We start from the raw sequence: 57671 nt of genomic DNA, 5'->3' as shown, positions 1-57671 counted from the left end.
GACGATTCCGCGCCGTGGCGGGAGTCCTGTCCATGACCGTTCCCAACGACCACCGTGAGGACTCCCGTGACCCACGACAGGACACCGTCCGACAGGACCGCTCCGGAGCCGAAGCCCGGTTCCCGCCGCACGTCCGGCGTCTGGCCGCTGGTCCACGCCGAGCGGGCGGCCCTGGCGGCCGACCTGGCGGAGCTGACCGACGAGCGGTGGGCGACGCCGTCACTGTGCACCGGGCTGACCGTACGCGAGGTGCTGGCGCACCTCACCTCGGGGGCGAGCCTCACCCCGCTGCGGTGGATGGCGGGCGTGATCCGCTGCCGGTTCGACTTCGACAGGCAGAACGCCATGCGGCTCGCCGAGGAGCTGGGCGCGACCGGGGCCGAGACGCACGACAGGTTCCGCCGCGTCGTCACGAGCACCACCAAGCCTCCCATCCCGGTCATCGCGATGCTGGGTGAGACGATCCTGCACGCGGAGGACATCCGGCGGCCACTGGGCATCCGCCGCGACTACCCGATCGGGACCCTCACCCGGCTGGCCGAGTACTACCGGGGCAGCGATTTCGTCGTCCTCGCCAAGGGACGGATCACCGGCCTGCGGCTCGTCGCCGACGACGGCCCCTTCGCGACCGGCTCCGGTCCGCTGGTGTCCGGCACCACCCTGGCGCTCACGATGGCCATGACCGGGCGCACGGCGTACTGCGACGACCTCCACGGCGACGGCGTCGCGATCCTGCGCGAGCGCGGTGAGATGAGATGACCGGGCGCCCGCCACCCGGACGCCACCGACGGGTCGGTCGCGCCGGCGGGGACGGACGGCTCACGCCCGGGAGGCGACCTCCCCCAGGATCTTCGCGACCCGGTCCACGTCGGCCTCGGTGGTGCGCCAGTTGCTGAACGCGGCGCGCAGGGCCGGCACCCCGTCCAGGACGGTCGTCGTGAGGAACGCCTCGCCCGACGCGGTGATCGCGTCGGCCAGCTCCGCGATCCGGGCGGGGGAGGGGGGATCGGAGAGGGTGAAGCAGACCACGTTGAGCCGTACCGGCGCCAGCAGCCGGTAGGCGGGCATCGCGGCGATCCGCTCGCCGAGATCGGCGGCGAGGGTGACGCAGTCGCGGACGATCCCCGCGTGTCCCTCGCGTCCGTACGCGGCCAGCGTGAACCAGGCTGGCAGGGCGCGCAGGCGGCGCGAGTTCTCCGGTGTCAGGTGCACGAACTCGGGCTCGGTTTCGTCGCCCAGCGGCGCGAGGTAGGCGGCCGCGTTCTGGAAGACGCGGGCCTGCAGGTCACGGCGGCGGGTGAACTGGACCGCACTGTCGTAGGGCACGTTCAGCCACTTGTGCAGGTCCACGCAGACCGAGTCGGCCTCGCCCAGGCCCGCGACCAGGTGGGCGTGCCCGGCCGACAGCGCGGCGAAGGCCCCGAACGCGGCGTCCACGTGCAGCCAGAACGGGTGACGCTCGCGCAGGGCGGCGATGGCGCGCAGGTCGTCGAAGTCGACGGTGTTCACCGTCCCGGCGTTGGCGACCACGATCGCCGGGGTGCCGTCGAGCCGCTCCAGCTCCCGGGCGAGCAGGTCCACGTCGATCGCCTCCCGTCCCGGCAGGAGACCGACGTGCCGGATCGCCGAGCGCCCCAGGCCGAGCACGGACAGCGCCTTGGCGATGCTGGAGTGCGGGCTTCCCGACAGCACCGTCACCGGTCCGAGCGCGGCCGCGCCCTCCTCGGCCACCGACACGCCGCGTACCTCGCCCAGCCACTCCCTGGCGATCGCCAGGCCCGCGAGGTTGGACATGGTCGCGCCGCTGACGAACGTCCCCCGGTGCCCGGCCGGCAGGCCGAAGAGGTCGCGCAGCCAGGCGACGGTCTCCCGTTCCAGGTCCGGGGCGAGCGAGTCCAGGTTCGAGGTGGGGTTCTGGTCGAGCGCGCCGGTCAGCCAGTCGCCCGCCAGCGCCGCGGGCGTCGCGCCGCCCGTGACGAACCCCAGGTAGCGGGGGCCCGGACCGGACGCGAAGCCCGGCTCCCACCGTGTCGCGAACACCTCCATCGCCTCCTCCAGGCCGATCCCGGCCTCGGGCAGGGGGGCGGGCTCCGGCCGCACCGGGGCCCGTGCGGCGGGCCGGTCGTCCAGGCCGTCCAGGATGCGCACGGCGTACGCGCGGACGGCCTCCATCAGCTCGGGCACGCGGGCACGATCGGTTCCCAGAAGGTCACGGGCGTGCCCGGCTCCCGGAAGGTCATGGGCGTGCCCGGCTCCCAGAGGTTCACGGGCACGGTCGGCTTCCGGAAGGTCGCGGGCGTGCCCGGCTCCCGGAAGGTCGTTCGAAAGCGCGGGGACGCGCGGGGTGGCCGGGCCGGATCTGTCGTTCATGCTTCGACGCTAGGAGGGAGGCCGGGGCCGTGTCCTGGTCCAGTTGCGGCAAACTGGACCGGTGTTCGCGGATGTCCTGACGGGATGGCGGCGCCCGGGAAGCCCCCTGGCGGACGCGCTGGCCGCCGCGCTGCGCGAGGCCGTGCTCGACGGGCGCGTACGGGTCGGGGACCGGTTGCCCTCGGAGCGGAGGCTGGCCACCGAGCTGGCGGTGAGCCGGGGAACGGTGGTCGCGGCCCTGTCCCGGCTGCGCGAGGAGGGCTGGATCGTCACCCGGCAGGGCGGCGGCAGCAGGGTGCGGCTGCCGCGCGACCTCGGCGAGCGCTACGCGCCGCTGTCGGTGGACGGCCGGGGCCCGCTCCTCGACCTGCGCCGCGCCCTCCCGGCCGCCCCGCGCGCGCTCGTCACCGGCGCGGTCACCCGCGCGCTCGCCAGGTCGGCGGGACTGCTGCTGGAGAGCGGCGAGCCCGGTGCGGGGCTGCCCGAGCTGCGCGAGCTGATCGCCCGGCGCCACACCGCCGAGGGGACGCCCACCCGGCCCGAGCAGATCCTGGTCACCTCCGGGGCCCGCGCCGCGCTGGCGCTGCTGGCCGCCCATCTGGGCCCGCGCAGGATCGTGGTGGAGAACCCCTCGTTCTTCGACACCCTGACGATGCTGCGGCGCCTCGGCGTCCGGACCGTCCCGGCGCGCGTCACCGGACAGGGCTGGGACCCCGCCGCGCTGGCCACCGCGTTCCGCGAGGCCGCGCGGGGAGCGGCCCTGCTGACCCCCGACTTCCAGAACCCGACCGGGGCGCTGATGGACGCCCGTACCCGCGCGGAGGTCGCGGAGCTGGCCGCCCGGCACGGGGTGACCGTGATCGTGGACGAGACCATGCGCGACCTGGACCTGCGCGACCGCCCGGAGCCGATGCCCCGCGTCGCCGGGGCCGTCGCGATCGGCTCCCTGAGCAAGACCGTGTGGGGCGGGCTGCGCGTCGGCTGGGTCCGCGGCCCTGCCGGGCTGATCCGCGCGCTCCTGCTCGACCCCGTCAGCGGCCTGTACGCCCCGCCGCCCCTGGAACAGCTCGTGGCCTGCGAGATCCTCCCTCTCCTGGACGGGCTGCTGGTCCAGCGCAGGGGCGAGCTGCGGCGCCAGCGCGACCACCTGGCCGCGAGCCTGGAGGCGGACGGGTGGGACTTCACCCTCCCGCCGGGCGGCCTGGCGCTGTGGCTGCGCCTGGACGGGACGGCGGGGGAGACCCTCGCGGCCCGGGCGGCCGGGATCGGGCTCAGCCTGCTGCCGGGCTCGGCCTTCTCCCCGGACGGCACCCTGACCGGCCGGCTGCGGGTGCCCTACACCGCCCCGGCCGAGACCCTCGACCGGGTCGCCGAGCACCTGCGGCGGGCCCGCCGCCCCTGACTCGGCACCGTCACAACTGTGTTCACTTCTGTCACGCCGATGGACACCCGTTTCGCGAACAGGACGTCGACATTCTGGGATGATCGCCGGATATCCTGTCGGACATCGAGAATGACGGACAGTGACAGATGCCCCCCATCGATGACATCACCGCCTTCGCCTCGGCCCAGCCGGTTCTGACGGCCATCGCCGGAGTGTTCGCGCTCCTCGTCCTGGTCGCGGCGTACTTCGTGGCCCGCGCCGTCCAGCGCGCGGCGGTCCGCTTCTATCACCGTCACATCGCCCCCCGCCCGGCGGAGGACATCCTCACCATCGTCGCGGCCAGCATCGCGACCGGCGTCTCCGCCCAGGGCATGTGGCGCTTCTCCGGTGACGTGCTCGGCTTCGACGGCCCGCTGCGGCTGCTGCTCTTCGCCTTCATCGAGGTCGCCGTCATCACCAGCGCGGTCCGGGCCCGCCGCAACATGCGGGAGAACTTCTCCGCCGGTATCGACGGCGTCGCCGTGTGGGCGCTGACCGGGCTGACCGCGGTGCTGTCGAGCATGGACGCCCGCAGCGTCGCCGAGGCCGTCTTCCGGCTCGCCGCCCCCCTGGTGGCGGCCTGGCTGTGGGAGCGCGGCATGGCGATCGAACGCCACCGCATCACCGGGCGCGCCCGGATCAACTGGAGGATCACCCCGGAGCGGGCGCTGGTCCGCATCGGCCTGGCCGAGGTCAGCGACCGTACGGCGAGCGAGGTGGACGCGCACCGCAGGCTGACCCGGGTCGCGCTGGCCGCCAAGCGCGCCCGCGCGCTGCGTGCCGCCGGGGCGTCCGAGCGGAAGATGCGCTCGGCCCTGACCAAGCTGGACCGTGCCATGGACCGGGCGGTGGAGCACACCGGGCTGGCGGCCGACCCCGCGCGCCAGGAGGCCCTGCTCTCCCAGATCGGCGCCCTCTACAACACCTCCGCGCTGATCGACCTCACGCCGCCCGTGCCGTGGAGCCCGGAGGCCGAGGAGCCGCAGTCGCGGGCTCGCGCCGCGGTGGCGGCCGGGCCGGCGGGCATGCCGGGGGCGCGTTCGGCGATCGACGACGACGATGACGAGTTCCAGGTGCTGGACGTGCCGCCGCCGGTGGTCGACACCGCGCAGCGCGCGGCCCTGATGCGGGCCGCCCGGGAGTACTGGGACAAGCAGATCGAGCGCAGGTTCGTGCCCCGCGCCGCCGACATCGCGCACGAGACCGGGGTCTCGCTGGCCAGCGCCCGCGAGTACCGGGCGCTGTGGAAGCTGGAGCCCAAGGCTCACGCGTTGCTGGAGGCGGCCTTCCACGAGCACGGGATCGTCGACACCGGCACCTTCCCCGCCATCGAGACCGAGCAGGTGCTGACCGTCAACGGCTCGTCACCCGCGCGCTGACCCCCCGGACTTCCGCGGAGGAACCCTGACCGGCCGGGGCCGCCCCGGCCGGTCAGGTGGACTCGCGGACGACCAGGGTCGTGGGCAGGATCACCGGCTCGACCCGGTCCGCGCCGTCGATCAGGGCGAGCAGCAGGCGGACGGTCTCCTCGGCGACCCGTTCCAGGGGCTGCCTGATCGTGGTGAGCGGCGGGTGGGTGGAGAGCGCCACCGCCGAGTCGTCGAACCCGCCCACCGCGACGTCCTCGGGCACCCGCCGCCCGGCCGCGCGCAGCGTGGACAGCGCTCCCGCGGCCATCAGGTCCGAGGCGACGAACACCGCGTCGAGGTCGGGGGCACGTTCCAGCAGCCGGGCCATGGCGCTCTCCCCGCCCAGCTGGGTGTAGTCGCCGTGCTCGATGAGCCGCCTGCTGGCCTTCCTGCCCAGGACGTCGCCGAAGCCCTCCAGCCGCAGCGCGCCGCCGGGGGTGTCCAGCGGGCCGGTGATGGTGGCGATCCGCCTGCGGCCCCGTTCGACCAGGTAGCGCGTCATCTGCCGGGCGCCCTCGCGGTCGTCGGCCGCCGCGTACGGGATCACGTTCTCCCGCCCGATGACGGCGCCCTGGGCGACGGCGGGCACCGGGATGTCCACCAGCGCGTCCACCAGCTTGTCGCCGGCGTGCGGGGAGACCAGGAAGACCCCGTCGGCGTGGCCGCCGCGCAGGTAGCGGATCACCCGGTCGCGGTCGCCGTCGTTCCCGGCGATCATCATCACCAGTGACACGTCCCGCTCGGCGAGGCGCCGGGTGGCGGTGCGCAGCAGCACGCTGTAGGTGGGGTCCTCGAACAGTCGCTCCTGCGGTTCCGACAGGACCATCACCACCGAGCCGGTCCGCTGGGTGACCAGGCTGCGGGCGGCGCGGTTGACGATGTACCCGGTCTCGGCGATGGCCCGCCTGACGGCGGCGTGCGAGGCCGGGCTGACGTAGCGGTCGTCGTTGAGGACCCGGGAGACCGTTCCCCGGGACACCCCCGCCACCGCCGCGACGTCGTGAATGGTCGGACGCTTCGCCATGCTGCCATTGTCCCCTCGGCCGAAGGCCCGCCGACCGCCGGGCGAGCCGGTCACTAGATTTTCACGGCCCCGCCGGCCAGGTCGGTCCGCCAGTAGCGCTGCATGGTCAGGAAGAGCGCGATCAGCGGGACGATCGACAGCAGCGTGCCGGTGAGGATCAGGTTGTACAGCGAGGGCTGGTTGGCCCCGGCCGCGAGCAGCGTGTAGAGGCCCACGGTCAGCGGGAACCTCTGGTCGTCGCCCAGCATGATGAACGGCAGCAGGAAGTTGTTCCAGATCGCGACGAACTGGAACAGGAAGACGGTCACCATGCCCGGCAGCATCAGCGGCAGGGCCACCCGGCGCAGCAGCGTCAGGTGACCGGCGCCGTCGATGCGCCCCGCCTCCAGCAGGACGTCCGGGACGGCCGCCCCGGCGTAGACGCGCGCGAGATAGATGCCGTACGGGCTCAGGATCTGCGGGAGCAGGACCGACCAGTAGGTGTCGGCGAGCCCGGCCCGGGAGAACAGCAGGTACTGCGGGACGGCCAGCACCACGGACGGCATCAGCACGCCGCCGAGCAGCAGGTTGAAGATGAGGTTCCGGCCGGGGAAGCGGTACTTGGCCAGGGCGTAGCCCGAGATCGCGGAGACGGCGGTGGACAGCAGGGCGCCGCCGCCCGCGTACAGCAGCGTGTTGAACATCCACAGCCAGAACACGCCGTCGCGGTAGGCGGCCAGGTCGGCGAGGTTGGACAGCAGGCCGGTCCCGGGCGCGAAGGTCGCGGTGGAGAACAGCTCCGCCTTGGACTTGGTGGCGGCCACCAGCACCCAGCCGACCGGCAGCAGGCAGTACAGCGCGCCCAGCAGCAGGATCGCGGTCGGTGCGATCCCGAGCGGCCGGCGTCGCGGCGGGGCGGGGCGGCGGGATCCGGCCGTGCCCTCCGGAAGGGTGGTGACGGCCATCAGCCCTCCCCTCCGAAGGCGCGGTCGCGGACCAGGCGCAGGAAGCCGAACGACAGGACCAGGGAGATCGCCGCGATGACGATCGAGGTGGCGGCGGCCGAGTAGAGGTCGCCGGTGACGAAGGCGTCGCGGTAGACCTTCATGAGCGGGCTCCAGGTCGAGCTGATCGTGTTCGTCAGCGGCCGCAGGGTGGTCGGCTCGGTGAACACCTGGACGGTGGCGATGATGGAGAACACCGTGGTGAGGATGATCGCGGGCAGCAGGATCGGGATCTTGATCCGGAGCGCCACCTGCAGCTCGCTCGCCCCGTCCATCCTGGCGGCCTCGTAGTAGCTCCTGGGCACGGCCCGCAGGGCGGTGTAGAGCACCAGCATGTTGAAGCCGACGCCGCCCCAGACCGCGACGTTGGCCATGGAGAAGACCACCGCGCCGGTGCCGAGCAGGTCCACGTCGAGCACCTGGCGGATCGGGCTGAGGCTCGGCAGGTAGAGGAAGCCCCAGATCAGGCTGGCGGCCACGCCCGGGACCGCGTACGGCAGGAAGACGGCGATCCTGGAGAAGCGGGCCAGGCGCACGTGCGCGGAGTCCAGCAGCAGCGCGAACAGCAGCGCCAGACCGAGCATGACCGCGAGCACCAGCAGGCCGTAGCCCAGCACGCGCAGCCAGCCCGCCCACAGCTCGGTGTCGCGCAGGGCGGCGGTGTAGTTGTCGAGGCCCGCGTACACCTCGCGGCGCGAGCCCTTGCCCAGGCCCAGCCCGGAGACCTTGGTGCGGCGCAGGCTCAGGTAGGCCGTGTAGACGACGGGAACGGCCATGAAGAGCGCGAACAGCGCCAGCGCGGGGGCGAGGAAGAGGTAGGGGACGGCGCCCGCGGTGCGGGCGCCGTCGTGCGGCCGTCTCATGGGGCGATCTGGAATCCGGACTTCTGCATGTCGGCGACCGTCGCCTCCTGCATCTTCCCGACGGCGTCGGAGAAGGCGGATCCGTCCTGGACGGCCTTGTCGAAGGCGTCCTTGAAGGCGTTGTACGTCACGTTGACGTTGGGCCCGAAGGTGAACCCGCGCGCGGTGGCGGAGATCGCGGCGGCCTGCCGCCAGAAGTCGGGCTGGTTGGAGAAGTAGTCCGGGGCCTTGCCGAGCAGGGTGCCGCCCTTGGTGGCGGCCGGGTAGACGGCGCCCTCCTCGACGAGCAGGGCCAGGGCCTCGGGGTCGGTGTTCAGCCAGGTCGCGAACTTCGCGGCGGCGGCCCGGTTGGCGGACTTGGCGGCGACCGCGGTGGAGGAGCCGCCCCAGAAGCCGGTGGCGTTCTCACCGGCGTTCCACTGCGGCAGCGGGGCGATCGCCCACCTCCCCTTGCCCTTGGGCGCGTTGCTGGACAGCACGCCGGGACCCCAGACGGCCGACGGCCAGGTCAGCAGCCTGCCGTCGTTGAGCGCCTTGTTCCACTCGGGGGTGAAGTACGGCTGGTCGTCGATGACGCCCTCCTTGACCAGGCCGCCCCAGTAGTCGGCGACCTTCCTGGTGGGCTCGTCGTCGACCGCGACCTTCCAGGACTCGCCGCTGATCGACCACCACCGGGCGCCGGCCTGCTGGGCGAGGCCGACGAAGGAGCCGGGGTCCTTGCTGGAGAAGGTGCCCAGGAACGCCTCGGGGTCCTTCTTCCGTACGGTGCGGGCGGCCTCGGCGTACTCGTCCCAGGTCCTGGGCACCTCGATGCCGTACTTCTCGAACAGGTCGCGGCGGTAGTAGAGCATCATCGGGCCGCTGTCCTGGGGGAGGGCGTAGACGGCGTCGGTGCCCAGGGTGACCAGCCCCCAGACGCCCTCGCCGAACTCGCCCTTGATCGTCGCCACCTCGGCGCCGATGTCGGCCAACGCGTCGGCGGCGACGAAGGAGGGCAGCATCTGGTACTCGGCCTGGACCAGGTCCGGGGGGTTGCCCGCCTTGGCGGCGGTCAGGAACTTGGCGGCGGCGTCGTCGCCCCCGGCCTGCTTGCTGATCGTCACCTTGATGCCGGGGTTCGCGGCGTTCCAGACGGCCGCGATCTTGTCCATGTTGGGGACCCAGCTCCAGTAGGTGAGCGTCACCGGGCCCGCCGGGGCGGAACTCGGCGCGTCCTGCCCGGCCGGAGCGGCCGCGTTCTGGGCGCTGCCGGAACACCCGGCGGCCAGGGCGGCGGCGAGGACCGTGGCCGCCGCCACGACGAGCCGTTTCCTATGCATGTGTTCCTCCGTGTCGGGCGTTCGAGGATGGGAGGCGGGGATCGGCCGCGAGGCGCTCCGGAGAGTCTGTGAACGTTCACAGACTGAAATCCCGCGATACGCCCTGTCAATGACCGTTACGTTCTTGTTAAACCCCGACCTTCCCCGCGTCCCCGGCTTTGGGGTGTCGACCTCTTCCCGAGATGCCGGTCCTGCATTACTGTGCACGTTCACAGAAGATATTTCGAGGGGGAGTCGTTGGCCGGATATCCCGTCCTGCCGGAGGGCATCGCGTACGGCGGGGACTACAACCCCGAGCAGTGGCCGGAGGAGGTCTGGCGCGAGGACGTCCGGCTGATGCGCGAGGCCGGGGTGAACCTGGTCAGCCTCGGCATCTTCGCCTGGAGCCAGCTGGAGCCGGCCGAGGGCGTCTACGACTTCGGCAGGCTGGACCGGATCATCGACCTGCTGGACGGCGCGGGCGTCAAGGTCGACCTGGCGACGCCGACCTCGTCCCCGCCCACCTGGTTCAGGACGGCCTACCCGGGCTCCCGCCTCGTCGACCGGGAGGGCCACGTCATCGCCGGGGGGTCGCGGCACAGCTTCTGCCCCAGCTCACCGGAGTACGCCGCCGCCTCCGAGCGGATCGCCGGCCGGCTCGCCGCCCGCTACGCCGCCCACCCGGCGGTCGTCATGTGGCACGTCCACAACGAGTACGGCTGGGCGAACGCGCGCTGCTACTGCGAGACCTCGGCCGGGGCGTTCCGCGAGTGGCTGCGCGAGCGGCACGGGGACGTGGCCGCCCTCAACGCCGCGTGGGGCACCACGTTCTGGGGGCTGACCTACGGCTCGTTCGAGGAGGTGGAACCGCCCAGGCTCGGACCGGTCGGCCAGCTCACCGCCCTGCAGCTCGACTACGCCCGCTTCTCGGTGGACGCGCACATCGCCAACTTCCGCCGCGAGCGCGACGCGGTCCGCCGCTTCGGTGCCCTGCCGGTCACCACCAACTTCATGATCCCCAACTGTGAGCCGATGGACTACTGGCGCTGGGCGGGCGAGGTGGACGTCGTCTCCAACGACCACTACCTCGACGCCGGGCGCGCCGACGGCCACATCGAGCTCGCCATGGCGGCCGACCTCACCCGCTCGGTGGCGGGCGGGCGGCCGTGGATGCTCATGGAGCACTCCACCGGTGCCGTCAACTGGCAGCCGCGCAACCTCGCCAAGCGGCCCGGGGAGATGCGGCGCAACAGCCTCGCGCACGTCGCCCGGGGGTCGGACTCGGTGCTGTTCTTCCAGTGGCGGGCCTCCCGCCACGGCGCGGAGAAGTTCCACTCGGCGATGCTGCCGCACGCCGGCACCGACTCCGGCCTGTGGCGCGACGTGGTCGCCCTCGGTACCGAGCTGCGCGGGCTGGCCGGGGTGCGCGGCTCCCGGGTCGAGGCCGAGGTCGCGCTGGTGTGGGACTGGGAGTCGTACTGGGCGCTGGAGCTGGAGTGGCGTCCCTCGGTGGACCTGAGGTTCCGCGAGCGGGTGGAGGCCTTCTACGAGGCGCTCTGGCGCGAGCACGTGACCGTCGACTTCGTCCACCCCTCCGCCGACCTGTCGGCGTACCGGCTGGTGGTCGCGCCGAGCTCCTACCTGCTCACCGAGGCGTCCGGCAAGAACCTGCGCCGCTACGTCGAGGCCGGAGGTCACCTGGTCGTCTCGTACTTCTCCGGGATCGTCGACGAGAACGACACCATCCACCCGGGCGCCCACCCCGGCGCGCTGCGCGACGTGCTCGGCCTGTCGGTGGAGGAGTTCCACCCCCTGCCGGAGAACGGCACCGTCGGCGTCGGCGTCGGTGCCGCGGGCGAGGGCGGGGACGGGGGTTCCGATGGTGGGACGGGCGACGGCGTCGAGGGCCGGACGAACGGCCGGATGAACGGCTGGATGAACGGCCGGATGAACGGCCGGATCTGGTCGGAGCGGATCCGTCTCGCCGGGGCGCGCGCCGTGGGCGTCTTCACCGGCGGGCCGGACGCGGGCCACCCCGCGGTGACCCGCCACGAGCTGGGAGCGGGCACCGCCTGGTACGTCGCGACCGCCCTCGACCCGGCCCCCGACCCTGTCCCCGGCGCGGCCCCCGACCCTGTCCCTGGCGCGGCCTCCGTCCAGGCCCCCGACCCGGTCCCCGGCGCGGGCTCCGTCCCGGCCCTCGACCCGGCCCCCGCTCCCGGGGAGGGCTCGGGCGGCGGGGACCTGCGGGTGCTGCTGCGCGCGGTGCTCGACCGCGCGGGGGTCTCCCGCCCGCGCGGCCTGCCCGACACCCTCGAACGGGTACGCCGGGGCCGCCACCTGTTCCTGCTCAACCACGGCGACCGGCCGGTCACGGTCCCGGAGGTGAACGGCACCGGCCTGCTCGACGGGGCGCGGCACACCGGGTCGGCGACCGTACCGGCCGGCGGCGTCGTGGTCGTCGAGCTCGCCGGGAACACATGATCTTCCCCGCTGCCGCGCCGGCCACCTGACCGCGGCGCGTCACCGGGGGCCTCGGGGGGCCGTCCGCACCACCCCTTCCCGAAGTGAGGACCCCATGAAGAAGATCCTGGTGGCGCTGCTGACCTGCGCCGCCGCGGTCCTGGCGCCGTCACCGGCCCAGGCCGCCCCGACGATCACCAACGGCGGCTTCGAGACGGGCGGTGCCGTCGCGGCGCCGCCCGGGTGGAGCACCGGCGGCACCGCCGCCGCCGACTTCTCCGAGGCCGGTGGCCACACCGGCTCCTACCGCCTGTCCCACTGGTCCTCGAACGCCTACACCGTCGAGACCCACCAGACGCTGACCGGCCTGAGCTCGGGCACCTACACGCTCCGGGCCCTGGTCAGGGCCGGGGCCATGAGCCAGAGCTGGATCGCGCTGCGCAACTGCGGCCCGGCGGAGAAGCGGACCTACCTGCCGGTCGGCTCGTCCGAGTGGATCAGGATCGCGGTCACCCAGACCGTGACCGGCGGCAGGTGCACCGTCGCCCTCGGCTCCGCGGCGGCGGCCGGAGGCTGGGCCAACTTCGACGACGTCACCTTCGGCCCGGGTGCCGCGACGCTCGCGGTCAGGGGAGGCGACACCTCCGGCCTGGCCAAGTCCGAGGCGCTCGGCGGCAGGTACCACACCGCCTCGGGCACCCGCGGGGACGCGCTGGAGATCCTGCGCTCGGCCGGGATGAACCTCGTCCGGCTCAAGGTGTGGGTGAACCCGGCCGACGGCTACAACGACAAGGCGCACGTGCTGGCCGTGGCCAGGCGGGTCAAGGCCCTGGGCATGGGGCTGCTGGTCGACTTCCACTACTCCGACACCTGGGCCGACCCCGGCAAGCAGTACAAGCCCGCCGCCTGGGCCGGCCACTCGTTCGCGCAGCTCAAGGCCGCGGTGTACGACCACACCTATGACGTGCTGAACGCCCTCAAGGCGCAGGGCACGACCGCCGACATGGTCCAGGTCGGCAACGAGATCAACGGCGGCATGCTCTGGGAGGACGGCCGCAGCGCGAACTTCGGCAACCTCGCCCAGCTGCTGAACTCCGGTTACGACGCGGTCAAGGCGGTGTCGTCCTCGACCAGGGTCGTGCTGCACCTCGCCGAGGGCGGCGACAACGCGCTGTTCCGCTGGTGGTTCGACAGCGCCGCGGCCAACGGCGTCCGCTACGACGTGATCGGCGTGTCCTACTACCCCTACTGGCACGGAACGCTCGGCGAGTTCCAGGCCAACGTCGACGACATCGCCTCCCGGTACGGCAGGCCGGTCCTGCTGGCCGAGACCGCCTACCCGTTCACCACCGGCAACGACGACGCGCTGACCAACATCATCACCGCCGCGACGCCCTACCCCGGCTATCCGGCCTCCCTCGCGGGCCAGTCGGCGATGCTCCGCGACGTGGCGAGCGTCGTGCAGGCCGTACCGAACGGCCGCGGGCTCGGCTTCGTCTACTGGGAGCCCGCCTGGACCGCGGTGACCGGCAACGGCTGGGACCCGGCAGACCCGTCCTCGGGCAACGGGTGGGAGAACCAGGCGCTGTTCGACTTCGCCGACCGGGCGCTGCCCGCGCTGGCGCAGTTCGCCCCCCGCTGAACCGTCACCGGCCCCTGAACCGTCACCGGTCCCGACGCCGGACGGCCCCCGCCCGCAGGTGGGCGAGGGCCGTCCGGGAGGCGGCGTGAGGCGGGTGGGGCGGCCGGTCGGCCGGGCCGCCCCACCCGCCCCGGTCCGGAGCGACCCCGGTCAGGCGGGCCGGCCCGGGGCCTGGTCGAGCGGGATCAGACGGAGATCCGGCCGGCGCCGGCGCCGGCGGTCACGATCGACTTGACGCTGGAGGCGGTGTCGAGGGAGTAGGAGTAGGGGATGGAGGCCACGCTGCCACCGGCCTGGCCGGAGCCGGAGCCGACGAAGTGGTTGTTGCGGGCCACCAGGGTGCCCGGGCCGGAGTCACCCTCGCCCAGGTGGTACGGGTCGTCGGTGTTCTCGAAGTAGTTGCCCTCGACCAGGACGCCCGCGCCCTCGGTGGAGGCCACGCCGTAGCCGGTGACGCCGCCGTAGTAGTTGTTGTAGACGTGCACCGGGTTGCCGAAGCGCACGCGCGGGTGGCGCTGGGTGGTGGCGTCGAACCAGTTGTGGTGGTAGGTCACCCGCAGATGGCCCCTGTCCTCGCTGCCGTTGCCGTCGTCGTGGCCGAGCAGCATGGACTTGTTGTGGTTGGTCACCTTGTTCCAGGAGATGGTGACGTAGTCGCTGGCCCGCTTGACGTCCACCGCACCGTCGTAGCCGTTGCTGAAGGTGTTGTGGTCGATCCAGACCCGGGTGGAGTACTGCACCTGGATGCCGTCGTCGTTCCAGTCACGGAAGCTGATGTTGCGGACGATGACGTTGGACGCGTTGGAGATGTTGAGCCCGCAGCCCGCGATCGTGGCGCCCGGGTTGCCGAGGACGGTCTTGTTCGAGCCGACCTTGAGCATCCCGGAGCAGGAGATCGTGCCCGAGACCCGGATGACCGCCGCGCTGCTCGACGACAGGGCGCTGCTCAGCGCCGAGGAGCTGGTGACCGTGGTGGTGGGGGCGTTGCCGCCACCGGTGGTGCCGCCGCCCTGGGTCGCCCAGCCGACCAGGCCGGTCTGGGGAGGGTTGACGGTCGGGGTGACGGTGGGCGTCGGGGTCGGGGTCGGGTCGGGGTTGCCGCTGCCGGCCGGGACCAGGCGCCACTGCTTGCTCGCCACCGAGTCGCAGGAGTTCTGCTGGATCAGGGCGCCGGAGGCGGTGGAGCTGTCCTTGACGTTGAGGCACTTGCCGCCGTTGGCGTTGATCACCCGGTAGCTGGACCCGGACTGGCTCAGGTTCCAGTTCTGCGAGCTGCCGCCCGAGCAGGTCTGCTGCTGCACGGCCTTGCCGGCCGAGGTGCTCGCGTCCTGGACGCCCGCGCACAGACCGCTGTGCGTGGCCTTGAGCGTGCCGCCGCTGCCGGTGAAGGCCCAGGCCTGGCCCGCGCCGCCGCAGCCGCTCTGGGTGAGCTGGACGCCGTTGGAGGAGCCGGCGCCCGGCACGGTCAGGCACATGCCGCTGGCGTTGTTGACCAGGTTGTAGGTACCGGGTGCGGGCGCGGCGGCGGCGGCCGACGAGACCCCTGCCACCGCTCCCGAGAGAGCCAGGGCCGTCACGGCGATCGCCGCGCCGGCCGTCTTCCTGCTGATTCTGTGGAACACGTTCGAGCTCCTTGCCGGTCCGGCAGGCCGGTGCGGCCTGCGCTTCGGATCCCCCCAGCGAGTACTCGCGTTCACCGGGGCGGATCGGCACCGGTGAGCGAGTAACCCACAAGCTAGGTAAGCGCTTTCCCGGTGTCAACCCGTCCGTGGAAGTTTCATGACAGGAAGTGTTGCGGGCCGTCGGGTCGCGCCCCCGTGGAAGCGTCGAGGCCATCTTCCGGAGCCGGGCCGGTGGTACGTCGGCGCTGCCTCAGCACGCCGATCAGGCTCGTGAGGCTGTCCCGGCCGTGGCCGGAGGCGATGCCCTGGCGGAAGATCTCCAGGACGGCGGCCGGGATCGAGTCGTCGACGCCGGACGCCCGTGTGGTGTGCAGCACGTGTTCCAGGCTCGCCGCGCCCATGGAGATCCGGTCGACGTCCCCCTCGTGGTTGCCCGCGGCGATGCGTGGCGCGTAGAACTCCAGGAAATAGCGGAGGTCCATGGTCTTCACCGCGTGCGGCAGGAAATCCTCGGCCGAGATGCCGTTGGCCTCCGCCACCGCCTGGCCGTGCAGGTAGCCTGCCAGCGCCGTCCAGAACATGTCGATCCCGATCTGGTAGTACAGCGCCGCCAGTCCGGGGTCCTCGCCCAGGTACTCGATCCCGGTCAGCACCTCCAGGGCGGGCCTGTGGCCCTCGATCGCGTCCTTCGGGCCGCTGTAGTAGGTCATGGCATCAGGCGTGCCGATGCCCGGAGGCGGCACCTGCACACCACCGGTGATGTGCACGGCCCCGCGCCCGGCCAGCCACGCGGCCGTCTGACGTGTCCTGTCCGGGGTGTCGGAGGTGAGGTTGACCAGGGTGCGTCCGGCCAGGGCGGCTTCCGGGGCCTGCGCCAGGACGGCGTCCGTCGCGTCGTGGTCGGTCAGGCTCAGCACCACCGGTCCGCCGGCGGTGAGGGCCGCCTCGACGGATTCCGCTCTCCTCGCGCCCCGCGCCACCAGCTCGTCCGCCCTGGCGGTCGTGCGGTTCCATACGGTCACCTCGTAGCCGTCGTCGAGGTAGGCGCCGGCCATGGCCTGCCCCATGGGGCCCAGCCCGATCACCGTCACGGACTTCATCCACGATCTCCTCATCAGTAGAACGAACGCTCTATCCAGAAAAACGGTAGCATGACTAGAACGAACGCTCTACCTAGTACGATGAGAGCCATGCGGACCCAGCACGAGATCGGCACCCGGGAGCGGATCGTCCGGACGACCTCCCGCCTGATGCAGCGGCAGGGGTACGAGGCGACGGGCCTCAAGCAGATCTCCCAGGAGGCCCGGGCCACACTGGGCTCGGTCTACCACTTCTTCCCGGGAGGCAAGCGGGAACTGGCGGTCGAGGCGGTCCGCCACGGGGACGGGGAGTTCGCGGGATTCCTGCGCAGGGCGTTCGAGCAGGAGGACGATCCGGCGTCGGCGATCGTCGCCTGCACCCGCGACCTGGCCGAGGGGCTGCGCGCGTCCGGCTGGCTGGACGGGTGCCCCGTCACCACCACGGCGCTGGAGAGCGCAGGCCGGGTGCCCGAGATCCAGCGGGCCGCAGAGGACGCCTACGAGAACTGGCGCACGCTGGTCCGCGACAAACTCACCCGCTCCGGCTTCGCCGACGACGTTGCGCACGACCTCGCCCACAGCGTGATCAACATGCTGGAGGGCGCGGAGCTGTCGGCGCAGGTGTCCCAGAGCGAGGCGCCGCTGGAGATCGCCGGCAGGCACCTCGCACGGCTCATCGACTCCTACCGATGAGTCGAGCCGGCTTACGGCTGCCGCGCCGGCTTCCTGAGCACCTCCGTGAGGGCCGAGATGCTGTGATCGCCGTGTCCCGCCTCGGCCGCCCGCCTCACCAGGTCGTGGAGCGGGGCGAGCCAGGCCGTGTCGACGTTCGTCTCCCCGGCCAGGTCGTCGTCGTGGGCCGCCGCCGCCAGGAAGAGGTTCACCGAGGAGGCGGCGTCGGTGTAGTCGCCGCCGTCGATCTCCTCGGCGTAGACCGGCAGCAGGGACTTGATCATGTCCAGCCACTTGCCGGAGAAGCGCACCATCGTGCTCACCTCCAGCCCGCGCGCCTGGACCGCGGCGGCGCCCTGGAAGAAGCCGACGAGAGCCGGCAACAGCATGGCACCCACCGCCATCTCGTACAGGGCGGCCAGGTCGGTCTCGTCGCCGAGGTGGACGGTGTCGCCGCCCAGCACCTTCAGGGTCGTCCCGAACTCCTCGAAGACCGCCTTGTCGCCGCTGTAGTACAGCAGGGTGTCCGGCGCCCCCACGGCCGAGGGCACGTTCTTGACCGCGCCGGCCAGGAACCGGGCGCCGTGGTCGAGGGCCCAGGCGGCCGTCTCGCGGGCGCCGGCGGGGGAACCGCTGTTGAGGGTGACCAGGGCCCGTCCCCGCAGCGAGGCACCGGCGGGCCGCAGTGCCGACCGGGTGTCATCGAAGGTGGTCAGGCAGGTGACGACCAGGGGACCTGCCGTCACCGCGTCCTCGACGGCCTCCGCAGGCCTGGCTCCCATGGCGATGAGGGGCGCGGCTTTGGCGGCGGTTCTGTTCCAGACGGTGGTCGGGTGTCCGGCCTTGACGAAGGCCTCGGCCAGTGCCGTGCCCATCGAGCCCAGTCCGATGACGGTCACGGGTGTCAGGTTCTTTGCGGTCATGTGCATGCTCCAGCCATGGGGACAAGGGGACGGGCGCGCTGTCCTGAGACCGTCGTGGTCCGACGCGGGCCTGGTCCATGCTGGCCAGAACGCCTGCATTCTCTCAAGTACCGACATTTTTGCCGGGTACTGACATAAGTGTCAGTATGGGCGGGTGAAAGAGACGAAGAAGCGGACGTTCACCTGCGGTCTCGACGCCGCCGTCGCCGTCATGGGAGGCAAGTGGAAGGGACTGATCCTGTTCGCGCTCCAGGAGGGTCCCCTGCGCTTCGGGGAGTTGCGGCGCGCGGTGCCCGGCATCAGCGAGCGGGTGCTGATCCTGCAGTTGCGGGAGATGGAGACCACCGGGCTGCTGCATCGTGAGGTCTACCACCAGGTCCCGCCGAAGGTGGAGTACTCGCTCACCGAGTTCGGTCGTTCACTGAACACCGCGATGGCACCGCTCGGGGAGTGGGGCGAGGAGCACGTCGAGCGCATCGAGGCCATCCCGTGGGACCAGGTGGGGTGAACCGGCACGGACGGATCGGCAGGCCCCGTCACCGCCTGGTCCTGCGCTCCCGCCCACCGTCGACACCGCGCGGAGGATCCGGCAGGTGCGGGGGAGAGACCGGGAGGGTCAGTCGACCTCGGCGCTGCCGTTGACGCGGAGCTTGCGGCGGGCGCGCTCGTAGAAGCTCGTCGTGCCGAGGCGGACCACCCAGGCCGCGGCGCGCATCGCCGTGACGCCGAGCTCGTCCCCGGGCGACAGGTGCGCCCTGACCGCGCCGTCCACCTCCACGGCCAGCGTGCCGCTGGTCGGCAGCAGCTCCAGGGTGACCCGCTCGTCGGCCGAGAGCACGATGGCCCGGTTGAACGACGAGTGCGCCGCGGCAGGGACCACGAGGAACCCCTCCACGTTCGGCGAGACGATGGGACCGCCCGCGGAGAAGCTGTAGGCGGTCGACCCGGTGGGGGTCGCGACGATCACCGCGTCGGCCGCGTACCGGACGAAGGAGTGCCCTTCCACGGTGATCGCCACCGCCGAGAGCCCGTCGCCGGGGATCCGGACCAGGGCGATGTCGTTGAACGCGGTCATCAGGGTGCCGTCGGGCAGGGTCACGCACACCGCCATGCGCGGCTCGACCGTGTAGTCGTGGTTGTCGATGGCCGACAGCGCGGGCGGAAGGTCGTCGATGTCGATCTCCGCGAGGAACCCCAGCCTGCCGAGGTTGACCCCGAGGACCGGGGTCTTCCTCCCGGAGCTGAGGCGCATGGTGCGCAGCATCGTGCCGTCACCGCCCAGGCTGACGAGCAGGTCGGCGCGGTCGATCAGCGTCTCGGTGTCGACCGACACGGCGCTGCAGTCGATCCGCCCCACCTCGTCCGGAAGCCCCATCACCGTGACGTCGCGGCCCCGGGCCCACTCGACGATCGTGTCGATGGCCACCTTCGAATCGCGCTGCGGGTGCAGAACCAGCCCCACGGTCTTGACCATCCCCATGCCTCACACTGTACGGGGACCCGTCCAGCGCCCCGCACACCGCGGGGAGCGGTGCGGGCGGGGCGCGGACGGGGCGCGGACGGGGTGCGCGGTCCGGACCGGTTCCGGTCCCGTCCCGGCAGGGGAACGGGCAGGGCGAGGCCGCCGGGAAAAACGATCAGCCCTGGCGGCGCCTCTTCAGCCGTGCCTCGTGGATGTGGCGGCGCCCGCCCGCCAGCTCCTGTCTGACCCGCCGCTCCACGTCGGCGAAGACGCCGTAGTAGCCGTCCTCGTACTCCTCCATGATCTGGAAGGTCCACCGGCCGGGCAGCACGTCGCGGCCGATCAGCTCGCGGGTCACCAGCTCCGCCATGTCGTCCCGGCCCGCGGCGCGCAGCAGCTCCACGGCCTCGTCGAGCTGGAAGTCGGCGTGCCCGGTCAGCTGGTGGAAGGTGTACAGGTGACCGCGGGCCCGGTCGGTGGTCTCCAGCGCCTCGGAGAGCTTGCCCAGCGCCTCGGCGGTCGCGTCGTCGACGTCCGGTGCCAGCTTCTCCTCGGGGTCCACCCGGCTTCCGGACGGGTCCGGGTAGGAGAGCCGCTCCGGCTGATCCTGGGGGGCGGACGCCTCCGGGCGTACGTCGTGGGTCACTGACATCTCCTCCTCGCGGGGGCGTGGCGGGCTCGGACGGCACGGGGCCCGTACCGCGCGGCCGGGGTCGCACGGCCGCGCGGTGCGGCGCGGTGCGACCCGGTGCGGTGCGGCCCGGTCGTCGTCGGCCGCATGCCGTCTGAGCTGTGGGAACGTCTCACTACCCCGGCCGGCGCGGGTGAATCGCCCACCGTCGCGCGATCCGGGCCGATGGACCGGGGGTGCCCCACGAGCCGGGGTGTCCCCGAGGATGGATTTCCGGAACGCAGAGGTGACGTCCGGTGAACGCACAGTTAAATGCCAGGAAAGTCGAGTAGCCTGCCTCGCCATGAGCTGGCAGCGTAAGGCCAACGACGCCCTTGTGCGGCTCACCGGATTCCAGGTGAACCGGGTAGGGAAAACCGGTTCGAGGGCGGGAAGATCTCCGGGGGCGAGGTCCCCGGCCGCCGAGGAGCCGTTCAGGCCGCCCGCCGACCCCGCGACCGACCGGCTGCTGGTCGCCCCGGTCTTCGTCCTCTCCCCGGTCAGGTCCGGCTCCACCCTGCTGCGGGCCCTGCTCAACGCCCACTCCATGCTGCACGCCCCGCACGAGCTGCACGTCCGCAGGCTGCGGGTGGAGTTCGGCACCGCCCTGGCGGAGAAGGCCATGGGGGCGCTCGGGCACGACCGGTCCGACCTGGAGCACCTGCTGTGGGACCGGGTGCTCCATCGCGAGCTGGTCAGGAGCGGCAAGACGTTCTTCGTGGACAAGACCCCTGCCAACGCCTTCGCCCACCGGCGCATCGCCGCCTGCTGGCCGGACGCGCGGTTCGTCTTCCTGCTGCGTCACCCGGCGTCCATAGCGAGATCGTGGTACGAGGCCGGCACCGCCGGCACCGGCGGCACCGGCGGCAGGACGCCGCAGGAGGCCGCGCTGGACGCCCTGCGCTACATGAAGGCCGTGCAGCGGGCGCGCCGGGAGCTCGAGGGATGCACCGTGCGCTACGAGGACCTGACCGCCGACCCCGAGACGCAGGCGCGCCGCCTGTGCGACTTCCTCGGCGTCCCCTGGGAGCCGCGGATGCTGGCGTACGGCGAGCAGACCGTGCTGGAGAAGGGGCTCGGCGACTGGAAGGACAAGATCCGTTCGGGGACCGTGCAGCCCGGACGCGACCTGCCGGCGCCCGAGGAGGTTCCCGAGCCGCTCAGACCGATGTGCCGCAGCTGGGGATACCTGCCCGGTGAGGGGGCCTCGTGACGGCGCCCGGCCGGGAGGCCATGACGATTCGCTACCTGCTCCTGCACGCCTACGGCATGGGCGGGACGATCCGCACGGTGATCAACCAGGCGAACGCGATGGCCGCCGCCGGGCACGACGTCGAGATCGCCAGTGTGGTGCGCCGCAGGGAGAGGCCGCAGTTCCCGATCGACGGGCGCGTCCGCCTGCTGACGCTCTCGGACCAGCGCCGGGAGCGGCCCGTCGACTCGCTCGGACGCCGGGCCTGGCGGCGGATCCGCGGCAAGATCGTGCCCCCGGGCGAGTTCGCCGCCTCCTACTTCACCGAACGCGTGGAACGTTCCGTGATCGACTACGTCTTCGCGCTGGAGGGGGGCGTCCTGGTCACCACCCGCCCCGCCCTGAACCTCGTCTCGGCCCGTCGCGGCCCGGCCGGTGTCGTCAGGGTCGCGCAGGAGCACATGAACCTGGCCACCCATCCCGAGGCGGTCCGCGCGCAGATCGCCCGTCACTACGGCGCCCTGGACGCGGTGGCGGTGCTCACCGGGACCGACCGCGGGGAGTACCAGGAACTGCTGCCCGGCACCCCCGTCGTGCGCATCCCCAACGCGGTCGCCGCCGGGCGGCCGGCACCTTCCGACCGCCCGGACGGGCTCGTGGTCGCGGCCGGGCGGCTCGTCGGGCAGAAGGGCTTCGACCTGCTGATCCCCGCGTTCGCCAAGGTCGTCGAGCGCCACCCGGGCTGGCGGCTGCGCATCTACGGCACCGGCCCGAAGAAGGAGGCGCTGCTGGCGCTGACGGCCGAGCACGGGCTGTCGGACGTCGTCGCCCTGATGGGACGCACCGAGCACCTGGACGAGGAGATGGCCAAGGCGTCCTTCTACGTGCTCAGCTCCCGGTTCGAGGGATTGCCGATGGTGATGATCGAGGCCATGACCCAGGGGCTGCCCGTCGTCGCCTTCGACTGCCCGACCGGCCCGGCCGACGTGCTCACCCCTGGGGTCGACGGGCTGCTCGTCCCGGCCCGGGACGTCGACGCGCTGGCGGAGGCGATGATCCGGCTGATCGAGGACCCCGGCCTGCGGAGGCGGATGGGCGCCGCAGCGGCCGTCACCGCGCGCGAGTACGCCCCCGAGGCCGTCATGCCGCTCTGGGAGGACCTGTTCTCGGAGCTGCTGGAACGGCGTCGGGGAGAATCGCTCTGAACGCTTTTCTCCTTTTTGCGCGCTGCTCCACGAGTCGTTTCGCGAGTCGTTTCGCGACTGTTTCGCGGGTCGCTTCGCGATGTGTTCCGTGAGCCGCCTCACGAGTCACCGGGAGTGCTTCGCGTCCGCGTGCGCATGACCGTGCCCGGAGAGGATGTGCGTTGGATTCGCCCGATCTCACCCCAGGTTCCGGAAATAACGCACGATAACCGGAGTCGCCGCTTCCCCCGGTGGAAAAGCCCGCCATGTACGGCCCGGCGGCGATGTTCAAAGATATTAGACTTTTCCCACTTTATTGTCCGGCGCTTTTACCGATGACGGACCGGATCGTCACCGCTGCTTGACAATTCATTTAACGGTCACCCAAAATCAAGGCGTCCACGACGGCGGACCGTATTCGGTCCCGCGCGTCGGGGGGTCGACGATTCCGCCTTTTTCGGCACCACTGATCGCCGTTTTCCCCTGGTCGATTCATGCCCTCTCCTCCCTGTCGGATACGAGTACGGATCGGTGGTGTGTGTTGTGACGGAGCCCGAGGCCGGCCGGTCGCAGCTGAGTCTGAGTACGGACGCCGCGCGCAATCTGGCGACGACGACCAAATCGGCTCCCCAGATGCAGGAGATCACCTCCCGGTGGCTGCTGCGGATGCTCCCCTGGGTGCAGGTGTCGGGTGGCACCTACCGGGTGAACCGGCGGCTGAGCTACACGATCGGCGACGGCCGGGTCAGCTTCACCAGCACCGGGTCGCAGGTGGCGGTCGTCCCCGCCGAGCTGTGCGAGCTGCCCCTGCTGCGCGGGTTCGACGACACCGACGTCCTCGACGCGCTGGCGGGCCGGTTCGTCCAGCGGGACTTCGCCGCCGGGGACGTGCTCGTGCAGGCGGGGCAGCCCGCCGACGAGGTGGTGGTGATCGCGCACGGCAAGGTCAACAAGGTCGGCAGCGGGCCGTACGGCGACGAGATCGTGCTGACCGTGCTGGCGGCGGGCGACCACTTCGGCGACGAGACGCTGACCAGGACGGAGGACACCTGGCCGTTCACCGCCAGGGCGGTCACCGGCGGAACGGCGATGATCCTGCCCCAGCAGGCGTTCTGGGAGGTGGTCGAGCGGTCCGAGCGGCTCCGCGAGCACCTGCGGCTGCTGGAGGCCGCCTCCCGGGGCCCGCAGAACAAGTACGGCGAGGCCGCCGTCGAGGTGGCCGCGGGCCACGCCGGAGAGCCCGACCTGCCGGGGACGTTCGTCGACTACGAGCTCCTCCCGCGGGAGTACCGGCTCAGCGTCGCGCAGACGGTCCTGCGGGTGCACAGCCGGGTGGCCGACCTCTACAACGACCCGATGGACCAGGTCGAGCAGCAGCTCCGGCTGACGATCGAGGTGCTGCGCGAGCGGCAGGAACACGAGCTGATCAACAACCGCGAGTTCGGGTTGCTGCACAACGCCGACCTCAAGCAGCGGATCCACACCCGCACCGGGCCGCCGACCCCTGACGACCTCGACGAGCTGCTCAGCCGCCGCAGGAGCACGAGCTTCTTCCTGGCCCACCCGCACGCCATCGCCGCCTTCGGCCGCGAGTGCAACGCGCGCGGCCTCTACCCGCAGGGCGTCGACGTCGGGGGCAGCGGGGTGCCCGCCTGGCGGGGAGTGCCGATCTTCTCCTGCAGCAAGATCCCCATCACCGAGACCCGGACCACCTCGATCCTGGCCATGCGCGTCGGCGAGGACAACCAGGGGGTCGTCGGCCTGCACCAGACCGGCATCCCCGACGAGTACCAGCCCAGCCTGTCGGTCCGGTTCATGGGCATCAGCGAGAAGGCGATCATCTCCTACCTGGTCAGCGCCTACTACTCCGCGGCCGTCCTGGTGCCCGACGCGCTCGGCATCCTGGAGGACGTCGAGATCGGTCACTGAGGAACGGGGGGGACGGAGCCGAGCGAGGAGAGGAAGCATGACGACGGTTGAGACGACCGGGACGGCGAAGGACGGGCGTTCCGCGAGTGAGGTGCTGGCCTGGAGCCGGGACCTGGTCGAGGCGACCCTGCGACCGGCCGCCGACACGCTGCCCGCCTCGATGCGGCACATCGCCGGATACCACTTCGGCTGGTGGGACGAGCAGGGCCGGCCGCCCGGGGCCGGCGGCGGCAAGGCGCTCCGCCCGGCGCTGGCCCTGCTGTCGGCCGAGGCCGTCGGCGGCGACGCGTCCTCGGCGCTCCGCCCGGCGGCGGCCGTCGAGCTGGCGCACGACTTCTCCCTCCTGCACGACGACGTGATGGACGGCGACCGTACCCGCCGTCACCGCCCCACGGCCTGGGCCGTCTTCGGGGTCAGCCCGGCCATCCTGGCCGGTGACGCGCTGCTGACGCTGGCCTTCGACGTCCTGGCGACCGGGGACCGGCCGATCACGGCCGAGGCGACGCGGATCTTCAGCGCCGCGGTCCAGGAACTGCTGGACGGCCAGAGCGCGGACGTCGCCTTCGAGGAACGCAGGGACGTCGGACCGGCCGAGTGCCTGTCCATGGCGGCCGGCAAGACCGGCGCCCTGCTGGGGTGCGCCTGCGCGCTCGGTGCCCTGTTCGGTGGTGGCGGCCCCGAGCAGGTCGGGCACCTGGGAGCCTTCGGCAGGGACCTGGGGCTGGCGTTCCAGCTGGTCGACGACCTGCTGGGCATCTGGGGCGATCCGGAGGTGACCGGCAAGCCGGTCCACTCGGATCTGCGGAGCCGCAAGAAGTCCATCCCGGTCGTCGCGGCCCTCACCTCCGGTACGACGGCCGGAGGCGAGCTGGCCGGCCTCTACCACCGGGAGGGCGAACTCTCCGACGCCGAGCTGGTCCGCGCGGCCGCACTCGTCGAGGACGCGGGCGGGCGGGCCTGGACCAGGCTGGAGGCCGACGAGCTGCTCGCCCGGGCGCTGCGCCATCTCGACGCGGCAGGCGCGCCGTCCAGGCCCGCCGCCGAGCTCACCACGCTGGCCCGCCTCGTCACCCACCGCGACCACTGAGGACCACTGAGGACCACTGAGGCGGCCCCGGCCGGTCTGGCGGTGACGGGCCGGGACGGTCCCGGTTCCGGCGGACGTCACCGCGATCGCCGGGACGGCCCCGGTGGACCACACCGTGAACCATCGAGGCGGCCCCGATCCTGAGGGACGTCACCGTGACCACCGGGACGGCCCCGGTGGACCACACCCTGAACATCGAGGCGGCCCCGGTCCTGACGGACGTCACGGGGCGATCACCGGGACGGCCCCGGGGGAGCCCGTCGCGACCCCGGGACGAGCCCCGCCGGGGTCGTCCCTCAGACGAAGGCGCCGATACCGGTGATCGCCCGTCCCACGATCAGGCTGTTGATCTCGCGGGTCCCCTCGTAGGAGTAGATCGCCTCGGAGTCCGCCACGAACCGGCCGACGTCGTAGTCGAGGACGATGCCGTTGCCACCCAGGACCTCCCGGGCCCATCCCACGGCCTCACGCATCCGGGCCGTGCAGAACGCCTTGGCCATGGCCGAGTGCTCGTCGGCGTAGACGCCCTCGTCCTGGAGCTGCGCCAGCCGCACCACCATGCCCAGCGAGCAGGTGACGTTGCCCAGCATCCGTACGAGGAGATCCTGTACGAGCTGGAAGCCCGCGATCGGGCGCCCGAACTGCTCGCGCGTCTTGGCGTACTCCAGCGCGAGCTCGTAGGCGCCCATCATGCAGCCGACCGCCTGCCAGGCCACCCCGCCCCGGGTCTGCCGCAGGATCGCACCCGTGTCGCGGAACGTGTTCGCCTTCTGCAGGCGGTTGATCTCCGGGACCAGGCAGTTGGTGAGCGTGATGTCGGCGTTCTGCACCGTGCGCAGGGCTATCTTGTTCTCGATCTTCGTGGCGGCGAGACCGGGCGTGCCCTTCTCCACCATGAACCCCTTGACCTGGCCGTCGGCCTCGTCCTTGGCCCACACCAGGATCAGGTCGGCGAAGGTCGCGTTGCCGATCCAGCGCTTGGCCCCGTTGAGCACCCACACGTCGCCCTCGCGCCGGGCGGTGGTGCGCAGCCCCGCCGCGACGTCCGAGCCGCCCTCGGGCTCGGTCAGCGCGAACGCCCCGATCTTCTCCATGGCGGCCATCTGCGGCAGCCACCGCTCCCGCTGCTCCTCCGAACCCAGCCGGTCCACGCTGCCCATCGCCAGGCCGTTGTGGACGCCGAAGAACGTCCCCATCGAGGGGTCCACCCGGTTCAGTTCCAGCACCACGAACCCGGTCAGCAGGCTGCGCGCCCCCCGGTACGGCAGACCCGCGATGTCGAGCTTGGCGAACCCGGGAATGATCTGGTGCGGAAAGCGCGCGTTGGTCCACGCCTCGTTCGCGATGGGAGCCACCTCCCGCGCCATGAACTCCCGCACCCGGAGCACGATCTCCTTCTCGGAGTCGTCAAGGAGCGCGGAGTAGTCGTAGAAATCGCCGGTCATCATCGCCGTGGCTTCCCTCCGGTCGTCGTACCCGCTCACCTGCCCGCGAGGGGTGGGGTCAAGCAGTGAGACCACTCACAGGCCGGGTGGGGAGCAGGCGGGGGCGGAGACGGCGAAGGCCCGGGTCGCCCCGGGCCTTCGCGTACGCCGCCCGCCCGTGCGGCCGTGTGTCTCACGGCCGCCGGACGGTGTCACGCGCGTGGTGCCGCCTCACGGCGGTACCCGTGTCGTCAGCGGCGGTAGTGGAGGCTGTACACGCGCACCCGATCGGTGCGGCTACGGCTCTCCTCGAGCTCGTCGGTACCGTCGAAGACGGCGCGGTACTCACCGCTCTTGTAGGCGCGGGCCTTGGCGTAGAACGCGCCACGGCGGCCGGTGTCGGTGGAGGTCACGTACTTCCAGGCGCTGGAGCCGCGCTTGCGGAAGTAGATCTCGACCTCCTCGCGGCGGGCGCTCGTCCAGCGGTCGTCGTCGTTGACCTGAAGACGACCGGTGAAGTAGACCCAGCGGCCCTTGCGCACGACGTCGGGGTTCGCGGAGAACCGGTAGACGCGCGTGTCGAGCTTCTCGGCGTCCTTGTGCTCGACGGAGAAGTTGACCTCGTCGGTCACCTTCTTGCCGTCCTTGTCGTACGCGTCGGCGGTCGCGACCCAGCGTCCTTCGAAGTCGTTCTCGTCGAAGCTGGTCGTGAAGCGCCACAGATCGCCCTTGTGGAAGATCCTGGGCTCACGGGCGTCCTGCGTACGGAACTGGTCGGAGACCGGCTTGAGGCGGAGTTCGACGCGGGTGGCCTCGGTGGTGCGCACCTCGATCGTTACCCTGGTGTCCTCGTCCCCGTGAACGACGACCGGGTTCGGGTTGACGTTGTCGATGCGCACACTGAGAGCGACTCGCTCCGCGGAGGCCGTCCCGGCCGACATGAGCAGTGATCCGCTCACAGCCGCGGACAGCAGACCGATGGCGATTCGTTTCATCAAGACGCTTTCCTCTTCTCCCCGTTCGGCAGGCGCGGTCAGGATTGACCGTGCCCGCCCTATAAGACGTCCCGCCGACGGCCGATGTTGCCTCATTTCTCCAGAAAGTCTGCGTAAAGTCTCCGTAAGGTAACGTTTCGCCGAGGGTAACGGCAGGTCAGTCGGCGCTGAGCAGCCCTTCAAGATTTTTACAACAAAAAAGGATTTGTCTGGTTTGTCGGGAATACGGGTGTGATTCGATCATCCTCTCGGGGCCGGAGAGACGGGCGAGCAGGCCGGGCCGGGCGCCCGGAGCTCGTGGGCCGGATAGCGTTTGCGCATGAGTGCCACCATCGTCGCCAAGGATCTGGCCGCCGGACACGGTGACCGAGCGCTTTTCTCCGGGCTCGACCTGGTGATCGCCCCCGGCGACGTCGTCGGCCTGGTGGGCGTGAACGGGGCCGGGAAGTCCACCCTGATGCGGATCCTGGCCGGCCTGCTCCCTGCCGAGCAGGGCTCGGTGCGGCTCAGCCCGTCCTCGGCGTCGGTCGGCTACCTGCCCCAGGAGCGCGAGCGCCGCGAGGGGGAGACGATCGCGGGCTTCCTGGCCCGCCGTACCGGGGTGGCCGCCGCGCAGCACGCGCTGGACGCCGCGACCCAGGGGCTGGTCGACGGCACGCCGGGCGCCGACGACGCGTACGCCGCGAGCCTGGACCGCTGGCTCGCCCTGGGCGGGGCCGACCTGGAGGACCGGGCCGCGGAGGTCGTCGCCGAACTCGGCCTCGCCGTGGAGCTCGACCGGCCGATGACGGCGCTCTCCGGCGGCCAGGTCGCGCGGGCCGGCATGGCCTCCCTGCTGCTCAGCCGCTACGACGTCTTCCTGCTGGACGAGCCCACCAACGACCTGGACCTGGAGGGCCTGGAGCGGCTGGAACGCTTCGTCACCGGCCTGCGGGCCGGGACGGTCCTGGTCAGCCACGACCGCGAGTTCCTGGCCAGGACCGTCAACCGGGTGGTCGAGCTCGACCTCGTCCAGCAGCTGGTCCGGGTGCACGGCGGCGGCTACGAGGCGTACCTCACCGAGCGCGAGGTCGCCCGCAGGCACGCCCGCGACGAGTACGAGGAGTACGCCGGCACGGTCGCCTCCCTCAAGCAGCGCGCCGGCATGCAGCGGGCGTGGATGGAGAAGGGCGTCAAGAACGCGCGGCGCAAGGCGACCGACAACGACAAGATCGGCCGCAACTTCCGTACCGAGGCCACCGAGAAGCAGGCGGCCAAGGCCCGCCAGACCGAGCGGCTGATCGAACGGCTGGACGAGGTCGAGGAGCCCCGCAAGGAGTGGGAGCTCCGGATGGAGATCGCGGTGGCCCCGCGCTCCGGGGCCGTGGTCGCCACGCTGCGCGACGCCGTGGTCCGGCGCGGCGCGTTCACCCTGGGGCCGGTGAACCTGGAGATCGGCTGGGCCGACCGGGTGGCGGTCACCGGGGCCAACGGCTCGGGCAAGTCCACGCTGCTGGCCGCGCTGCTGGGCAGGATCCCGCTGGAGGAGGGGAACGCCTCGCTCGGTCCCGGCGTGGTGGTCGGCGAGGTGGACCAGGCGCGCGGGCTGTTCCTGGGCGACGAGGCCCTGGTGGACGCCTTCGGCGCGGCGGTGCCGGAGATGGCCCCCGCCGAGGTCCGTACGCTGCTCGCCAAGTTCGGGCTCCGTTCCGCGCACGTGCCGCGACCGGCCGCCACCCTGTCGCCGGGGGAGCGGACCCGGGCCGCGCTGGCGCTCCTGCAGGCGCGCGGGGTGAACCTGCTCGTGCTCGACGAGCCGACCAACCACCTCGACCTGGCCGCGATCGAGCAGCTGGAGTCGGCGCTCGCCTCCTACCCCGGTACGCTGCTGCTGGTCACCCACGACCGGCGGATGCTGGACGCGGTGCACACCACCCGGCGCGTGCACGTCGACGGCGGCCGGATCACCGAGAGCTGAAGAGCCGACGAGTCGACGGGCGAGGCCGAGGGACGGGGCCGGACGGGGGCCCGCGGACGGGAACCGAGGGCCGAGGGGCCGGCCACCGAGGGACGGACGAGCCTCTCCTGACCGGCTGACGTAACTTTCGCAAGCAGCCGCAAGTAATTACTTCTTTTGCCTTATAGTTTCATCATGACGCGACGGCTTGCAGAAGTGGCCAAGAAGGTCGGGATGAGCGAGGCGACGGTCAGTCGCGTGCTCAACGGGAAGCCCGGGGTCTCCGAGGCGACCCGCGAGGCCGTCCTCACCGCCCTGGACGTGCTCGGCTACGAGCGGCCGACCCAGCTGCGGGGGGACAGGGCACGGCTGGTCGGGCTCGTCCTGCCCGAGCTGCAGAACCCCATCTTCCCGGCCTTCGCCGAGGTGGTCGGCGGGGCGCTGGCCCAGCAGGGGTTCACCTCGGTGCTGTGCACCAGGACCCTGGGCGGTGTCTCCGAGGCCGAGTACGTCGACCTGCTGCTCCAGCAGCAGGTGTCCGGAGTGGTCTTCGCCGGAGGGCTGTTCGCCCAGGCCGACGCCTCCCACGAGCACTACGAGCTGCTCCGCGAGCGGCGCCTGCCGACCGTGCTGGTGAACGCCGCGGTGGCGCACCTGGCGTTCCCCCAGGTCTCCTGTGACGACGTGGCCGCCGCCGAGATGGCGCTCGGCCACCTGCGGTCGCTGGGTCACGAGCGCATCGGCATGGTGCTCGGGCCCCCCGACCATGTGCCCTCCCGGCGCAAGCTGGACGCGGCGAAGCTCGACCCGGAGTTCGTCGAGCACACCATGTTCTCCCTGGAGGGAGGGCACGCGGCGGCCGCGCGGCTGATCCGCCGGGGCGTCACCGGCGTCATCTGCGCCAGCGACGTGATGGCCCTGGGCGCCATCAGGGCGGCCCGCAGGGCGGGGCTCTCGGTGCCCGACGACGTCTCGGTGATCGGGTACGACGACTCCGCGCTGATGAACTGCACCGACCCGCCGCTGACCACCCTGCGCCAGCCGATCGACGCGATGGGCCGCGCGGTCGTCGACCTGCTCGCCGCCCAGATCGACAAGGCCCTGGTCCCGGCCGACGAGCTGCTCTTCGAACCGGAACTGGTGGTCAGGGCCTCCACCGGGCCGGTGAAGCGCTGAGCGTCATGACAGCGCATTTTTTGCGGCTGCTTACTCTGCTTTTTCGTGTTCTTGCGACCTTTACGCCCGATTGACCTTTTCGTACGGACGATCGCGGCGGCTCCCCTGAAAGCGGCTAATTTAGGAGCTTTCAGGACAAAAGTAGCCGTCCCCGGTATATCTCCTGACCGACCCTTTACCTCCGTCGTCACCCTCGGTAGCCTCATATGTCCTAAAGTGATCGCTGCGGGCAGGGGTCGGCCTCCTGTCTCTCCCCTCGGAAACGCATCCGGACGTTCGGGGGAAGACCGTGCGCAGAAGATCCATCGTGCTCGTCGCGGCGAGTGCGAGCACCCTCATGTTCCTGTCGGCCGCGCCCGCGGTGGCCGCGCCGACGGACGAGACCATCGTCACGTTCGCCGTCGAGGCGGGCTCCCTGGACATCGTGGCGCCGCCGGGCCCGATCGACCTGGGCTCGGCGCCTCCCGGCGGCACGCTCACCGGGCCGATCGGTCCCGTGTCGGTCTCCGACACCCGGGGCGGCGCCACGTCGGAGTGGACGGCGTCGGTGTACGCGACGAACTTCGTCGCGGCCGCGCTGACGATCCCTCCCACCGCGATCGACTACTGGTCGGGGCCGACGACCGCCACCACCGGCGGCGGCACCTTCATCCCCGGGCAGCCCACCGCCCTCGCCGCCGCCCCGCTCGACCTGGTCGCCACCCCGCTCGTGGCCTTCGCCCACACCGGCGGCACCGGAGGCAGCACGGCGACGTGGAACCCCACCCTGATCGTGAACATCCCGATCACGGCCCAGATCGGCGCTTACAGCGGCACGGTGACACATTCGGTGGCGTGACCGTCTCGCGGCCCTGCTCGCGCTCCTCCTGCCGCCGATCGCGCTCCTGTCGGGCGTCGCCGGCGGCCGGGCCGGCGCGGGCGGGGCCGCCGACGACACCCCCCGCGGCACGATCGGCATCCGCCTGCTGGAGGCGCCGGTCAGCCGCCACGACGATCCCCGGGCGCTGTCGTACATCGTCGACCACCTGCGTCCCGGCACCACGATCGAACGCAACCTGGAGGTCTCCAACACCTCCTCCAGGCGGCGGCGCGTCGAGCTGTACGCGGCCGCCGCCGACGTCGTGCGCAACAGGTTCCAGCTCCATCCGGGCCGTGCCCGGAACGAGCTGACCGGCTGGACGTCCCTGAACCGCGACTCGCTCGATCTGCCGCCGGGGGGGAGCGGGACCGCCCGGGTCAAGATCGCGGTGCCGGAGTCCGCGTCGCGTGGTGAGCGCTACGGCGTCATCTGGGCGCAGGTCGCCACCCGGCGCGACCCCGACCGGCCCGTGCGCATCGTCAACCGGGTCGGTGTCCGCGTCTACCTCGACATCGGACGCGGTGGCGAACCGCCGTCGGACTTCCGCATCGAGACCCTGACCCCCATGCGCGCCCCGGACGGCGCCCCGCAGCTGGCGGCGCTGGTCCGCAACACGGGCGGCCGGGCCCTGGACATGAGCGGCACGCTGTGGCTCTCGGAAGGGCCCGGCGGCCTGCAGGCCGGGCCCTTCCCCGCCGACCGCGGGGTCACCCTGACGCCGGGCTCCGCCGCCCCGGTGACGGTGACGCTGGACCGCCGGGTGCCCGACGGCCCCTGGAAGGGGAAGCTGACGCTGATGAGCGGCATGGTGAAGAAGACCGTCACCGCCACCTTCACCTTCCCGGTCGCGGGCCGGGGCCGTCCGGTCGAGCCCGACGACGACCTCCTGCCGCTGATCGGCCTGGTCGTGGGCCTGGTGCTGCTGCCGGCCGCCGCAGGTGTCCTGGTGATGCGCCGCAGGCGGCGTGGCAAGGCGCCGCGCCGCGTTCGCGCCGGCCGGGGCGGTCCGCTCCCCGGCGCGCGCACCCGGCGCCCCCGGACGGTGGGGGCCCACCGGCGATCCGGCGGGTGACACGGCCGTCCCCCGGCCGTCCCCCGGCCGTCCCCCGGCCGTCCCCCGGCCGTCCCCCGGCCGGGCCCTGTCCGAGCCCCTTCCGGGAGTCGCGGTGACACGGGCGGGACCTGTCCGAGCCCCGTCCGGGAACCACCTGGAACCCCGTCGCGCCCGCGCGGGCCCTCGCCGGGCTCACCCGGTCCGACCGCTCGCCCGGAAGGAGCATCAGCCGACCGTGCCGGGGAAGGGGGACCGGTCAGGAGGTGCACATGGAAGCGCTGGGAATCGACATCGGCGGATCGGGCATCAAGGGCGCGCCGGTGGACGTCGCCAAGGGACGGCTGACACGGGAACGGCTGCGCATCCCCACCCCGGACCCCGCCGAACCCGAGGCGGTGGCCGAGGTCGTGGCGAAGATCGTCGAGCACTTCGAGTGGCAGGGACCCATCGGGGTGACCTTCCCCGGGGTCGTGGTCGACGGGGTCGCCAGGTCGGCCGCCAACGTGGACAAGGCGTGGATCGGCACGGACGCGCAGCAGCTGTTCTCCCGGGTGACCGGGCAGACCACGATCGTGCTCAACGACGCCGACGCGGCCGGGCTGGCCGAGGTGGCGGCGGGCGCGGCCAAGGACAGGCCGGGTGTGGTGATGCTGCTGACCTTCGGGACCGGGATCGGCAGCGCCCTGCTGATGGACGGCCGCCTGGTGCCCAACACCGAGCTCGGGCACCTGGAGATCAGGGGCAAGGAGGCCGAGAAGCGCGCCTCGGACCACGCCCGCGAGGCGCACGACCTCGGCTGGGAGGAGTGGGCCGAGAAGGTGCAGGAGTACCTGGAACACGTCGAGATGCTGTTCTCGCCCTCGCTCTTCATCATCGGCGGCGGGGTCAGCAAGAAGGCCGACAAGTTCCTGCCGCACATCAAGATCCGTACCCCGATCGTCCCGGCCGGCCTGCAGAACGAGGCGGGCATCGTGGGCGCCGCGATGGCGGCGACGAGGGCGTAACGGCGTCGGTCCGCGAGCCCGGGGAGGCGGCGCCCCGGGCCTCGCGGGATCGTTCCGCCGACGGCGCGGAGACGCCGCCGGGGAGCACCGACGGGGGCGACTCTGAAACTTTCATCTGGTTCGAAACCCGTTCGGTGAGGTCAGGGGCCGACAGGTCGTCTCCCGGGGGTCCCCGAGGCGCAACACCCTGTACACACGCCGGAAACATCCGGACTATGGGAGCGCTCCCACCCTCGTCCTGGAGATGATCACGAATGACAGTCACTTCGCGTCGCCAAGCCTGGCGTAACCGGGCGGCGACCACGGCGGCCCTGCTGGTGGCCGCCGCCGGCCTCGCCACCGGCCAGGCCGCCACGGCGCACGCCGCAGTATCCTGCGACGTCGCCTACTCCACCAACGACTGGCAGGGCGGATTCACCGCCAACGTCACCCTCAAGAACCTCGGTGACCCGCTGAACGGCTGGACCCTCGGCTTCGCCTTCACCGGCGGGCAGACGCTCCAGCAGGGCTGGTCGGCCACCTGGGCCCAGACGGGCACCCAGGTCACCGCGAAGAACCTCGCCTGGAACGGCACCCTCGCCACCGGCGCCTCCACCAGCATGGGCTTCAACGGAATCTCCACCGGGAGCAACCCCAAGCCCACGGCCTTCACGGTCAACGGCGTCACCTGTGGCGGGCAGAACCCCACCAACCAGCCCCCCACGGTCGCCCTGACCAGCCCGGCCTCGGGCGCCTCCTACCAGGCGGGCGCGGCCGTGCCGCTGGCGGCCACCGCGAGCGACGACGGCTCGGTCAGCAAGGTCGAGTTCTACGTCGACGGCACGCTGGTCAACACCGACACCACCGCGCCCTACTCCTACTCCGCGACCGGCCTGGCGTCCGGCGCGCACACCGCCAAGGCCAAGGCCTACGACAACGCCTCCCCGGCGCTGTCCACCGAGACCGCCGCGGTGCCCTTCACCGTGGGCGGCGGCACCTCGACGCCGTCGATCGTCGCCTCCGCGACCTCGGTCAGCGTTCCCGAGGGAAGCTCCAGGACGGTCGGCTTCAGGCTCAGCCAGGCGCCGACCGGCAACGTCTCGGTCAACCTGACCAAGACCGGTGACGCCGACCTCACGATCTCGCCCTCCACGCTGTCGTTCACCACGGCCAACTGGAACACGGCGCAGAACGTGACCGTCTCGGCCGCCCAGGACGCCGACCAGGTGGACGGCACCGCCACCATCGCGGCCGCCGCCACCGGTCACACGGGTGCCTCGGTCACCGCGACCGAGGCCGACGACGACGGCGGCACGTCGCCGGTCCACGTCGACAACCCCTACGCCGGCGCCGACGGCTACGTGAACCCGGACTGGTCGGCCAAGGCCGCCGCCGAGCCCGGCGGCGACGCGGTCGCCGACATCTCCACCGGTGTGTGGCTTGACCGCATCGCCGCCATCGCCGGCTCCTCCTCGGCCATGGGCCTGCGCGCCCACCTGGACGAGGCCCTGGAGCAGGACGCGGCCAACGGCAGCAGGCCGCTGACGATCCAGTTCGTCATCTACAACCTGCCCAACCGTGACTGCTCGGCGCTGGCCTCCAACGGTGAGCTGCTCATCTCCGAGAACGGTCTGAACCGCTACAAGACCGAGTACATCGACCCGATCGCCGCGATCATGGGCGAGTCCAAGTACCGGAACCTGCGGATCTCGACGATCGTCGAGATCGACTCCCTGCCGAACCTGGTCACCAACCTCAACGTGGCCAAGTGCCAGGAGGCCAAGGACAGCGGCGCCTACGTCGACGGTGTCCGCTACGCCCTGAACAAGCTGCACGCGATCCCGAACGTCTACACCTACGTCGACGCCGCGCACCACGGCTGGCTCGGCTGGGACACCAACTTCGGCCCGGCTGCGGACCTGTTCGCCAGCACCGTCGCCGGCACCACCGCGGGCTTCAACAGCGTCGACGGCTTCATCACCAACACCGCCAACTACTCGGCGCTGCGTGAGCCGCACTTCACCATCAACACCACCGTCAACGGCCAGAACATCCGCCAGTCCCGGTGGCTGGACTGGAACTTCTACGTCGACGAGCTCTCCTTCGCCCAGGCCTTCCGGAACGAGCTGATCCGGAAGGGCTTCAACTCCAACATCGGCATGCTGATCGACACCTCCCGCAACGGCTGGGGAGGCACGGCCCGCCCGACCGCTCCCAGCACCGCCACGGACGTGAACGGCTTCGTCGACCAGTCCCGCGTCGACCGGCGGATCCACGCCGGCAACTGGTGCAACCAGAGCGGTGCCGGTCTGGGCGAGCGCCCGCAGGCCAGCCCCGCCCCCGGTCTGGACGCCTACGTCTGGATCAAGCCTCCGGGTGAGTCCGACGGCTCCAGCAAGGCCATCCCGAACAACGAGGGCAAGGGCTTCGACCGGATGTGCGACCCGACCTACGAGGGCAACGCCCGTAACGGCAACAACATGAGCGGCGCCCTGCCGGACGCCCCCATCTCCGGCCAGTGGTTCTCCGCCCAGTTCCAGCAGCTGCTGCAGAACGCCTACCCGGCGCTCCCGTAGTCGGCTGATCCCGGGCCCACCCCCCACGGGGGCCCGGAGCGGGGTCCTTCCCCGCGACCCCAAGGCCCCGTCGTCCCGGTTCCGGGACGGCGGGGCCGCTCCCTGTTCCGGCCGTCCTTTCGGCCGTCCTTTCGGGCCTTCCCGGGGCGCGTGCCGGTGCCCCGCCGGCCCTTCCTGGCCTCACGGTCTCCGCCGCCACCCGCTCCCGGCCGCCGTACGGCCCCGATATCCGGATGCGGTGGCGCGGCGACTCGGGCAGCATGGACGGTCGGGCCCGATCAGGGCTCCGGTCCGGGCAGGGTCCCTCGGCCCGTGCGTCCTCGCGGGCACGGGGGAGCCGTCACTCGCGGGCCGAAAGTATCCTGGGTCTCAGTATGGGAACGCCTCCTTTGACATCTCCGCTCTCCGAGCTGCACGCGCGCCTGCCCGAGCTCACCCTGCGTGACCAGCGGCGCCTGCGCCGCAGGCTCGACGGGGCCCGAAAGGTCAGGAACCGTGCCGCCCAGCAGAAGATCGCCGCGGAGATCACCTCCGACATCGAGCGGGCCGAGCAGCGGGTCGCCCGCCGCCGCGCCGGCGTTCCCGCGATCACCTATCCGGAGGCGCTGCCCGTCAGCAAGCGCCGGGACGACATCCTGGAGGCGATCCGCGACAACCAGGTCGTGATCGTCGCCGGTGAGACCGGCTCCGGCAAGACCACCCAGCTTCCGAAGATCTGCCTGGAGCTGGGCCGGGGCGTCAGGGGTCTCATCGGGCACACCCAGCCCCGCCGCATCGCCGCCAGGACCGTGGCCGAGCGCGTCGCCGAGGAGCTCGACACCCCGCTCGGCGACGCCGTCGGCTACAAGGTGCGCTTCACCGACCAGGTGAGCGAGGGCACGCTGGTCAAGGTCATGACGGACGGCATCCTGCTGGCCGAGCTGCAGAACGACCGCGACCTCGACCAGTACGACACGCTGATCGTCGACGAGGCGCACGAGCGCAGCCTCAACATCGACTTCATCCTGGGCTACCTCAAGCAGCTCCTGCCGCGCCGCCCCGACCTCAAGGTCGTCATCACCTCGGCCACCATCGACCCCGAGCGCTTCTCCAAGCACTTCGGCGACGCCCCGATCGTGGAGGTCTCCGGCCGCACCTATCCCGTGGAGGTGCGCTACCGGCCGGTCGCCGAGGACGACGACCAGATCCAGGCGATCGGCAACGCCGTCGACGAGCTCTGCGCCGAGGGGCCCGGCGACATCCTGGTCTTCCTCAGCGGCGAGCGGGAGATCCGCGACACCGCCGAGGCGCTCTCCAAGCGCAAGGACGCCGAGATCCTGCCGCTGTACGCCCGGCTGTCCGCCGGCGAGCAGCACCGGGTCTTCCAGCGCCACACCGGCCGCCGGGTCGTGCTGGCCACCAACGTGGCCGAGACCTCGCTGACCGTGCCCGGCATCAAGTACGTCGTCGACCCCGGATTCGCCCGCATCTCCCGCTACAGCCACCGCACCAAGGTCCAGCGCCTGCCCATCGAGGCGATCTCCCAGGCCTCGGCCAACCAGCGCAAGGGCCGCTGCGGCCGCGTCTCCGAGGGCGTCTGCATCCGGCTGTACGAGGAGGACGACTTCCTCACCCGGCCGGAGTTCACCGACCCGGAGATCCTGCGCACCAACCTCGCCTCGGTCATCCTGCAGATGACCTCGATCGGCCTGGGCGACATCGGGGCCTTCCCGTTCGTGGAGCCGCCCGACCAGCGCCAGGTCAGGGACGGTTACGACCTGCTGCTGGAGCTGGGCGCCTTCGACCAGGCCAGGCAGATGACCCCGCTCGGCCGCAAGCTGGCCGGGCTGCCGGTGGACCCGCGCCTGGCCAGGATGGTGCTGGAGGCCGACCGCAACGGCTGCGTCCGCGAGGTCATGGTCATCGCCGCGGCCCTGTCGATCCAGGACCCGAGGGAGCGCCCGGCCGACAAGCAGCAGGCCGCCGACGAGAGACACCGCCGCTTCGCCGACAAGGAGTCGGACTTCGTCTCCTACCTGAACCTGTGGGAGTACCTCCAGGAACAGCAGAAGGAGCTCTCCTCCAGCGCGTTCCGGCGACTGTGCAAGGCCGAGTTCCTCAACTACATGCGCGTCCGCGAGTGGCAGGACGTCTACAGCCAGCTCCGCCAGACCGCCAAATCCCTCGGCGTCGTCCCCGGGACGACCCCCGGGGACGAGCAGAAGATCCACATGTCCCTGCTGTCGGGGTTGCTCTCGCACGTCGGCGTCAAGGACATCGACAAGAAGACCGCCGAGGCCGGGGGCGGGCGCCGTCCCCCGAACGAGCCGCGCAGGCCGATGACCGAGTACATCGGCGCCCGCAACGCCCGGTTCGCGATCTTCCCGGGCTCGGCGCTGGCCAAGAAGCAGCCGCTGTGGGTGATGTCCGCCGAGCTGGTGGAGACCTCCCGGCTCTGGGCCCGGGTCAACGCCAAGATCGAACCCGAGTGGGTCGAGCCGCTCGCCCAGCACCTGATCAAACGCACCTACTCCGAGCCGCACTGGGAGAAGAAGCAGGGCTCGGTGATGGCGTACGAGAAGGTCACCCTGTACGGGGTGCCGATCGTGGCCCAGCGCAAGGTCAACTACGGCCGCATCGACCCCGAGCTGAGCCGGGAGCTGTTCATCCGGCACGCCCTGGTCGAGGGCGACTGGGAGACCCACCACGCCTTCTTCGCCGAGAACCGCAGGCTGCTGGAGGAGGTCGAGGAGCTGGAGGAGCGGGCCAGGCGCCGCGACATCCTGGTCGACGACGAGACGCTCTTCGACTTCTACGACCGGCGCGTCCCCGCCGACGTCGTCTCCGGGCGCCATTTCGACTCCTGGTGGAAGAAGGCCAGGACCGATCAGCCCGACCTGCTGAGCTTCGAGAAGTCGATGCTGATCAGCGAGACGGCCGGGGACGTCAGCAAGCGCGACTACCCCGACGTCTGGCGCCAGGGCGGCCTGCGCTTCCCGCTCACCTACCAGTTCGAGCCCGGCACCGACGCCGACGGCGTCACCGCGCACATCCCGCTGGCATTGCTCAACCAGGTCAACGTCGAGGGCTTCGACTGGCAGATCCCCGGACTGCGCGAGGAACTGCTCACCGCGCTGATCCGGAGCCTGCCCAAGCAGATCCGGCGCAACTTCGTGCCCGCGCCCAACTACGCCAAGCAGGTCCTCACCCGCGCCGAGCCCACCCGGGAGCCGCTGCTCGCGGTGCTGGAGCGCGAGCTGCTGAACCTGACCGGCATCCAGGTGCCCCGCGAGGCCTGGCAGCCCGACCTGGTCCCCGACCACCTCAAGATCACCTTCCGGGTGGTCGACGGCCGGAAGAAGAAGATCGCCGAGAGCAAGGACCTGGCCGACCTCAAGCGACGGCTCGCCCCCAGGCTCCGCCAGACCCTCTCCCAGGCCGCCGACGGCCTGGAGAGGTCCGGCCTGACCGGCTGGGCCATGGACGCGCTGCCCAGGACGTTCGAGCAGGGCAGGATGAAGGCCTACCCGGCGCTCGCCGACGAGGGCGCCACCGTGGCCGTGCGGATGTTCGAGACCGAGGCCGAGCAGCGCCGCGCCATGTGGGAGGGCACCCGCAGGATGCTGCTGCTGAACATCCCGTCCCCGGCCAAGAGCATCCTGGGAACCCTCGGCAACCAGTCCAAGCTCGCCCTCAGCCGCAGCCCGCACTCCGGGGCCGCCGCCCTGTTCGACGACTGCGTCACCTGCGCCGCCGACCGTCTCATGAGCGAGTACGGCGGCCCGGTCTGGGACAAGGCGGCCTACGCCGCCCTGCACGACAAGGTCCGCGCCGAGCTGTACGACACCACGGCCGAGGTGGTCGCCAGGGTCGAGAGCATCCTCAAGGTCTGGCACACCGTCTCGACGCTGCTGCCCGCCTCCCGCTCCACCCCGGCGGTCGAGGACATCCGCGAGCAGGTGGCCGCCCTGGTCCACCCGGGTTTCGTCACCGAGACCGGCTACGCGCGCCTGCCCGACCTGCTGCGCTACCTCAAGGGGGCCCAGCGGCGGCTGGAGAAGGTGCACGACGACGCGTTCCGCGACCAGGAGCGGATGGACAGGATCCACGACATCGAGGACGAGTACCACGAGCTGGTCGAGAAGCTCCCCCCGGGCCGCCGCGGTGACGACGACGTCCGCCAGATCCGCTGGATGATCGAGGAGCTGCGGGTCAGCTACTTCGCCCAGACCCTCGGCACCCCGTACTCGATCTCCGACAAGCGCATCCGCAAGGCGATGGAGAAGCTCTGAGCCTCGCCCGGAAGGGCGGGGCGGGCGAACCAGGCGCCGCCGGGGGGCGAGGGGACCGCGGTCAGAGGAAGATCGAGGTGTCGAGGTCGAAGTCGACGGGGGAGGGGATCCGGAGCGGCTTGCCCATCTGGGTGTGGGTGGTGGTCCGGTAGGTGCCCTCCTCGGGGTCGCTGAGGACCGTGACCATCGGCGGGGAGGCGACCGGATCGACGATCATCATGATCGGGACACCGCAGCCCGCGTAGATCCGGGGCTTGGTGGCGCGGTCCATCTCCATGCTCCCGGGCGAGACGATCTCCGCGACCAGGACGAGCCCCGAGGAGAGGATCTCGCGATCACCCCACAGAGGGGCGTTCAGTGGGACCAGGCAGTAGTCGGGGACCAGTGTGTCGCGCGGCCCCTCGATGCAGACGTCGACGTTTCCCGCGAAGCTCTCCCAGTTCCGCTTCTCCAGGATGGGTTGCAGGGCGAAGGCGAGGCGCATGGCGATTCGGCCGTGCTGCGGAATGCCGGATGGGCTCACGATGAGGTTCCCGTCGATGATCTCGGCGCGAAGGCACAGGGCTGGGGGAAGGGACTCGAAGATCTCCCTCGGGGTGCGAGGTAGCGGACGGTCGTCCGGCGCCGCGGGCCGGGCGGGTGGCTGGGGTGCGGTGCGCTGGGTGGATCGCTGAGACGCCGTCATCACCATCGACCTGTATCCCTTCGTGTCCGAACATGCACGCTGAGTATTCCATGCGGGGTCGCCCGAGCGGGGTGTGTACCGGCGTATACGATCGTGGGCCTGAACGAGGGGGAGATCGTGGTCCGGGCGCTGGTGTTCGACGTGGGCGAGACGCTGATCGACGAGACGCGCATCTGGTCGCGCTGGGCCGACCGGCTGGGGGTCACCCGGTTCACCATGCTCGGCGTGCTGGGCGGCATGGCCGCGCTCGACCGGTCGTTCGAGGACGCCTTCCGGCTGCTGCGGCCGGGGTTCGACGTCGAGGCCGAGCAGGAGGCGTGGAGGCGCGACGACCCGGACGGGCTGCGGGTGAACTTCGACGCCGACGACCTCTACCCGGACGTCCGTCCCGCGCTGACGGCGCTGCGCGGCCTCGGTCATCGGTTGATCATCGCGGGCAACCAGCCGCCGCAGGCGCGGGACGCCCTGCTGGCGATGGACCTGCCGGTCGACGCGATCCACACCTCCGACGGCTGGGGCGTCGCCAAGCCCGCCCCGGAGTTCTTCGCCCGCGTCGCCGAGGTGTCCGGGCGCGAGCCCGGCGAGATCCTCTACGTGGGCGACCGGCTGGACAACGACGTCCTGCCCGCTCGTGCGGCGGGGATGCGGACCGCGCTGATCCGCAGGGGCCCGTGGGGGCACCTGCACGCCGCCCGCCCCGGGGCTCGCGGGGCGGGCGGCGCGGATCACGTCGTCGACGACCTGCACGCCCTGGTCGCGATCCTCACCTGAGGGCCGCGCCCGCGGGCGGTCCGGCGACGGTTACAGCTCGCTCCACTGCGCGCCGACGCCGGCACCCGAGCGCACCGACGCCGGGACGCCGGCCGGCGGGTCGACCGTGTACGCGTAGAAGGTGCGCGGCTCGACGACCGTCCCGGCCGTCTCGGGCGTCCCGGAGTTCACGAAGATGTTGTTGCGCTGCACCGCCCGGCCCGGCCCGCTGTCGGCGTAGCCGCTCGCCGAGTAGAGCGGGTGCGGCACGTCCTGGAAGTAGTTGCCCTCCACGACCACGCCGGCGTTCTCGGTGGAGGCCACGCCGTACAGCTCGTTGCCCAGGAAGTAGTTGTTGAAGACGTGCACCGGCTCGCCGAAGCGGATGCGCGGGTGGCGCTGCCGGCTGTTGTCGAAGAAGTTGTGGTGGATCGTCACCTTCAGGTGGCCGATGTCGGTGCCCGCGGCGCCGTCGGAGTGGCTGATCAGCATGCTCTTGTCGGCGTGGTCGAAGTGGTTCCACGACACGGTGACGTAGTCGGCGCCGCGCACCACGTCGATGGAGCCGTCGACCGCGCCGGAGAAGGTGTTGTGGTCGATCCAGATGTGGTGCGACTCCCGGCCGACGTTGATGGCGTCGTCCTCGGCCTCGGTGAAGCGGATGTTGCGCACGATCACGTTGTAGGACCGGTAGAAGTCCAGGCCGCCGCCGGTGATGTGACCGGAGGTGCCCACCCCGATGATGGTCTTGTTGGGCCGCACCCCCTGCTTGCTGGAGATCTCGATGGTGCCGGCCACCCGGATGATCAGGGTTTCCTTGCTGTCGATGTACTCCAGGAACGACGCGGCGTCGGTCACGGTGACCGTACGGCCTCCGGCGCCGCCGGTGGTGCCGTTCTGGCCGAGGGCGTTGACCGACGCGAAGCCGATCGGCGCCGCCGCCAGGGCGGAGCCCGCGGCGGGGGCGGCGGAGGTGGCGCTCGCGCCGGCCGGCACGAAGGAGAGGGCGGTGGCCAGTACGGCGGTGGCCGCGCCGGCGCGCAGGGCCGCGCGCCGGGAGACGTGGCCGGTGAGGGGCTGGGGCATGGCGTCTGCCTTTCGGAGGCGGGGAGGGGGAGGTGGTGCGGAGGGGCCGCCGCCCGCCGGGGCGGGAGGCCGGGGGGTTCCGGGGGCGGCGGCCCGGCCCGTCAGCAGCCGATCTTTCCGACGCCCACGCCGGCGGACACCTTCGCCGGGACGGTCGCGGGGTCGTCGACGGTGTAGGAGTAGTACGTGCGCGGCTCGACGACCGTGCCGGCCGTCTGCGGGGTGCCCGAGCCGACGTAGAGGTTGTTGCGCTCGACCACCCGGCCGGGCCCGCTCTTGTCGTAGCCGACGTAGATCGGGTGGGCGACGTTCTGGAAGTAGTTGCCCTCGACGAGCAGGCCGGCGTTCTCGGTGGAGGCGATGCCGTACAGCGCGTTGTTCCGGTAGTAGTTGTTGAGGACGTGGACCGGCTCGGCGAAACGCACCCGAGGGTGGCGCTGGTCGGTGCCGTCGAAGAAGTTGTGGTGGTAGGTCACGCGGAGCTTGCCGATGTCGGCCGTGTAGCTGTCCGAGTGGCCCAGCAGCGCCGACTTGCTGTGGTCGTGGAAGTGGTTCCACGAGACCGTGACGAAGTCCGACTCCCGCTTGATGTCGAGCAGGCCGTCGTAGCCGTCGGAGAGGTCGTTGTGGTCGATCCACACGTGGTGCGCCTTGTTGGTGACGCTGATCGAGTCGTCCTCGGCGCCGGTGAACCGGATGTTCCTGATGATGACGTTGTTGCCCGGCCGGGTGGTCGAGCCGAGCTGGAGGCCGCCACCGGTGATCTCCGCGGTCGTGCCCACGCCCAGGATGCTCTTGTTGGCGACCACGGTCAGCATGCCGGAGACCTGGATCCGGCCGGAGACCTGGATGATGTACGGTCCCGGGCGGCCGACGTAGTCCTTCAGGGCCGCGGCCGTGTTCACGGTGACGACGGGGCCTCCGGCGCCGCCCGTGGTGCCGTTCTGGCCCAGGGCGTTGACCGACGCGAATCCCCCGGGGGTGCCGGTGCAGGCCGCGGTGGCGGCCCCGGCGGTACCCGCCGCCGCACCGGACCCGGCGGCCCGCTCCGATCCGGAGACGTCGGCGTGGGCCGCGCCGCCCACGCCCGCGAGCGCGGCGACCAGGAGGGCCGCGGCGGTGGTGGAACGGCGGCGCCTCGCGGCGGGACGGTCGAGGTGGTTGATGATCATTTTCGTCTCCATCAGATCTTCCCGACGCCGGCGCCGGCGGGCACGATGGTCGGCACCGCGGACGCCGGATCCGGGGCGTAGGAGTAGTAGGTGCGCGGCTCGGTCACCGTTCCCCGGGTCTCGATGGGGTGGTTGCAGTCGACCAGGATGTTGCCGCGCTCGACCAGGCGCCCGAGGTCGCCGCTGAACTCGACCCGGCCCGGGTTGTTGACGCTGTAGAAGTAGTTGTTCTCGACCAGCACCCCGGCGTTGTAGGTGGACGCGATGCCGTAGCTGTTGTCCCGGTAGTAGTTGTTGTAGACGTGCACGACGTCGGCGAAGCGGACCCGGGGGTGGCGCTGGTCGGAGGCGTCGAAGAAGTTGTGGTGGTAGGTGACGTGCAGCCTGCCGATGTCCTGCGGGCCGGCGTCCTCGTCGTGGGAGAGCAGCAGCGTCTTGTCGTGGTCGTGGAACCTGTTCCACGAGACGGTCACGAAGTCGGAGCCGCGCTTGATGTCGACCGCGCCGTCGTCCCCGTTGGAGAAGTCGTTGTGGTCGATCCAGATGTGGTGGCTGAACATCTGCACGTTGATCATGTCGTCGGAGGCGCCGGAGAACGCGATGTTGCGGATGATGATGTTGTGCACGGCGTTCGCCGGGGGCGAGGTGACGGAGTCGCTGACCGGCAGGCCGATGTTCAGCCCGCCGCCGACCAGCGCGGCGTTCGCGCCGACCCCGATGATCGTCTTGTCCGAGGCGACGTTGTACATGCCGTCGTTGGAGCCGGTGGGCAGCGTGATCCTGCCGCTCACCCGGATGACGTACGGCCCCGGGCGGGAGATGTAGTCGAGGAACTGCGCGGTGGTGGTCACGGTGACCGTGGGCCCGCCGGCGCCGCCGGTGGTGCCGTTCTGGCCGAGGGCGTTGACGGTGGCGAAGCCGACCATGGCGTCGACCGGGTCCGCGAGACGCGCTCCGGTCTGCGCGGTGGCGGTGGTGGTGCCGGTCAGCGCGGCGATCAGCAGGGCGATCGCGCCCAGGACGAGCGTCGTGCGCGGACCGCGCCGGAAGAAGGGGGCGGCGGCCGGGGAGGGGCCGGTCGGTGCCGCCGGAGCGGGCCGCGGGGCCGGTGGGGGGGTGGCGGGGAGGGGCATGTGTTCTCTGCTCTCTGCACGCCGCGGTCGCGGCGGCATGCTGTCAGGCGGCGTCGGCCGGGAGAGGAGTACGGGGCCGCGACGGGCGGCGCGGGTGCGCGGGCCGTGACCGCGGGGAGTAGGGCGGAGACGGCGGGTGCACCGCAACGGTGAGGGGTGCGTCCGGCCACGTGACCGTGCTCGCCGACCGGGGCCGGTTCGCCCGGGAGGTGAGACCGCGGTGTCGCGGGACGCGAGGCGGGAGTGGACACCGCGCTCGGGAGAGAGAAGGTGCGGATCAGAGGGCGACCATGGCATCACCACCTCGTGGCGAGAGGACACCTCCGGGCGGATGCTCCGGAAAGCGCTTTCCCAACAGGGGCGAGTTTATGTTTCCCACAGGTTTCTGTCAACGATCCGGCTGTACGGGAATCGGCCGCCGGGGGTGCTCCGAGGGCTCTCGCGTCACCCCGCCGGACGGCGCTCCCAGGGCGTTCCGCCGTCCCGGGCCGTCACCGCCCGGGAGGGCGGAACACCCCGGGACGTGAAACACCCCCGGCCCCCGCCGGTGAGGCGGGGTCCGGGGGTGCCGGGCTCACGACGTCCGTCGCGGGATGGAACGTCCCGGTACGCGGCGTCCGCCACCGGATCAGACGTCCCGGTACTCGATGTCCGGCTCGATGTGCACGGCGCGTTCCTCGGCGGACAGGTCGTCGTCGTCCGGGCCCACGTCCGTGGCGTACTCCTCGGCCGTCCGGTCCGGGCTGCCGCCCTCGTCGGGCGCCACCAGGCGGAAGTCCTCGCGCGGGGGCCGCTCGTGGTCCGGCAGCTCCCGGCGGAGACGTTCGTCAAGGGTGTCACGGTGCCTGTCGTCGTGTTCGACGACCTCGTGGTTGAGCCCGCGGTCGTCGGTCCACTCCGCGACCTCGATCGCCTGCTCGTCGCTCAGACCCTCGCGGTCTGGAGGTAGTTCGCTCATACCGCGGCCCTACCCGTTTGCCGTCGCTAATCACCAGGTCAGCCGTTCACCGGGAACGGCCGGTCGTCACGGGGGTCATTCGGCGGTCTCGTCGGAGCCGCCCGCCAGGTAGTGGGGGTGACCGTCGGCCCTGGCCAGGCGCGCCGTGCGCAGGCGCGCGGAGGTGCTCGACGGCAGGAGCGCGATGCCCTCCTCCCAGGGGAAGAACGCCACCTCGTCCAGTTCCTCGGCCTGGACCCGTATCCGGGAGGGATCGGCCACGACGCCGCCGTCGAACAGGAAGTTGACCAGCGGCCGGGGGCGTTCCCCGAGCGGCGGCGACCAGTGGACCACGAGGAGATCACCCGGCTCGACGGACAGGCCGAGCTCCTCGACGATCTCGCGCGCGGCGCAGTCGTGGGGAGCCTCGTTCTCCTCGGTGATCCCCCCGGGGAAGTTCCAGCCGGGCCGGTAGTTGGGTTTGACCAGCAGTACCCGGTCGTCGGCGTCGGTGAGCAGCATGCTGGCCGAGATGAACACGCTGGGCAGGGTGGCGAACCACGCGGCCGGTTCGAGGTAGGTCTCGCTCATTCGGATCACGCTACCGCCGCCGGCGAGGCGGCACGGGCAGGACCGGCCCCGCTCGTCCCGGTCAGCCGAGGGTCTTGACCAGCAGCTCGAACTCCAGGTCCTCGCGGGTCGGCACGCCGAAGCGCTCGTCGCCGTACGGGAAGGCGGACCTCTCGCCCGTGCGGGTGTAGCCGCGGCGCTCGTACCAGGCCAGCAGTTCCTCGCGGAGCGAGATCACCGTCATCCGCATCTCGGTCACGCCCCACTCGTCGCGGGCGAACCGCTCGGCGTGGGCCAGGAGCGCCCTGCCGATGCCGCCGCCCTGCAGGGTGGGGCGTACGGCGAACATCCCGAAGTAGGCGTGTCCCTCCTTGCGTTCCACCTGGCAGCAGGCGACGACCTCGCCGCCGGACTCCATGAGGAGCATGCGGCCGTCCGGCCCCCGCACCGCGTCCGTCACGCCCTCGGCGTCGGTCCGCTGCCCGTCCAGCAGGTCCGCCTCGGTGGTCCAGCCCGCCCGGCTCTGCTCTCCCCGGTACGCCGACTGGACCAGGGAGACCAGCGTGGGGACGTCCTCGTCGGTGGCGACGCGGACGGTGGGCCGCGTGACCTGGGAGGCGCCGTTCATGGGAGTCGATCCTTCCGCCATGGGCGAGATCGTACGCGCGGACGTCGCGCGGACCGGAATCGGGCGGGGACGGTCCCGGCGGGATCGGTGACGACGGCAGGACCGCGGGCCCCGTCAGGGCCGACGACGACGGCGGGACCGGTGCGACGGAGATCATAGGTCGTTCCAACGATTCTGTTAGGGTGGCCGTTCGTGGAATCACCTCCGAGCCGCCTGTCCGCCAAGCCGAGCTGGCTGATCACCCAGCTGGCCGTGCACGCGCGGCGGCTGGTGTCCGCGGGGTTCGCCGAGGCGGACGCGCGCGGGTACCACTACCGCCTGCTGGCCGCCCTGCACGAGTTCGGGCCGATGAGCCAGGCCGTGCTGGGGCGCCGGTGCAGCGTCGACCGCAGCGACGTCGTGAACGCGATCAACGAGCTGACCGAGCAGGGATCCGTCGAGCGCGCCCCCGACCCCGCCGACCGCAGGCGCAACACGGTGACGATCACCGACGAGGGCCGGTCGCGGCTGCGCCGGATGGACGAGGTGCTCGACGGGGTGCAGGACGACCTGCTCGCCCCGCTGTCGGCCGACGAGCGGCGCCTGCTGGTCGCGCTGCTCGGCCGGCTGCTGGACCACCACTCCGGGCAGGCCCCGGGCGGCGCCTGACCCGATCGGACCGTCCCGCGGGATGAGGCGTCCCGGCCGGGATCAGGGGACGAGGGGAAGGTCGCGGCGGGCCCGTTCCAGGTCGGTCTCCCAGATCCACAGGCGGCGGGCTGGCGGGACCCGGTGGTAGCCGTACAGGCCGGTCTCCCGCATGGTCCCCAGGTCCACGCACACCCGCTGGAACGCCTGCCGGATCGCCGCCTCCGGGCCGTCACGGAGATCGCCGGAGCCGAGCTTGACGCAGGCCCGGTACTCGTACCCGAGCAGCAGGTCCTCGCCGAACCGCGCCCACGCCCCGCGCCGTCCGGCCCAGGCCGCCTCCGCCTCGGCCAGCAGCAGGTTCAGGTCGGCGGCCGAGGGGAGGGAGGGGTAGATGAGGAAGGTCGCCGCCCAGCCGGAGGCGACCATGTCGAGGTTGAAGGTACGCCGGCGCGGGTCGCCGCGCGGTGGCAGCGGGTCGGCGGCGGTGCCGGTGAACCAGGGCGCGGTGTAGGCCAGCAGGCGGCCGTTGCCCTCGATGAGCTCCCCGGTGGCGATCACGGCCAGCTTGCGCTGCGAGCCGTCCGGGCGGGTCAGCCGGGCGGTCACCGCGGCCTGGTGCTCGGCCGCCGCGGCCTTGCCCGCGGCCTGGTGCCGCGCGGCCGCGTCGGGGGTGATCCTGGAGGCCAGGTAGGCGCGCAGGTCCTCGGGCAGGGCGTCGTAGGTGCCGTCCAGCAGCCGTACCCGGGCGCGCTCCAGGGCCGCCTGCGCGGTGGGAGGACTGCCGCCGTACGCGCTCTCCGGGGTGTCGATCGACACCATCCGGATCGCCATCGCGATCGTGGGGGTGTCCCCGTCGGTGACCCCGAGCAGCCGGTAGTCGTTGGCGGGCCTGCTCGCCCCGGCGAAACCAAGATCGACCATCATCGCCCTCCGGAACGGGAGCCCCTGAAGGAACCGTCACGGGTCCCGTACGCCGACGTCTTCGCGGGTCGAGCCGGGTCGCTGCGCGCGGGGATCGATCCGCCGGAAAAGTAACGACGAACTCACGTAAGTCGCTTATTTATCTTTTCCCGGTTGTGGTGCATTTATCACGCAGTTCTTCACGAGGATCTCCTGGAGGAGATATGGAATGATATTTCCTTTAAAAGGTATATATGTCGAGAATCCATCTAAAGTAGGGCGGGGGCCGTTCCTGCGGCCGATGCGGGCGCGTGTCGTCGCGGCCTAGCGTCGCTCCCATGACGGCGAACGTTCCCCACGACCGGCGGCAGGAGCCCCGGCCGGCGGACCCCGATCCTCACCCCGGCACCGGCATCGGCCGGGAACCGGGCCTGGATCCCGGCTCCGACCCCGGCCCCGGCTCCGATCCCGATCCCGGCCCCGGCCGGAAGACGGGCGGCGAGCCGGGGACGGCGCGGCGCATCGCCCCCGCCCTGGGGCTGTTCCTGCTGTCCCCGCTGGTCGCCGAGTACCTGCTCGGCAACGTCCCCGCCTCCGAGCTGTGGGGCCTGCTCCTCCTCGCGCCGATGTACGGCGGTGGCGCGATCATCATCCGCGAGACGGTACGGCGCACCGGGCGCGGCTGGACGACGATCCTGTTGCTGGGAGCCGCGTACGGCCTGCTGGAGGCGGGCCTGATCGACCAGACCCTCTTCAACCCCGCCCCGCTGTACGAGGGCGACGCCTCGCACGCCACCTTCGTCCCGGCGCTGGGCATCAGCGGCAACAACGCCCTCGGCTTCCTCGCCGGGCACGCGATCTGGAGCATCGGCGTCCCGATCGCCCTCGTCGAGAGCCTGGTGCCCCGTCGCGCGGCGGTTCCCTGGCTGGGCAGGTTCGGCCTCGCCGTCACCTCGGTCGTGTTCGTCCTGGGATCGCTGCTCATCTTCAGCGGCATTCACGACGAGAGCGGGTTCATGGCGTCGGCACCGCAGCGGATCGCGACCGCCGTCATCGTGACCCTCCTGGTCGTCGTCGCGTTCGCGACGGGACGACCCCGCTCGTCCGCCGGGCGTCCCGGTACTCCCGGTGCTCCCGGCGCGCCCGCAGGGCCTCCCCGCCCGGCGAGGCTCCTGCGGGCACCGGCTCCGTGGCAGGCCGGGACGGCGGTGTTCGTCACGTCCGCCGTGTTCGTCGCCCGGCCGGAGAACCGGTGGGGGATCGCCATGGGCGTCGTGCTGCTCGCCGCGGCGACGGTAGTGATCATCCGATGGTCGTGGGACCAGGACTGGGGCGCGGCGCACCGGCTCGCGTCGGCGGGCGGGGCCCTGCTGACCTACTCGTGCCTCGGCTTCCTGCTGCTGATGCTGCACGACGTCGCGACCGTCACCAACCTGGTCGCCCAGGGGTTCCTCGTTCTCGGCACGCTCGCCCTCTTCCTGACGGCTCGCGGGACCGTGCGCCGGGCGTCCGGTGCGGTGCCGGGAGGGACGGCCGTCGCGCCGTGAGCCCGTCGGCGCCCGTCCCGGAGTCCGGGACGGGCGCCGACGGGCAGAGGGTCAGGGCCGCACGCGGAACGGCCCGGTCACCTCGTAGGTGATCCCGCCGGTGCCGGCCGAGGACCCGGAGGTGCCGCGCTGGGAGGAGAAGTACAGGCGCGAGCCGTCCGGGGAGAACGCCGGGCCGGTGATCTCCGAGGAGGACTGTCCGGGCAGCCGCAGGAACGGCGCCACGACCCCCTCGCCGGTGATGACGTTGATCTCCATGTTGCCGCCGTCCTCGGCGACGAACAGGTCGCGGCTGGTGGGCGCGCCGGTGATGTTGTCCACCCCGGTCAGCGGGGCGGTCCCGCCGGTCACCAGGGAGTCGTCGTAGGCCAGGTCGAGGCTGGAGGCGGCGGCGTCGTACGCCCAGACCCGGTTGTCGCCCTTGGTGGTGAAGTAGCAGACGCCGCGGTCGTACCAGCAGCCCTCGCCGCCGTCGAAGTGCTTGGCGGCGGAGACCTGCTTGCGCGTCGCGATCGGGAAACCGTCGCGGTCGGGGATGTCCTGCCAGGTCACCGGCCCGGTCACCTGCGCGGCCGGGGCACAGAGCACCTGGAGCCTGCCGGTGCGCAGGTCACCCCAGGTGTCGGGGACGAACCGGTAGAAGCAGCCGTCGCCCTCGTCCTCGGTGAGGTAGACGACCTGCCGCACCGGGTCGCAGGCGGCGGCCTCGTGCTTGAAGCGGCCCATCCGGGTGCGCTCCTCGGCGGAACGCCCGCCGGCGGGCCAGGTCTCGAAGACCCGTCCGAGCGGGACCTCCTCGCACGACAGCCAGGTGCCCCACGGCGTGGCGCCGCCCGCGCAGTTGACGTTGCTCCTGGACAGGATGCGGTAGGCCGAGGTGATGGAGCCGTCGGCGGCGAAGCGCACTGCCGAGGCCCCGCCGACGAGAGGGACCTCCGAGTTGGACACGTAGATCCAGCCGCTGCCGTCGGGGAAGCACGCCCCGCCGTCCGGCGCCGGGTGCCAGGTGTACCCGGCGACCCGCTGCCCGGAGCGGGCGATCACCCGGCTGGTGAACCCCGCGGGGAGCTCGACACCGTTCGCGTCCGCGGCCCGCAGGTCACCGTACGGGCTGGGCCCCGGCTGGGCGACGGCGCCGAACGCCTGCCCCCACAGCGCTCCGGAGAACGCGGCACCTCCCACTCCGACGACGGTCGCGCGTAACAGCGTTCGACGATCCATCATTCCTCCGAGTCAGGCCGTAGGTCATCGAACGGAACGTAGAACGCCGAGGCCGCCTTGACCACCCCCTCCGGCGTGAACGAGAGGTGATCTTTCAGGGCCCGCGCCACGACCCGGATCAGGCGGTGGTGAGGGAGCGGTCGCGGTTGACGAGGGCGGCGTAGGGGCCGTCGGAGGCGAGGAGCTCGTCGTGGGTGCCGCGTTCGACGACGCGGCCGTGGTCGAGGACCACGATCTGGTCGGCGTCGCGGATCGTGGACAGCCGGTGGGCGATCGTGATGGTGGTGCGCCCGCGCGACAGGGTGTCCAGGGCCTCCTGGACGGCGCGCTCGGTCTGGGTGTCGAGGGCGCTGGTGGCCTCGTCGAGGATGAGCACGGGCGGGTTGCGCAGCAGCGTCCTGGCGATGGCCAGGCGCTGCTTCTCCCCGCCGGAGAAGCGGTAGCCGCGCTCGCCGACCACGGTGTCGTACCCGTCGGGCAGTGACGCGATGTGGTCGTGGATCCGGGCGGCCCGCGCGGCGGCGACGAGTTCCTCGTCGGTGGCCGAGGGCCTGGCGAAGCGGAGGTTGTCGGCGATCGAGGAGTGGAACAGGTAGGTCTCCTGCGAGACCACGCCGACCGTCTCGGCCAGGGACTCGAAGGTCAGCTCACGCACGTCCACGCCGTCGATGGTGATCCGCCCGCCGGTCACGTCGTACAGGCGGGGGAGAAGGTAGCTCAGGGTGGTCTTGCCCGAGCCGGTCTCGCCGACCACGGCCAGGGTGGTGCCGGCCGGGACGGTGAGGTCCACGTCCGACAGGGCCGGGGTCTCGCCGTAGGAGAAGTCGACGTGCTCGAAGCGGATCTCGCCGCGCACGCTCTCCGGTGTACGGGTGCCGGGGTGGATGTCCACCTCCAGGTCCAGGTACTCGAAGATCCGGGCGAACAGCGCCAGCGAGCTCTGCACGTCGACGCCGAGCCGCAGCAGCGAGACGGAGGGCCGGAACAGGCCCGTCTGCAGGGTGGTGAAGGCGACCACGGTGCCGATGGAGACGGCTGAGGTCAGGCCGGTGGACCAGTAGATCACCGCGGGCATGGCCGCCATGATGATCTGGATGGTGGACTGCCGCCAGCGCCCGGCCATGCTGGAGCGGACCTCCAGGTCGGCCAGTTCGTCGGAGGCGGCGGAGAAGCGGCCGGCCAGCTCGGGGCCGCGCCCCATGGTCCGGCCGAGCAGGATGCCGCTGATCGACAGCGACTCCTGGACCATCGACGACAGGGCGGCCATCTTCCGCTGCCGCTCGGAGGTGATCATGCGGCGCTCCCGGCCGACCCTGCGGCTGATCGCGACGAAGACGGGGAGCAGCGCAAGCGAGATGAGGGTCAGCCGCCAGTCCAGCACCAGCATCGCGATGATCGTCGCCACCACGGTGGTCAGGTTGGAGACGATCGAGGCGGCGGTGGAGGTGACCACCTGCTGCATGCCGCCGATGTCGCTGGCGATGCGCGACTGCACCTCGCCGGTCCGGGTGCGGGTGAAGAAGGCCAGGGACATGCGCTGCAGGTGGCCGTAGACCGCGGTGCGCAGGTCGTGCATGACGCGCTGGCCGACCCCGGTGGAGATCATCGTCTGGATCACGTCGAGCACGCTGGTGACGACGGCCACCGTGACCATGCCGAGCGCGAGCAGCGTCAGCAGGCCGGTCCTGCCGTTGGGGATGGCGTCGTCGAGCACCTCGCGGAGCATGAACGGCGAGGCCAGCGAGACGAGCGAGGAGACCCCGATGAGGGCGCCCACGACGGCCACCCGTCCCCGGTAGGGGCGGAACAGGCCGACGACGCGCCGCAGGGGAGCGCGGGGTTCGTCGTGCATACGTGATGTTTCGTGCCGCAGGGCACTCCCGGTTGGTTCCGTCATGGAACTCCTTTCTGATGTTTACTCAAACAGAGGTTACCTCTCATTCATTCCCGGACGCGCTGGGATAGGTTCGGCGCTGTGGAGACGGAACTGGCCGATCTGGTGCACGGCGTCGGCCGCCGGCTGCGGCGCGGGTACGGCGAGCGGCTGGGCCCGCTCGGTCTGAGCCCCGGCCAGGCGCGGGCGCTGAGGGTGATCGTCGAGTCCGAGCCGCCGCTTCGGATGGTGCAGCTCGCCGAGAGGCTGCGGATCGTGCCGCGCTCGGTGACCCCGGTGGTCGACGCCCTGGAGGAGGCCGGTCTGGTCCGCCGCGAGGTCGACCCGGCCAACCGCCGCTCCACCCTGCTGGTGGTGACGGCCGGGGGACGCGAGCTGTACGAGCGGGTACGCGAGGAGCGCAGGCGGGTGGCCGAGGAGCTGTTCTCGGTCCTCACCGCCGAGCAGCGCGACCGGCTCAGGGAACTGCTGGGCACGGTCGACGCCCAGTCCGCCTGACCGGCCGGGCGCGGTGGCGCTCACGCCGGTCCCGCTCACGCCGGTCCCGGTCGTGGCAGGACCGGTCCCGGGGCGCGGTTCCCGCGGGCTACGGCTCTCAGTCGGTACGGTTGAAGCGGGCGACGGCCAGGGCGAGCATCAGCAGGCCCGCGCCGCCGACCAGCAGCAGTTCGAGGGCCACCGGGACGGTCCAACCCGACCAGGACACCCCGGGGCCGTACACGGCCATCACCTCGGGCGGGACCGTCAGGTGGGCGAAGACGACCTGGCGCGTGGGGTCGACCGCGTACGTCAGCGGGTTGAGCAGCGTCAGGGTGTTCATCCAGCCGGGCAGGCCGGTGAGCGGGAACAGCGCCCCCGACAGGTACATCAGAGGCATGATCGCCATCTGTGCGATCCCCTGGAACGACTCCATGCTGGTCATCCGCGCGGCGACCAGCACCCCGAAGGCCGACATGGTGAAGCCGGTCAGGAACATCACGCCGACGAGCCCGGCGATCATGACCGGGTCGTAGGGGACGCCGACCAGCCCGGCCATGGCCACGATCACCAGGCTCTGGAGCGTCGCGACCAGCGCGCCGCCGAGGACCTTGCCGAACACGATCGCGGTACGGCTCACCGGCGCGACCAGCATCTCCCGCAGGAAGCCGAACTCGCGGTCCCAGACGATCGAGGAGGCCGAGAACATCGCGGTCAGGATCACCGTCATCGAGATGACGCCGGGGAACATGAAGGTCTTCAGGTCGACGCCGTCGGGGACCCCCGGCATCAGGGCCCCGAACCCGGTGCCGATGATGAAGATCCACATGAAGGCCTGGAAGAGCATGGCCGTGACGCGCTTGCCGTCGGTGGCGAAGCGGATCATCTCCCTGCGGAGGACCACCCGCACCGCGCGCAGGTTGTGGGCGGCGCCGCGCAGCGGGACGCGGGCCGGGGGAGTCTCAATCGCGGCCATGGACCGTCACCTCTTCGCCGCGGACGTCACCGGAGTCGTCGCCGCCCGCGCCGTTCGCGGGAGACGTGCCGTTCACCTCACCGCCGGGAACACCGGGAACACCGGGAACACCGGGAACACCGGGAACACCGGGAGGGTCGGGAGTGCGGGGAACACCGGGAGTGCGGGCAACGCCGGGAACGTCGGGAACGCCCCTCGCGCCGTCCTCGGGGCCGGTACCGCCCGTGCCGTCGGTGCCGTTGGTGCCGTCGGTGCCGCTCGCGCCGTCCTCGGCGTCGCGGATGGTCGAGCCGGTGTAGGCGAGGAAGACGTCGTCCAGCGAGGGCCTGGTCATCTGCACCGACCTGATGGGCACGCCGAGCCCGGAGAACAGGCGCGGCACGAACTCCTCACCGCTGGGCACGGAGAAGACGAGCCCGCCGTCGCGCGGCGCGACCTCCACCAGGAAGCGTTCCCGCAGTGCCGTCGCGGCGGCCTCGTCGTCCTCGGTGTGGATGCGGATCCGGTCCCTGCCCACCGTGGCCTTCAGCGCCTCCGGGGTGTCCAGCGCCACGACGGAACCGTGATCGATGATCGCGATGCGGTCGCAGTACTCGGCCTCCTCCAGGTAGTGCGTCGTCATGAAGACCGTGATCTTCTCCAGCTCGCGCAGCTCGGCGATGTAGCCCCAGATGGCCACCCGGGTCTGCGGGTCGAGCCCGACCGTGGGCTCGTCCAGGAACAGCACGCGGGGGGAGTGCAGCAGGCCCCGGGCGATCTCCAGGCGCCGCCGCATGCCGCCGGAGTAGGTGTGCACGCGGTCGTGGCGGCGCTTCCACAGGCCGACGATGTCCAGGACCCTCGTCATCCGGTCGCCGATGGCGTGCCTGGGCAGGCCGTACAGCTCGGCGTGGAAGCTCAGGTTCTGCGCGCCGGTGAGGTAGCCGTCGACGGTCGGTTCCTGGAAGACCAGCCCGATGTCGCGCCTGACCTCGTCGCGCTGCCGCACGATGTCGTGCCCGCCGACGGTCGCGCTGCCGCCGGTCGGCCGGACCAGCGTGCACAGCATGTTGATCGTGGTGCTCTTGCCCGCCCCGTTGGGGCCCAGCAGGCCGAACACCTCCCCGGGCGCCACGTCGAAGTCGACGCCCTTGACGGCCTCGATCCGCCCGTACTCCTTGCGCAGTCCCCTGACGGACACCGCCGCTTCGTCGTCCATCTCAGCGCCTCCCGCGGGGAGAGAAGAACGGCAGGAAGGACGTGCCGGTCCCGGCGGCCTGCGACATGGCGAGCAGCACGCCCGCCCCGCCCGTCGCCAGGTCCATGGAGAGCCGGAAGCCGTTCGTGCCGGGGAAGGCGAGGTGTCCCCGGAAGGAGACGGCGTGCCGGCACAGGTCCCGCAGCCGGCGGTCCATCGCCTGCTCGTCGTCGGCGCCCAGCCGGGAGAGCACGGCCACCTGGCCGGCCGTGCCGCGGAAGAGGTCGGACTGCAGCGCGACGCGCGTCCGGCAGGCGCGCAACAGGCCGGGCAGGCTCGCGCGGATCCTGTCGTCCTCGCGGTGGGCGAGGAACTCGTCGGCGACCAGGGCGATGCCCGCGCTGCCGACGTCGAGGTAGGGCATCGTGCGCACCCCCGCCTCCTCGGCCACGAGCCCGCCGTCGGCGGTCGTCACGCACCGGTCGAGGTCGAGGCCCACGGCCAGCGCGGCGTGGTCGAGGTGGCCGGGGTCACCGGTCCGTTCGAACATCCGGATGAGGAACAGGGCCACCCCGGACCAGCCCCGCATCAGGCCGGGCTCCACCGGGCGGGTGGGGGCGGGCAGTCCCGGGCCGCGGGCCGTGCCGGGATCGCGGCGCCGTACGGCGTCCGCCAGCCGGTCGGCGACGGTCAGCGCCGTCGCCAGCCGGTCGCGTCCCTCCGGCAGGTGGGCCAGCGCCGCGCCGATGCCCGCGAACCCGGAGAACATCGAGATGTTCGCGCGGTCCGGCACCGGATGCCGGTCGAGCAGCTCGGCCGCCTCGTCCGGGTACCCCAGGTGGTCGAGGACGTGGACGAGGCCGGCCGTGCCGTCGTAGAACCCCGGGCGGCGCGGGGTGGTGCGCCGTACCGCGTCGATCAGCCAGCGCTCGTGCTCCGGACGGCGGCCGTGGCCGGTCACGTCCAGCGCCCACAGCACCCCGGCCGCGCCGTAGGCCAGGCCGAGTCCCCCGGACAGGAACTGGTGGACGTCACCGGGGAACAGGCGGTCCTCCCGGTCGGGGGTGGCGGAGGCCAGGATCCCCTTCGCCAGGGACGCGCGCACCGCCTCCCAGTCGACGACCGGCGCGTCCAGGTCGGGACGCGCCTGCTCGGGACGCTCCTGTTCGGGCCGCGTCCGGCCGAGGGGCGCCGGAGAACCCGCGGAGGTCACGGAAGCCACGGACCCCGCGGGGCTCCCAGGGATCCCGGGGCTCCCGGAATCCGGTGGGACCGGGGAGGCGCCGGGGGGCGCCAGGTGGGAGAGGATCGTCCCGGCC

Annotated in this window: 47 protein-coding genes (1 of these 47 only partly in view); 22 read left to right on the top strand and 25 right to left on the bottom strand. The window is 71.7% G+C overall.

What is annotated here, in order from left to right; all coding sequences use genetic code 11:
* Positions 1-147 precede the first annotated feature (147 nt).
* Entirely contained in the window at positions 148-759 is a 612-nt protein-coding gene (locus ACIBCT_RS09520; protein WP_399187164.1) for a maleylpyruvate isomerase family mycothiol-dependent enzyme, read from the top strand.
* Between the two features lie 60 nt (positions 760-819).
* Here the strand turns inward: ACIBCT_RS09520 and ACIBCT_RS09515 are convergent, their stop codons facing one another.
* Positions 820-2370 carry a pyridoxal phosphate-dependent decarboxylase family protein gene (locus ACIBCT_RS09515; RefSeq protein ID WP_399186940.1) on the bottom strand — a complete coding sequence of 517 codons (1551 nt, stop codon included), beginning with the start codon at positions 2368-2370 and terminating at the stop codon, positions 820-822.
* A 61-nt stretch (positions 2371-2431) separates the two neighbouring features.
* Between ACIBCT_RS09515 and ACIBCT_RS09510 the strand changes: the two genes are divergently transcribed.
* Both ACIBCT_RS09510 and ACIBCT_RS09505 read left to right on the top strand, forming a co-directional pair.
* Positions 2432-3772 carry a PLP-dependent aminotransferase family protein gene (locus ACIBCT_RS09510; RefSeq protein WP_399186939.1) on the top strand — a complete coding sequence of 447 codons (1341 nt, stop codon included), beginning with the start codon at positions 2432-2434 and terminating at the stop codon, positions 3770-3772.
* Positions 3773-3900: 128 nt separating this feature from the next.
* The gene (locus tag ACIBCT_RS09505; protein WP_399186938.1) at positions 3901-5172 is read left to right on the top strand and encodes a hypothetical protein; all 1272 of its coding nucleotides are present in this window, start codon (positions 3901-3903) and stop codon (positions 5170-5172) included.
* 52 nt (positions 5173-5224) lie between these two features.
* Here the strand turns inward: ACIBCT_RS09505 and ACIBCT_RS09500 are convergent, their stop codons facing one another.
* Genes ACIBCT_RS09500 through ACIBCT_RS09485 form a run of 4 tightly spaced genes read right to left on the bottom strand, consistent with a single transcriptional unit; the run spans position 5225 to position 9391 of the window.
* Complete coding sequence (locus ACIBCT_RS09500; RefSeq protein WP_399186937.1) at positions 5225-6226, bottom strand: LacI family DNA-binding transcriptional regulator; 1002 nt, start codon at positions 6224-6226, stop codon at positions 5225-5227.
* A 53-nt stretch (positions 6227-6279) separates the two neighbouring features.
* A complete protein-coding gene (locus tag ACIBCT_RS09495; RefSeq protein ID WP_399186936.1) occupies positions 6280-7170 on the bottom strand; it encodes a carbohydrate ABC transporter permease in 891 nt (296 codons plus the stop codon).
* A complete protein-coding gene (locus ACIBCT_RS09490) occupies positions 7170-8072 on the bottom strand; it encodes a carbohydrate ABC transporter permease (protein ID WP_399186935.1) in 903 nt (300 codons plus the stop codon). Before ACIBCT_RS09490 ends, ACIBCT_RS09495 begins: the two co-directional genes overlap by 1 nt.
* Positions 8069-9391: an ABC transporter substrate-binding protein gene (locus tag ACIBCT_RS09485; RefSeq protein ID WP_399186934.1), complete on the bottom strand. Its 1323-nt coding sequence runs from the start codon at positions 9389-9391 to the stop codon at positions 8069-8071. Before ACIBCT_RS09485 ends, ACIBCT_RS09490 begins: the two co-directional genes overlap by 4 nt.
* 237 nt (positions 9392-9628) lie before the next feature.
* Between ACIBCT_RS09485 and ACIBCT_RS09480 the strand changes: the two genes are divergently transcribed.
* Both ACIBCT_RS09480 and ACIBCT_RS09475 read left to right on the top strand, forming a co-directional pair.
* A complete protein-coding gene (locus tag ACIBCT_RS09480; protein WP_399186933.1) occupies positions 9629-11854 on the top strand; it encodes a beta-galactosidase in 2226 nt (741 codons plus the stop codon).
* 94 nt (positions 11855-11948) lie between these two features.
* Entirely contained in the window at positions 11949-13475 is a 1527-nt protein-coding gene (locus tag ACIBCT_RS09475) for an arabinogalactan endo-beta-1,4-galactanase (RefSeq protein WP_399186932.1), read from the top strand.
* 185 nt (positions 13476-13660) lie between these two features.
* Here ACIBCT_RS09475 and ACIBCT_RS09470 read toward each other — a convergent pair whose 3' ends face one another.
* A complete protein-coding gene (locus ACIBCT_RS09470; protein ID WP_399186931.1) occupies positions 13661-15097 on the bottom strand; it encodes an RICIN domain-containing protein in 1437 nt (478 codons plus the stop codon).
* Between the two features lie 155 nt (positions 15098-15252).
* Positions 15253-16197 (bottom strand): NAD(P)-dependent oxidoreductase, encoded by a 945-nt coding sequence (locus tag ACIBCT_RS09465; protein ID WP_399186930.1) that lies wholly within the window; start codon positions 16195-16197, stop codon positions 15253-15255.
* A gap of 90 nt (positions 16198-16287) precedes the next feature.
* On the opposite strand from ACIBCT_RS09465, the gene ACIBCT_RS09460 reads away from it, so the two are divergent.
* The gene (locus ACIBCT_RS09460) at positions 16288-16869 is read left to right on the top strand and encodes a TetR/AcrR family transcriptional regulator (protein WP_399186929.1); all 582 of its coding nucleotides are present in this window, start codon (positions 16288-16290) and stop codon (positions 16867-16869) included.
* An 11-nt stretch (positions 16870-16880) separates the two neighbouring features.
* Here ACIBCT_RS09460 and ACIBCT_RS09455 read toward each other — a convergent pair whose 3' ends face one another.
* Entirely contained in the window at positions 16881-17771 is an 891-nt protein-coding gene (locus ACIBCT_RS09455; RefSeq protein WP_399186928.1) for an NAD(P)-dependent oxidoreductase, read from the bottom strand.
* A gap of 154 nt (positions 17772-17925) precedes the next feature.
* On the opposite strand from ACIBCT_RS09455, the gene ACIBCT_RS09450 reads away from it, so the two are divergent.
* The gene (locus ACIBCT_RS09450) at positions 17926-18279 is read left to right on the top strand and encodes a winged helix-turn-helix transcriptional regulator (RefSeq protein WP_399186927.1); all 354 of its coding nucleotides are present in this window, start codon (positions 17926-17928) and stop codon (positions 18277-18279) included.
* Between the two features lie 108 nt (positions 18280-18387).
* Here the strand turns inward: ACIBCT_RS09450 and ACIBCT_RS09445 are convergent, their stop codons facing one another.
* Both ACIBCT_RS09445 and ACIBCT_RS09440 read right to left on the bottom strand, forming a co-directional pair.
* Complete coding sequence (locus ACIBCT_RS09445) at positions 18388-19251, bottom strand: NAD(+)/NADH kinase (protein WP_399186926.1); 864 nt, start codon at positions 19249-19251, stop codon at positions 18388-18390.
* A gap of 157 nt (positions 19252-19408) precedes the next feature.
* Positions 19409-19879: a hypothetical protein gene (locus ACIBCT_RS09440; protein ID WP_399186925.1), complete on the bottom strand. Its 471-nt coding sequence runs from the start codon at positions 19877-19879 to the stop codon at positions 19409-19411.
* Between the two features lie 328 nt (positions 19880-20207).
* On the opposite strand from ACIBCT_RS09440, the gene ACIBCT_RS09435 reads away from it, so the two are divergent.
* From ACIBCT_RS09435 to ACIBCT_RS09420, 4 genes are all read left to right on the top strand, one after another.
* Positions 20208-21116, top strand: a complete 909-nt coding sequence (locus ACIBCT_RS09435) for a sulfotransferase family protein (protein ID WP_399186924.1) — start codon at positions 20208-20210, stop codon at positions 21114-21116.
* 20 nt (positions 21117-21136) lie between these two features.
* Entirely contained in the window at positions 21137-22300 is a 1164-nt protein-coding gene (locus ACIBCT_RS09430; protein WP_399186923.1) for a glycosyltransferase family 4 protein, read from the top strand.
* A 513-nt stretch (positions 22301-22813) separates the two neighbouring features.
* On the top strand, positions 22814-24208 hold the full coding sequence (locus tag ACIBCT_RS09425) for a family 2B encapsulin nanocompartment shell protein (RefSeq protein ID WP_399186922.1): 1395 nt from the start codon (positions 22814-22816) through the stop codon (positions 24206-24208).
* A gap of 37 nt (positions 24209-24245) precedes the next feature.
* On the top strand, positions 24246-25295 hold the full coding sequence (locus ACIBCT_RS09420) for a family 2 encapsulin nanocompartment cargo protein polyprenyl transferase (protein WP_399186921.1): 1050 nt from the start codon (positions 24246-24248) through the stop codon (positions 25293-25295).
* A gap of 296 nt (positions 25296-25591) precedes the next feature.
* Here the strand turns inward: ACIBCT_RS09420 and ACIBCT_RS09415 are convergent, their stop codons facing one another.
* Both ACIBCT_RS09415 and ACIBCT_RS09410 read right to left on the bottom strand, forming a co-directional pair.
* Entirely contained in the window at positions 25592-26743 is a 1152-nt protein-coding gene (locus ACIBCT_RS09415; RefSeq protein ID WP_399186920.1) for an acyl-CoA dehydrogenase family protein, read from the bottom strand.
* A 227-nt stretch (positions 26744-26970) separates the two neighbouring features.
* Complete coding sequence (locus ACIBCT_RS09410; RefSeq protein ID WP_399186919.1) at positions 26971-27714, bottom strand: hypothetical protein; 744 nt, start codon at positions 27712-27714, stop codon at positions 26971-26973.
* 319 nt (positions 27715-28033) lie between these two features.
* Here ACIBCT_RS09410 and ACIBCT_RS09405 point away from each other — a divergent pair, with 319 nt between their 5' ends.
* The 7 genes from ACIBCT_RS09405 (at position 28034) to hrpA (ending at position 40569) form a co-directional block, all read left to right on the top strand.
* A complete protein-coding gene (locus ACIBCT_RS09405; protein WP_399186918.1) occupies positions 28034-29671 on the top strand; it encodes an ABC-F family ATP-binding cassette domain-containing protein in 1638 nt (545 codons plus the stop codon).
* Positions 29672-29845: 174 nt separating this feature from the next.
* Positions 29846-30826, top strand: coding sequence for a LacI family DNA-binding transcriptional regulator (locus ACIBCT_RS09400; RefSeq protein WP_399186917.1), 981 nt, complete (start codon positions 29846-29848; stop codon positions 30824-30826).
* A 289-nt stretch (positions 30827-31115) separates the two neighbouring features.
* Positions 31116-31664 (top strand): hypothetical protein, encoded by a 549-nt coding sequence (locus ACIBCT_RS09395; RefSeq protein ID WP_399186916.1) that lies wholly within the window; start codon positions 31116-31118, stop codon positions 31662-31664.
* Between the two features lie 283 nt (positions 31665-31947).
* Complete coding sequence (locus tag ACIBCT_RS09390) at positions 31948-32757, top strand: hypothetical protein (protein WP_399186915.1); 810 nt, start codon at positions 31948-31950, stop codon at positions 32755-32757.
* A gap of 251 nt (positions 32758-33008) precedes the next feature.
* Positions 33009-33743 carry a polyphosphate--glucose phosphotransferase gene (gene ppgK / locus ACIBCT_RS09385; protein WP_399186914.1) on the top strand — a complete coding sequence of 245 codons (735 nt, stop codon included), beginning with the start codon at positions 33009-33011 and terminating at the stop codon, positions 33741-33743.
* A 254-nt stretch (positions 33744-33997) separates the two neighbouring features.
* Positions 33998-36298: a glycoside hydrolase family 6 protein gene (locus ACIBCT_RS09380; RefSeq protein ID WP_399186913.1), complete on the top strand. Its 2301-nt coding sequence runs from the start codon at positions 33998-34000 to the stop codon at positions 36296-36298.
* 374 nt (positions 36299-36672) lie between these two features.
* The gene (gene hrpA, locus ACIBCT_RS09375) at positions 36673-40569 is read left to right on the top strand and encodes an ATP-dependent RNA helicase HrpA (protein ID WP_399186912.1); all 3897 of its coding nucleotides are present in this window, start codon (positions 36673-36675) and stop codon (positions 40567-40569) included.
* 61 nt (positions 40570-40630) lie between these two features.
* Here the strand turns inward: hrpA and ACIBCT_RS09370 are convergent, their stop codons facing one another.
* Positions 40631-41254 (bottom strand): Uma2 family endonuclease, encoded by a 624-nt coding sequence (locus ACIBCT_RS09370; RefSeq protein ID WP_399186911.1) that lies wholly within the window; start codon positions 41252-41254, stop codon positions 40631-40633.
* Positions 41255-41347: 93 nt separating this feature from the next.
* Between ACIBCT_RS09370 and ACIBCT_RS09365 the strand changes: the two genes are divergently transcribed.
* Positions 41348-42025 (top strand): HAD family hydrolase, encoded by a 678-nt coding sequence (locus tag ACIBCT_RS09365; RefSeq protein WP_399186910.1) that lies wholly within the window; start codon positions 41348-41350, stop codon positions 42023-42025.
* A 30-nt stretch (positions 42026-42055) separates the two neighbouring features.
* On the opposite strand, the gene ACIBCT_RS09360 is transcribed toward ACIBCT_RS09365, so the two are convergent.
* The 6 genes from ACIBCT_RS09360 to ACIBCT_RS09335 form a co-directional block, all read right to left on the bottom strand.
* Positions 42056-43090 carry a polysaccharide lyase family 1 protein gene (locus ACIBCT_RS09360; protein WP_399186909.1) on the bottom strand — a complete coding sequence of 345 codons (1035 nt, stop codon included), beginning with the start codon at positions 43088-43090 and terminating at the stop codon, positions 42056-42058.
* A 101-nt stretch (positions 43091-43191) separates the two neighbouring features.
* The gene (locus ACIBCT_RS09355) at positions 43192-44262 is read right to left on the bottom strand and encodes a polysaccharide lyase family 1 protein (RefSeq protein ID WP_399186908.1); all 1071 of its coding nucleotides are present in this window, start codon (positions 44260-44262) and stop codon (positions 43192-43194) included.
* Positions 44263-44273: 11 nt separating this feature from the next.
* On the bottom strand, positions 44274-45395 hold the full coding sequence (locus ACIBCT_RS09350) for a polysaccharide lyase family 1 protein (RefSeq protein ID WP_399186907.1): 1122 nt from the start codon (positions 45393-45395) through the stop codon (positions 44274-44276).
* Positions 45396-46023: 628 nt separating this feature from the next.
* Positions 46024-46353: a DUF5709 domain-containing protein gene (locus ACIBCT_RS09345; RefSeq protein WP_399186906.1), complete on the bottom strand. Its 330-nt coding sequence runs from the start codon at positions 46351-46353 to the stop codon at positions 46024-46026.
* 75 nt (positions 46354-46428) lie between these two features.
* Positions 46429-46923 carry an NUDIX domain-containing protein gene (locus tag ACIBCT_RS09340; RefSeq protein ID WP_399186904.1) on the bottom strand — a complete coding sequence of 165 codons (495 nt, stop codon included), beginning with the start codon at positions 46921-46923 and terminating at the stop codon, positions 46429-46431.
* A gap of 61 nt (positions 46924-46984) precedes the next feature.
* Positions 46985-47551: a GNAT family N-acetyltransferase gene (locus tag ACIBCT_RS09335; protein WP_399186903.1), complete on the bottom strand. Its 567-nt coding sequence runs from the start codon at positions 47549-47551 to the stop codon at positions 46985-46987.
* 171 nt (positions 47552-47722) lie between these two features.
* On the opposite strand from ACIBCT_RS09335, the gene ACIBCT_RS09330 reads away from it, so the two are divergent.
* A complete protein-coding gene (locus ACIBCT_RS09330; protein ID WP_399186902.1) occupies positions 47723-48178 on the top strand; it encodes a MarR family winged helix-turn-helix transcriptional regulator in 456 nt (151 codons plus the stop codon).
* A gap of 42 nt (positions 48179-48220) precedes the next feature.
* Here ACIBCT_RS09330 and ACIBCT_RS09325 read toward each other — a convergent pair whose 3' ends face one another.
* Positions 48221-49084 carry a hypothetical protein gene (locus tag ACIBCT_RS09325; RefSeq protein WP_399186901.1) on the bottom strand — a complete coding sequence of 288 codons (864 nt, stop codon included), beginning with the start codon at positions 49082-49084 and terminating at the stop codon, positions 48221-48223.
* Positions 49085-49398: 314 nt separating this feature from the next.
* Between ACIBCT_RS09325 and ACIBCT_RS09320 the strand changes: the two genes are divergently transcribed.
* A complete protein-coding gene (locus ACIBCT_RS09320; RefSeq protein ID WP_399186900.1) occupies positions 49399-50607 on the top strand; it encodes a hypothetical protein in 1209 nt (402 codons plus the stop codon).
* Between the two features lie 51 nt (positions 50608-50658).
* On the opposite strand, the gene ACIBCT_RS09315 is transcribed toward ACIBCT_RS09320, so the two are convergent.
* Both ACIBCT_RS09315 and ACIBCT_RS09310 read right to left on the bottom strand, forming a co-directional pair.
* Entirely contained in the window at positions 50659-51789 is a 1131-nt protein-coding gene (locus ACIBCT_RS09315; protein WP_399186899.1) for an alkaline phosphatase PhoX, read from the bottom strand.
* 157 nt (positions 51790-51946) lie between these two features.
* On the bottom strand, positions 51947-53680 hold the full coding sequence (locus ACIBCT_RS09310) for an ABC transporter ATP-binding protein (protein ID WP_399186898.1): 1734 nt from the start codon (positions 53678-53680) through the stop codon (positions 51947-51949).
* A 123-nt stretch (positions 53681-53803) separates the two neighbouring features.
* Between ACIBCT_RS09310 and ACIBCT_RS09305 the strand changes: the two genes are divergently transcribed.
* Positions 53804-54220 (top strand): MarR family winged helix-turn-helix transcriptional regulator, encoded by a 417-nt coding sequence (locus ACIBCT_RS09305; protein WP_399186896.1) that lies wholly within the window; start codon positions 53804-53806, stop codon positions 54218-54220.
* A 97-nt stretch (positions 54221-54317) separates the two neighbouring features.
* On the opposite strand, the gene ACIBCT_RS09300 is transcribed toward ACIBCT_RS09305, so the two are convergent.
* The 3 genes in view from ACIBCT_RS09300 to lanKC are tightly spaced (at most 1 nt apart) and all read right to left on the bottom strand, a layout consistent with a single transcriptional unit that may run on beyond the window.
* Positions 54318-55175: an ABC transporter permease gene (locus tag ACIBCT_RS09300; protein WP_399186895.1), complete on the bottom strand. Its 858-nt coding sequence runs from the start codon at positions 55173-55175 to the stop codon at positions 54318-54320.
* Complete coding sequence (locus tag ACIBCT_RS09295; protein WP_399186894.1) at positions 55162-56373, bottom strand: ATP-binding cassette domain-containing protein; 1212 nt, start codon at positions 56371-56373, stop codon at positions 55162-55164. Before ACIBCT_RS09295 ends, ACIBCT_RS09300 begins: the two co-directional genes overlap by 14 nt.
* Before the next feature lies 1 nt (position 56374).
* Positions 56375-57671, bottom strand: partial view of a class III lanthionine synthetase LanKC gene (lanKC, locus tag ACIBCT_RS09290; RefSeq protein WP_399186893.1) — the end only. Its footprint extends 1391 nt past the window's final position; only the last 1297 of its 2688 coding nucleotides appear in the window; its start codon lies off the right edge, out of view; the stop codon is at positions 56375-56377.

The sequence above is a fragment of the Streptosporangium sp. NPDC050855 genome, assembly GCF_044456585.1.
Classification (GTDB): domain Bacteria; phylum Actinomycetota; class Actinomycetes; order Streptosporangiales; family Streptosporangiaceae; genus Streptosporangium; species Streptosporangium longisporum.
Note: the sequence above shows the minus strand (reverse complement) of the source record. Positions and strands in the feature narration are given on the sequence as shown.

Coding starts and splice junctions, on each gene's coding strand:
- ACIBCT_RS09515 (WP_399186940.1), bottom strand. CDS start 2,370: ATGAACGACAGATCCGGCCCGGCCACCCCGCGCGTCCCCGCGCTTTCG.
- ACIBCT_RS09505 (WP_399186938.1), top strand. CDS start 3,901: ATGCCCCCCATCGATGACATCACCGCCTTCGCCTCGGCCCAGCCGGTT.
- ACIBCT_RS09500 (WP_399186937.1), bottom strand. CDS start 6,226: ATGGCGAAGCGTCCGACCATTCACGACGTCGCGGCGGTGGCGGGGGTG.
- ACIBCT_RS09495 (WP_399186936.1), bottom strand. CDS start 7,170: ATGGCCGTCACCACCCTTCCGGAGGGCACGGCCGGATCCCGCCGCCCC.
- ACIBCT_RS09490 (WP_399186935.1), bottom strand. CDS start 8,072: ATGAGACGGCCGCACGACGGCGCCCGCACCGCGGGCGCCGTCCCCTAC.
- ACIBCT_RS09485 (WP_399186934.1), bottom strand. CDS start 9,391: ATGCATAGGAAACGGCTCGTCGTGGCGGCGGCCACGGTCCTCGCCGCC.
- ACIBCT_RS09475 (WP_399186932.1), top strand. CDS start 11,949: ATGAAGAAGATCCTGGTGGCGCTGCTGACCTGCGCCGCCGCGGTCCTG.
- ACIBCT_RS09465 (WP_399186930.1), bottom strand. CDS start 16,197: ATGAAGTCCGTGACGGTGATCGGGCTGGGCCCCATGGGGCAGGCCATG.
- ACIBCT_RS09460 (WP_399186929.1), top strand. CDS start 16,288: ATGCGGACCCAGCACGAGATCGGCACCCGGGAGCGGATCGTCCGGACG.
- ACIBCT_RS09455 (WP_399186928.1), bottom strand. CDS start 17,771: ATGACCGCAAAGAACCTGACACCCGTGACCGTCATCGGACTGGGCTCG.
- ACIBCT_RS09445 (WP_399186926.1), bottom strand. CDS start 19,251: ATGGGGATGGTCAAGACCGTGGGGCTGGTTCTGCACCCGCAGCGCGAT.
- ACIBCT_RS09435 (WP_399186924.1), top strand. CDS start 20,208: ATGAGCTGGCAGCGTAAGGCCAACGACGCCCTTGTGCGGCTCACCGGA.
- ACIBCT_RS09430 (WP_399186923.1), top strand. CDS start 21,137: ATGACGATTCGCTACCTGCTCCTGCACGCCTACGGCATGGGCGGGACG.
- ACIBCT_RS09420 (WP_399186921.1), top strand. CDS start 24,246: ATGACGACGGTTGAGACGACCGGGACGGCGAAGGACGGGCGTTCCGCG.
- ACIBCT_RS09415 (WP_399186920.1), bottom strand. CDS start 26,743: ATGATGACCGGCGATTTCTACGACTACTCCGCGCTCCTTGACGACTCC.
- ACIBCT_RS09410 (WP_399186919.1), bottom strand. CDS start 27,714: ATGAAACGAATCGCCATCGGTCTGCTGTCCGCGGCTGTGAGCGGATCA.
- ACIBCT_RS09405 (WP_399186918.1), top strand. CDS start 28,034: ATGAGTGCCACCATCGTCGCCAAGGATCTGGCCGCCGGACACGGTGAC.
- ACIBCT_RS09400 (WP_399186917.1), top strand. CDS start 29,846: ATGACGCGACGGCTTGCAGAAGTGGCCAAGAAGGTCGGGATGAGCGAG.
- ppgK (WP_399186914.1), top strand. CDS start 33,009: ATGGAAGCGCTGGGAATCGACATCGGCGGATCGGGCATCAAGGGCGCG.
- ACIBCT_RS09380 (WP_399186913.1), top strand. CDS start 33,998: ATGACAGTCACTTCGCGTCGCCAAGCCTGGCGTAACCGGGCGGCGACC.
- hrpA (WP_399186912.1), top strand. CDS start 36,673: ATGGGAACGCCTCCTTTGACATCTCCGCTCTCCGAGCTGCACGCGCGC.
- ACIBCT_RS09370 (WP_399186911.1), bottom strand. CDS start 41,254: ATGACGGCGTCTCAGCGATCCACCCAGCGCACCGCACCCCAGCCACCC.
- ACIBCT_RS09360 (WP_399186909.1), bottom strand. CDS start 43,090: ATGCCCCAGCCCCTCACCGGCCACGTCTCCCGGCGCGCGGCCCTGCGC.
- ACIBCT_RS09355 (WP_399186908.1), bottom strand. CDS start 44,262: ATGATCATCAACCACCTCGACCGTCCCGCCGCGAGGCGCCGCCGTTCC.
- ACIBCT_RS09350 (WP_399186907.1), bottom strand. CDS start 45,395: ATGCCCCTCCCCGCCACCCCCCCACCGGCCCCGCGGCCCGCTCCGGCG.
- ACIBCT_RS09345 (WP_399186906.1), bottom strand. CDS start 46,353: ATGAGCGAACTACCTCCAGACCGCGAGGGTCTGAGCGACGAGCAGGCG.
- ACIBCT_RS09340 (WP_399186904.1), bottom strand. CDS start 46,923: ATGAGCGAGACCTACCTCGAACCGGCCGCGTGGTTCGCCACCCTGCCC.
- ACIBCT_RS09335 (WP_399186903.1), bottom strand. CDS start 47,551: ATGGCGGAAGGATCGACTCCCATGAACGGCGCCTCCCAGGTCACGCGG.
- ACIBCT_RS09325 (WP_399186901.1), bottom strand. CDS start 49,084: ATGATGGTCGATCTTGGTTTCGCCGGGGCGAGCAGGCCCGCCAACGAC.
- ACIBCT_RS09320 (WP_399186900.1), top strand. CDS start 49,399: ATGACGGCGAACGTTCCCCACGACCGGCGGCAGGAGCCCCGGCCGGCG.
- ACIBCT_RS09310 (WP_399186898.1), bottom strand. CDS start 53,680: ATGCACGACGAACCCCGCGCTCCCCTGCGGCGCGTCGTCGGCCTGTTC.
- ACIBCT_RS09300 (WP_399186895.1), bottom strand. CDS start 55,175: ATGGCCGCGATTGAGACTCCCCCGGCCCGCGTCCCGCTGCGCGGCGCC.
- ACIBCT_RS09295 (WP_399186894.1), bottom strand. CDS start 56,373: ATGGACGACGAAGCGGCGGTGTCCGTCAGGGGACTGCGCAAGGAGTAC.